Genomic DNA, 50,396 nt, shown 5'->3' with positions numbered 1-50,396 from the left:
CCGGCACCGCATCGCGGTGCCGGGCCACCGTGCTGTCCGGGGTCAGCGCTGCAGGTGCTGGTCGGGCGGTCGCCAGTCGGAGGGGCGGCCGGTGTGGTTGGAGAACTCGACCGACCACCGCCACCAGCTGTGGTCCTCGGCGTGCTCCCAGGCGGTGAGGACGCCGACCTCGCCGCCGGGCAGCAGCACGGGCAGCCCGTGCATGGCGGCGTCGGGCCACACCTCGCTGCGGGTCACCGCCCCGTCGTCCAGCTCCAGCAGGGTGATGGGGGAGTAGTCGCCGTCCCGCTCGGCGTCGGCGCGGAGGACGACGCGGTCGTCCTCCGCGATGACCTCCACCTGCAGCCGGGCGGGTGCGGCGTGCACCAGCACGCGGGGAAAGCCGCCGGCGGTGGTGGCGCGCGCGAACTCCAGGCCGTTCATCCCGCCGTCGCGAGAGCGCAGGTTCCACGTCCAGTTCATGCCCTGCCCCTACCCACGTCCGGGACGACGACGGCGCCGGTCCCGCGGGGGGACCGGCGCCGTCGAGGGAGCGGGAGGAGGGGCCCCCTTCAGTGGGCCTTGGCCAGGGTGCCCAGGTACAGCTCGACGACCTTGGGGTCGGTCATGAGCGCGTTGCCGGTGTCGGTGTAGGCGTTGCGGCCCTGGTCGAGGACGTAGCCGCGGTCGCAGATCTGCAGGCAGCGCCGGGCGTTCTGCTCCACCATGATGATCGAGACGCCGGTGGCGTTGATCCGGCGGCAGCGGATGAAGACCTCGTCCTGGTAGGCGGGGGAGAGGCCGGCCGACGGCTCGTCGAGCAGGAGCACCGACGGGTCCATCATCAGCGCCCGGCCCATGGCGACCATCTGCCGCTCGCCGCCGGAGAGTGCACCGGCCTTGCCCTTGCGCCGCTCGCCGAGCAGCGGGAACAGGTCGATGACGTAGTCGAAGCGCTCCTTGAACGTCTTCGGCCGCAGGTAGACGCCCATCTGCATGTTCTCCTCGATGGTGAGCGAGGGGAACACGTTGTTGTTCTGCGGCACGTAGCCCACGCCGAGGGAGACCAGCCGGTGCGCGGGGGCGGAGGTGATGTCCTCCCCGCGCAGCGTGACCGACCCCGACCGCACCGGGATCAGCCCGAAGAGGGTCTTGAGCAGGGTCGACTTGCCGGCCCCGTTGGGGCCGATGATGCCGACGAGCTCACCCTCCTGCAGGTAGAAGTCGCAGCCGCGCAGGATGTTGACCCCGGGCACGTACCCGGCGACGAGGTCGTCGGCCCGCACGAGGGCGCCCTCGGCGAGGCGCACGTGCTCCTCGCGGGTGGCCGCCTTCTCCGCGGGGGAGAGCTCGGCGGTCGTCGAGGCGGCCTGGTCGGCGCGGGTGAGGTCCTCGCCGGACTCGTCGACCTCGAACAGGGGGTCGCTCATCGGTCGGTCCTCTCCTGGGGCGGGACGTCGGAGCTGAGGACGTCGCCGCCCGCGACGTGCTCCTCACGGGCGATCTCACGCTCGGCCTGGGCGAGGACGCGGTCCTCCTCCTCCACGGTGAGCGGGGCGTCGTGGTGGGCGCCGAGGTAGGCGTCGACGACGGCCTGGTTCTGGCTGATCGACTCCGGCGGCCCCTCGGCGATCACCCGGCCGGCCGCCATGACGACGACCCAGTCGCTGATGTCCCGGACGACGTCCATGTCGTGCTCGACGAAGATGACCGTCATGCCCTCCTCGCGGAGGTCCTTGACGTGGCCGAGCAGGCTCTGCGTCAGCGCCGGGTTCACCCCGGCCATCGGCTCGTCGAGCATGACGACCTTCGGGTCGCTCATCAGCGCCCGGGCCATCTCCAGCAGCTTGCGCTGACCGCCGGAGAGGGTGCCCGCGAAGTCGTCCTTCTTGGCGTCGAGCTTGAAGCGCTGGAGCAACTCCATCGCCTTCTCGGTGTTCGACCGCTCCTGCGACCGCCAGGCGCCCGGCCACAGGGCGCCGAAGAAGCTCTCACCCTTCTGCCCCTGGGCGCCGAGCAGCATGTTCTGCAGGACGGTGAGCCGGGACAGCGCCTTGGTGAGCTGGAAGGTGCGGACGACGCCGAGCCGGGCCACCTTGTGCGGGGCCAGGTCCGACAGCGACCGCCCGTCGAAGGTCCAGTTGCCGGTGTTGGGCTGGTCGAAGCCGGTCAGCAGGTTGAACAGCGTGGTCTTGCCGGCACCGTTGGGCCCGATCAGCCCGGTGATGCCGCCGCGCTGGATCTCCAGGTGGTCGACGGCGACCGCGGTGAGCCCGCCGAACTGACGGGTCACGCCGTCCACGACGACGATCGGGTCGGGCTTGGCGACGCCGACCTGCCAGGGCACGTCGCGCAGGGCGGCCTGGGCCAGCCGGCGCGGCGTGCGGGGGGCACCCGGGCCGACGGACGCCGCGTGCGCCCCGCTGCCGACCGGCTCGGTGGGGGTGGGGTCAGCGGGCATCGAGCATCACCTCTCGTCGGTCACCGAAGATGCCTTGTGGCCGGAAGACCAACAACAGCATGAGCCCGAGGCCGACCAGGACGAAGCGGATCTGCGCGACGTCGGTGGAGGTCAGCAGACCCTCCGGGATGACGCCGTTCTCGATCAGCGCCCGCAGGCCGGCGTCGGCGAACTGGAGGATGAACAGCAGGATCATGCCGCCGACCACCGGCCCCAGCACCCGTGCGGCACCGCCGAGGATGAGGGCGGCGTAGGCGAGGAAGGTGTTGGCGTTCTGGTACTGGTCGGGGATCGCCGAGCCGGTGCCGACGGCGTAGACCATCCCGCCGAGGGCGCCGATGATCCCGCCGAGCACCAGGGCCTGCATCTTGTAGACGTAGACGTTCTTGCCCAGCGCGCGGACGGCGTCCTCGTCCTCACGGATCGACCGGACGACGCGGCCCCACGGGCTGCGCATCAGGGCCCAGATGAGCAGGCAGGACAGGGCCACCAGCAGCCACCCGACGAAGGCCACCCAGAGCTCACCGCCGGACCAGCTGGTGCCGAGGATGCGGTAGCGCGCGTTGGTGGTCCACGGCGCGAGTGCCAGGAAGTCGGCGTTGAACGCCGAGATGCCCCGGGTGCCGTTGGTCAGGGGTGTGGCCGACACGGACCGGAAGAGCAATCGCAACCCCTCCGCCGCGGCGATGGTGACGATCGCCAGGTAGTCCGCGCGCAACCGCAGCGTGGGGAGGCCGAGCAGCAGGGCCAGGACGATCGCGGCCAGCAGCCCGATGGCCACCCCGACCCAGAAGTTCAGCCCCCACTTGGTGACGGAGATGGCGATGCCGAACCCGCCGAGCATCGCGAAGGCGATCTGCCCGAAGTTCAGCAGTCCCGTGTAGCCGAACTGCACGTTGATGCCGACGGCCAGCAGGACGAAGAAGATCGCCTGGAAGCCCAGCGCCGCCTTGAAGGCGACCGCGAGCGCGTCGATGACTTCGTTCATGGGTCAGCCCACCCGGACGCGGCTGCCCAGGATCCCCTGGGGCCGGATGACGAGGATGACGATCAGCAGCAGCAGCCCGCCTACGTACTTGACGTCGTTCGGGATGACGAGGGTCGACATCTGGACGAAGACGCCGACGACGAGGCTGCCGATGAGCGCGCCGTACGCGGTCCCGAGGCCACCGAGGGTGACGCCGGCGAACATGAGCAGCAGCAGGCGGAAACCCATGTCCCACTGCACCTGGTCGGACAGGCCCAGCAGCACGCCGCCGAGGGCGGCGAGCCCGCCACCCATCATCCAGACGACGAGGATGACGCGGTTGACGTCGATGCCGGAGGAGGCGGCGAGGTCCCGGTTGTCCGCGACCGCGCGCATCGCCTTGCCGATCTTCGTGCGCTGGAGCATGAGCGCCACGAGGAGGAGCACGACGACCGAGATGACCACCGACGCGAGGTCGGCCCCGGTCATGCGGAACAGGCCGTAGTCGACGGCCCGGCCGCCACCGACCCCCTGGTAGGCGTTGGAGCGACCGCCGTACACCAGCTGGATCAGGTAGCGCAGCATCAGGGACAACCCGATCGAGACCACCAGGGCGGCGATCAGGCCGGTGCCGCGGCGACGCAGCGGGCGCCACAGGCCCAGCTCGTTCAGCGCGCCCACGCCCGCCCCCACCACCATGGCGATCAACGCCGCGGGGATCAGCGGCACCCCGCCCTGCACGTTGATGTACCAGGCGACGACCGCGCCGATGGTGACCAGCTCGCCGTGGGCGAAGTTGGTCAGGCCCGTCGTCCCGAAGATCAGGGACAGGCCGACCGCGCACATCGCGATGAGCAGGCCGAACCGTATGCCGTCGACGAGCAGCTGGACGGCGCGGACGGTGCCGCCGCCCCCCTCCCGGCTGCCGTCGTTGAGGCCGATGATCGCCGCCTGCCGGCGACCCTCCTCGACGGTCACCGTGCGGCTGTCCTCGCCCGAGAGCACCACGCCGTCGGGCAGGTCGTCGGCGTCGATCGAGACGACGTACTCGCCGGGGCCGGGGAGGTCGACCTCCCAGCGGCCCTGCTCGTCGGTCTCGACGGCGTCGACCTCCTCGCCGTCGGCGGCGGTGACCGTCACCTCGACGCCCTCGATCGGACCGCTGCGGCTGGTCTGCAGGGTGCCTGCGAGCTGCTCGCCCTCGGCCTGCGCGGTGCCGGGGACGAACAGGGCGAGACCCAGCCCGAAGGCGGCGACGAGCAGGACCCGGACGAGGATGTGGCGGCGGGCACCGGGGTGCGGGCGGGCCGCGGTTCCGGTGGCTCCCGATCGTCGACCGCGTCGTGGGACGCGGCCTGGCGCGTGCGTCACTCGACCTCCTAGGCGTGTGAGTGAGGTGGGGACCGTAACTCAGCGGTGTTTCGGGCTGCGGTCCTCGACGCGACCTGTGACCTTTCCGCGACACGCCGCTCCTGTCACCTCCGCCCCACGGGCGGCGCGCCGTCGTGACGGGGGGACGCCGGGCGGGCACTCTCTGGCCACCGTCCAGGGGAGGGCTCCTGTGCCAGGAACAGGTTCGCGGTCCCGCGTCACGACGCGCACGGCGCGTCCTGACGACCTGCCCGCCGTCCTCGCCCTGGTGCGGCAGCACCGGGCCGAGGCGCACGCCGAGGGCGTGCTGACCGGTCAGACCCCCGGGGCCGCCGCGGCCGCCGGGTTCCGCCGGCTGCTGGCCGATCCCGCGCACCGGGTGGCGCTGGCGGTGCTGCCCGGTCCCAACGCCCCCGACGGCGGGGTGGACGGCGCGCTGGTGGTGGGGCTGGCGATCCTCGGGCTGGACCCGCTGTCGGTGGTCCTCGGTGTCCCGCAGGTGACCGTCGACAACCTCGTGGTGCACCGCGAGCACCGCCGTCGTGGCGCGGGGGCCGCCCTGCTGGGGGCCGCCGTCGCGTACGCGACGGAGTCCGGCGCCGAGCACGTGGTGGCCGCCGTGGGCGGGCACGAGGCGGAGCGGCAGCGGTTCTTCGCGCGGATGGGGTTCGCGCCGCTCACGACCCGGCGGATCGTGCCCCGCGACACCCTCGCCCGCTCGCTGGCCACCTGGCAGCGCGGTGGCGTGACGATCCCGACGCCGCGACGGCCGCCGGTGCGCCGCCGGCCGCTGCCCCGGGTCGTCCCGGTGGCGGGCGCGGCCGAGGGCTGACCCTGGCCCCGGGTCAGGCCCGGGCGTCGGAGAGCATGCAGGTCAGCCGGGCGGTCGCCGTCGGCCGGCCCTGCTCGTCGCTGACCTCGACCCGGAAGGTGGCCAGGGTCCGGCCGCGGCGGACCGGGGTGGCCACGGCGGTCACGGTCCCGCTGGTCGCCGCCCGCAGGTAGCTGACGTTGAGCTCGACCCCCACGCACCGGCGGCCGGGACCGGCGCCGAGCGCCGCGGCCCAGGACCCCACCGTCTCCACCAGTGCGCAGGTGGCGCCGCCGTGCAGCAGCCCCGCCGGCTGCTGGTTGCCCTCGACCGGCATGGTGGCGACCAGGTGGTCGGGGTCGTAGTCGGTGATCTCGATGCCCAGCTTCTCGTCGAGCGGGCTGGTGGAGGCGGCGGGCAGCCAGTCGGGGCGGGCGAGGGTCACCACGGCACGGTAGCCAGCGCCCGGACGCCGCCTCGCCGTGGGCCGTCGTCGGCGCGGCGGTGTCGGTGCCCGCACCTAGGATCGGCACCGATGTCCGCTCCGGTCTCCGCCCCCGCGTCCACCGCCGTCCCGACCACCGGCGGGCCGCGCCCCCGGCTGCTGCTGCTCGACGGGCACTCCCTGGCCTACCGCGCCTTCTTCGCGCTGCCGGTGGAGAACTTCTCCACGACCACCGGGCAGCCCACGAACGCCGTCTACGGCTTCACCTCGATGCTGATCAACATCCTGCGCGACGAGGAGCCCTCGCACCTGGCGGTCGCCTTCGACGTCGGTCGCAAGACCTTCCGCAGCGAGATCTACGCCGAGTACAAGGCCAACCGGGCCGAGAGCCCGACGGACTTCCGCGGCCAGGTGAGCCTCATCCAGGAGGTGCTGGGCGCCCTGCGGGTCCCGGTCATCACCGCCGAGGGCTTCGAGGCCGACGACGTCATCGCCACGCTGACCGTGCAGGCCGTCGAGCAGGGCATGGACGTGCTCATCGCCACCGGCGACCGCGACGCGCTGCAGCTGGTCAACGAGCACGTGACCGTGCTCTACCCGCGCAAGGGCGTCTCCGACCTCACCAGGTTCACCCCCGAGGAGGTCGAGACCAAGTACGGCCTGTCGCCGGCCCAGTACCCCGACTTCGCCGCGCTGCGGGGCGACCCCAGCGACAACCTGCCGAGCATCCCGAGCGTCGGCGAGAAGACCGCGGCCAAGTGGGTGCGCGAGTACGGCTCGCTCGACGCGCTCGTCGACCAGGTCGACACCGTCAAGGGCAAGGTGGGCGAGAAGCTGCGCGAGCACCTGGCCTCGGTGCTGCAGAACCGGCGGCTGACCGAGCTCGACCGCGCCGTCCCGCTCGAGCTGGGCCCCGTCGACCTCGCCGTCCGCGCCTGGGACCGCAACGAGGTGCACACCCTCTTCGACAACCTGCAGTTCCGGGTGCTGCGCGACCGCCTGTTCGCCACCCTGACCAGCGCCGAGCCGGAGGTGGAGGGCGGCTTCGACGTCGCCGTCGACGAGGTCCCCGCCGGCGGGCTGGGCGCGTGGCTGGACCAGCACGCGCGCACCGGCCGCACCGGCGTCATCTTCCGCGGGACGTGGGGGCGCGGCGCCGGCGAGCTGTCCGGCATCGCGCTGGCCGCCGCCGACGACAGCGCCACCTTCGTCGACCTCGGTCCCGCCCTGGACGTCGCCGACGAGCAGGCGCTGGCCGCCTGGCTGGCCGACCCGGCGGCCCCGAAGGTCGTCCACGAGGTCAAGGGCCCGCTGCTGGCGATCTGGTCGCGCGGCTGGGAGCTCGAGGGCGTGGTCAGCGACACGGCGCTGGCCGCCTACCTGGCCCTGCCGGGGCAGCGGTCGTTCGACCTCGGCGACCTCGCGGTGCGCTACCTGCGCCGGGAGCTCAAGGACGCCGCGGCGGAGGAGGCCCAGCTCACCCTCGACGGGATGGGCCCGTCGGAGGACGACGTCGCCCGGGAGGCCGCGCACGCCGACGTCCTCAAGGCCGTGGCGGTCAACGACCTCTCCGACGCCCTGGAGTCGGTGCTCGGCCAGCGCGGCGGGGATGCCCTGCTCGGCGCCATCGAGCTGCCGCTGACCCGCGTGCTCGCCGCCATGGAGTACCGCGGCATCGCCGCGGACCTGGAGTTCCTCCAGGAGCTGCAGCAGGAGTTCGCCGAGGGCGTCTCCGCCGCGGCCGCCGAGTGCTACGCCGTCATCGGCCGCGAGGTGAACCTCGGCTCGCCCAAGCAGCTGCAGGCGGTGCTGTTCGACGAGCTCGGCCTGCCCAAGACGAAGAAGATCAAGTCCGGCTACACGACCGACGCCGACGCGCTGACCTGGCTGCTGGCGCAGACCGGCCACCCGTTCCTGGAGCACCTGCTCCGCCACCGCGACGTCACCCGGCTGCGCACCGTCATCGACGGGCTCATCCCGATGGTGGACGACGCCGGGCGCATCCACACCACGTTCGGGCAGACGATCGCCGCCACCGGCCGCCTGTCGTCGACCGACCCGAACCTGCAGAACATCCCGATCCGCACCGCCGAGGGCCGCCGGATCCGCCAGGCGTTCGTCGTCGGCTCCGGCTACGAGTCGCTGATGACCGCCGACTACAGCCAGATCGAGATGCGGATCATGGCGCACCTGTCCGGCGACGAGGGGCTGATCGAGGCGTTCACCTCGGGGGAGGACCTGCACTCCTTCGTCGCGTCGCGGGCGTTCAACATCCCGATCGAGGACGTCGACCCCGAGATGCGCCGCCGGATCAAGGCGATGAGCTACGGCCTGGCCTACGGGCTGTCGGCGTACGGCCTCTCGCAGCAGCTGCGCATCTCCACCGAGGAGGCGCGCGAGCAGATGCAGGCCTACTTCGAGCGGTTCGGCGGCATCCGCGACTACCTCGACAGCGTGGTCGAGGAGGCGCGCCTGTCCGGCTACACGGAGACGACGCTGGGCCGGCGCCGCTACCTGCCCGACCTGACCAGCGACAATCGTCAGCGGCGCGAGATGGCCGAGCGGATGGCGCTCAACGCCCCCATCCAGGGCTCGGCGGCCGACGTCATCAAGGTCGCGATGCTGAACGTCGAGAAGGCGATCGCGGCCGAGGGCCTGCGGTCCCGAATGCTGCTGCAGGTCCACGACGAGCTCGTGCTCGAGGTCGCGCCGGGCGAGCGGGAGCCGCTGGAGGCGCTGGTCCGCCGGGAGATGGCCGGCGCAGCCCGGCTGTCGGTGCCGCTGGAGGTCTCCGTCGGCTTCGGCGCCAGCTGGGACGCCGCCGCGCACTGAACGGCCCCGTCCAGAGGCTCGCCGCGGGCGGGCATCCCCGTGACGGTGCTCGACCGCGCGCCCGACGTGGTCATGTCCCCGCGCGCGGCCGTCTACCACTGGGCGGTGCGCGAGGGGCTGGACCGGCTCGGCTATGAGCCGGCCGCCGCGCGGGGCTTCCTCAAGCAGGACTACGAGTACCGGGCGCACCGGACGGGGGAGCGGGTCCGCTTCGGCCTGCAGACGCTGGAGGGCGTCGTCCCCCGGCCGTACAACCTGCACCTCGGCCAGGGCGCGCTGGTCAGGCTGATGCTGGCGGAGCTGGCCGCGTACGACTCGGCCACGGTGCTGTGGCAGCACGACGTCGTCGCGGTCGGCCAGGACGACGCCGGGGTCACCGTCGTCGCCGAGACGCCGGAGGGGCGCCGGTCGCTGCGGGCTCTGGCTGCCCGGCGACCTCCAGCAGGACCGAGCCGGGACGTGGCAGCTCGGCCCCGCCTGAGTGCAGTGGGAGGCGCCGGCCGGGCTCACCGGGCAGCCCCCGGTCGTGTTCGTGCACCGCGGCGGAAGCCGGCGACGGGGAGAGCTGGGCGGTGGTGGCGAGCTGGCTGGCGGAGCGGCCCAGAGGCTGGACCTGAGGTGCAGGGTCAGGGTTTGGTGCAGACCAGGACCAGTGTGCCGGGCACCAGCGCCCCGCGGGCCGGGGACCACTGACCCCACTCCTGCACCCGGCCGGGCGTCCACTCCGGCTCGAGGAGGTCCTCGAGCACCAGGCCGGCGCCCACCACCGCGCGCACCCAGTCGCCGACCGTCCGGTGGTGCTCGACGTAGACCGCGCGGCCGTCGTCGTCGGTCTCCACGTACGGGGTGCGGTCGAAGTAGGAGGAGGTGATCTGCAGGTCGTCGGGGTCGGGGGAGTCGGGGAACGGCCAGCGCATCGGGTGGTTCACCGACGCGACGAACCGCCCGCCCGGCCGCAGCACCCGGGCCACCTCCGCCAGTGCGCCCCCGACGTCGGCGACGAACGGCAGGCCGCCGAACGCGGAGCAGGCCAGGTCCACGCTGGCGCCGGCCAGCGGCAGCGCGCCGACGTCGGCCTGGACCAGTGGGACGGTGATCCCGGAGCGGCGGTTGAGCTCGGCGGCGCGGGCGAGCATGCCGGCCGAGAGGTCGAGCGCGACGACGTCGGCCCCCTCGCGGCGCAGCCAGCGGGCGCACGGCGCCGACCCGCAGCCGACCTCCAGCACGCGCCGGCCGGCGACGTCCCCCAGGAGGTGCGCCTCGCTCTCCCGCAGGCCCTCGGGGCACCACAGGAAGTCGACGTCACCGAGGTCCTCGCCGTGCTCGGCGAGGTAGGCCGGCGCGGCGGCGTCCCACCACCGGCGGTTGGCGCGCACCGACTCCACCTCGCCGGCCGGGCGCCGGGCCACCCCGCCGGGCGCGGGATAACCGTCGGCGGCCAGGGGCAGGGGCGCAGGGGAGGGCTCCATGACCCGCCGATCGTGACACGCCGGGGAGCGGGCCACCGGGCACTCACCCAGGTGGACCCGGGATGCCGGAGCTACGTACCATGGGTGGTGCGCCAGAGGTCTGTCTGTGCTGTCCCCATCGGGGTTCGGCGCGCGCCGGCTCTCCCTGCTCCCCGCGGCACCGCGCCGCGGGTTCCCTGTCCCTACGCATCCCCCGTCCGGAGCACTCGACCACATGACCTCCACCCAGGTCCGTCCTAACAGCACCCCGCAGGTCGCGATCAACGACATCGGCACTGCCGAGGACTTCCTCGCGGCGATCGACCAGACGATCAAGTACTTCAACGACGGCGACATCGTCGAAGGCGTCATCGTCAAGGTCGACCGCGACGAGGTGCTGCTGGACATCGGCTACAAGACCGAGGGCGTCATCCCCTCGCGCGAACTCTCCATCAAGCACGACGTCGACCCCAACGAGGTCGTCAGCGTCGGCGACGAGGTGGAAGCCCTCGTCCTCCAGAAGGAGGACAAGGAAGGCCGGCTGATCCTGTCCAAGAAGCGCGCGCAGTACGAGCGCGCCTGGGGCACGATCGAGGCCAAGAAGGAAGCCGACGAGGTCGTCACCGGCACCGTCATCGAGGTCGTCAAGGGTGGTCTCATCCTCGACATCGGCCTGCGCGGGTTCCTCCCCGCCTCGCTGGTCGAGATGCGCCGCGTCCGCGACCTGCAGCCCTACGTGGGCCGCGAGCTCGAGGCCAAGATCATCGAGCTCGACAAGAACCGCAACAACGTCGTCCTCTCCCGTCGCCAGTGGCTGGAGCAGACCCAGTCCGAGGTCCGCAGCGAGTTCCTCAACAAGCTCGCCAAGGGCCAGGTCCGCACCGGTGTGGTCTCCTCGATCGTCAACTTCGGTGCGTTCGTGGACCTGGGTGGCGTCGACGGCCTGGTGCACGTCTCCGAGCTGTCCTGGAAGCACATCGACCACCCGTCCGAGGTCGTCGAGGTCGGCCAGGAGGTCACCGTCGAGGTCCTCGACGTCGACCTGGACCGCGAGCGGGTCTCGCTGTCGCTGAAGGCGACGCAGGAGGACCCGTGGCGTCAGTTCGCCCGGACCCACCAGATCGGCCAGGTCGTGCCCGGCAAGGTCACCAAGCTGGTGCCCTTCGGTGCGTTCGTCCGCGTCGACGAGGGCATCGAGGGCCTGGTCCACATCTCCGAGCTGGCCGAGCGCCACGTGGAGATCCCGGAGCAGGTCGTGCAGGTCGGCGACGAGATCCTCGTCAAGGTCATCGACATCGACCTCGACCGTCGTCGCATCTCGCTGTCCCTCAAGCAGGCCAACGAGGGCGTCATCGGCGACGAGGAGCAGTTCGACCCGGCCGCCTACGGCATGGCCGCCTCGTACGACGAGCAGGGCAACTACATCTACCCGGAGGGCTTCGACCCGGAGACCGGGGAGTGGCTCGAGGGCTACGAGCAGGCCCGCGAGACCTGGGAGCGGCAGTACGCCGAGGCCCAGGCCCGCTACGAGGCGCACCGCAAGCAGATCGCGGCGGCCAAGGAGGCCGACGCCGAGGCTGCGGCCGGTGGCAACTACTCCAGCGGCGACGTCGAGGTGGGCGACACCTCCGGCGGCACCCTGGCCAGCGACGAGGCGCTCGCGGCCCTGCGGGCCAAGCTGGCCGGCGGCGAGTGATCTCGGCTCCGCTGAGCTGAACCACTGAGAGAGGGCTGAGGCCCGGGACCCGCGAGGGTCCCGGGCCTCAGTCGTCCCTCCCATCCCCGTGGAGGGACGAGGACGGGCCCCGTGGACGACGTCCGCGGGGCCCGACCCGTCAGGGGAGCTGTCAGAGGCTGAGGATGATCGCGAACGCCGTCCGCGGGCGGCCGCCGGCGTTGGCGAGGAACTGCCAGGTGTGCCGCCCGGCCGGGGCCGTCGCCGAGATCCAGCGCATGAAGGCGTTGCGAGGGCGGACCGCGGCGTTGCGCTCCAACCGCTCACGCACGGCCGGCAGGTCGGTGCACCGCACGCCGGTGGGGCGGTCCAGCCGGTGACGGCCGGCGCCCCGACGGGGAGCTGCGGGGGCCGACGACGGGGCGGCGTGGGCGGGTCGGGACATGATCGGTCTGCCTCTCTCGGCGGGGAAGAGCGCCGACGACACTGTTGTCCACGGGACGCGTGTGACTGGAGCGACGCGCCGGGCAGGACGGACGGGTGTTACCTGTCCGTGACCGTCCCCGGCGTGCTGGCTACTGTCCGCACGTGCTGCGCATGGGACTGACGGGCGGGATCGGGTCGGGGAAGAGCACGGTCGCCGGGCTGCTGGCGGCCCGGGGGGCGCGGATCGTCGACGCCGACCGCATCGCGCGGGAGGTCGTCGAACCGGGGACGCCGGGCCTGGCCGCGGTCGTCGAGGCCTTCGGCTCCGGGGTGCTCACCGCCGAGGGGGCCCTCGACCGCCCGGCGCTGGCGGCGATCGTCTTCGCCGACCCCGCGGCGCGGGCGCGGCTGGACGGCATCGTGCACCCGCTGGTGCGCGCCCGGGCCGCCGAGCTGGTCGCCGCGGCCCCTCCGGACGCCGTCGTGGTCCAGGACGTGCCCCTGCTGGTGGAGACCGGCCAGGCGGGCGTCTACGACCTCGTGCTGGTCGTGGAGGCCGACCTGGAGACACGGGTCCGGCGGCTGGTCGAGCGCGGCCTGACCGCCGAGGACGCGCGCGCCCGGATCGCCGCGCAGGCCACCGACGAACAGCGCCGGGCGGTGGCCGACGTCGTCCTGGACAACAGCGGTACCCGCGAGGAGCTCGAGGCGCAGGTGGAGCGGTTCTGGGCCGACCGTGTGGTGCCGGCCCGGGGCTGAGGCCGCGCCCGCCCGGTGTGCGCGGATCCGCCCGCGGCACCTGTTCCGGCACGGGCTCGTGCTCTGCCCACCATCATGTCCAGAGCACGAGCCTCCGCAGGAGGGGTCCCTGGCCACCCCGGTCGGAGCCCGATCGGGGGATCGTCGGGCGCGTAGCGCGGGCCGGCCTCGGGGGTCGGAGGAGGCTGTGAGACCTCTCACCGGCCGGTGCGGACCCCGGGGAACGCGAAGGGCCCCAGGTCGCTGACCTGGGGCCCTTCTGCTGTGGGCGATACTGGGTTCGAACCAGTGACCTCTACCGTGTCAAGGTAGCGCTCTACCACTGAGCCAATCGCCCGTTCCGACCTGCCGGCCGGCCCGCTCCACCGTGTCCCGGCAGACGCCGAGGTGGAGACGGGATTTGAACCCGTGTAGACGGCTTTGCAGGCCGTTGCCTCGCCTCTCGGCCACTCCACCGCACGCGGGCGCCGGTCTCGCGACCAGCGCCCGAGGTTCCGAGCGGACGACGGGATTCGAACCCGCGACCCTCACCTTGGCAAGGTGATGCTCTACCAGCTGAGCCACGTCCGCGTTGCCTTACGAGAGAGAACTGTAGCCGACGCCGAAACGGGGTCGACAGGGGGGTCCCCCCGGGGGGTCAGCGCCCGTTCGGGTCAGCCCCGCCGTTGGACAGCAGTGCGGCCAGTTCGCCGTCCACCTCGAGGACCGAGGACTCCTCGCCGGCCGGCACCACGCTCTCGGTCAGTCGCAGGAACCCGGCCAGCGTGCCGCGGGAGGCCTCGAAGAGCGCCTCGCCGGAGGGTGCCCGCAGGTGCAGGAACAGGACGTCGCCGGAGGTGCGCGACGGCCACAGGCGCACGTCGCCCTCGCCCGCGGGGCGGTCCAGGCCCGTCTGCAGCAGTTCGCGGCCGACCAGCCAGGAGATGCCCTCCTCGCCGGCTCCGCTGTCGCCGAAGGTGATCCGGACGGCGAACGGGTCGCTCACCTCGTAGCTGAGCTGCGCGGGCACCTCTGTCCACGACTGCGGCCCCACGAGGTGGAGCGTGGTGGGGCAGGTGTACCCGGGTGTCGAGCGGCTCGTCATGTCCCCAACAACGACCTTCCCTGAGAGCGGTCACGCCGGGGTGTCCCCCGGGCGCGTCGTTCCTCTCTGTGCCCGCAACTCGCCTTGCTGAACCCCGGGCCTCTCCCCGGCGCGCCCGGTGCGTGTGACGATGGGGAGGTGAGCCGTCCGGCACGGCGGGCCGGGGGCGGTCCCGGCGACGCCGACCTGCTGTTCCGCGTGCGCGCGGGGGAGCGGGCCGCCTTCGACGAGCTCTACGACCGCTTCAGCGGCCCGGCCCTCGCCCTGGCGCGGTGCGTGCTGTCCGACGACGCCGCCGCCCGCGAGGTGCTGCGGGCGGTCCTCCTGGGCGTCTGGCACGACCCCGCCGCGTACGACCCCGGTGCGGGCAGCGTCGCGTCCTGGGTGATGGACCGGGTGCACCAGCGGGCGGTCGACGCGGTGCGGTGCGGACAGGTCCACCGGCGCCGTCCGGGCGACTCCGCGTCCACCGGGGTGCCGGCCGGCGAGGACCGCGCCGGCATTGCGCCCGACCCCGTGCGCGCCGCGCTGCGCGGCCTGCCCGAGGCCGAGTGCGAGGCGCTGACGCTGGCCTACTACGGCGGTTACACCCAGCGGGAGGTCGCCGCGCTGACCGGCACCCCGCTCGCCGAGGTCAAGAGCGCCGTCCTGGCCGCCGTCCGGGAGCTGCGTGGGGAGCTCGGCGCCGACCCCCGGGGTGGCGCGCTGGGCGCTCCGGCGGTCGTCGAGGGCCCGGGCCGGTGAGCGGCCCGGCCCGCGACCACGCGGTCTTCGACGAGCTGGCCGTGGGCTGGGCCCTCCACGCACTCGAGCCCGAGGAGGAGGTGCTCGTCGCCGCCCACCTCCCCGGCTGTCCGCGCTGTCTCGGCACGGTCGCCGAGACCGGCGAGGTCCTGGCCGCCCTGGCCGCGAGCCTGCCGGTCGCCGATCCGCCCGACGAGCTGCGGGAGGAGCTGCGGAACGCGGTGCGGCAGACCCCGCAGGTGCGCCGGCCGCCGGCGCCCCGTCTCCCCGCCTCCGCCTCGGCATCCCGTCCGCCGGTGACCGGCGGGCGGTCACCGGCCGGGGACGCCACACGGCGGGCTCCCGAGCCCGCCGTCCCGGGGCCCGCCGCCCCGCGGGTGCCGGACGCCGTACCGCCCGCGGCCGCCCCGCCTGCAGGCGTCCCGACCGCGACGCCCGCGAGCGCGTGGCGGCGCGTCCTGCCCAACGCCCTGGTCGCCGCCGCGGTGGCGACGATCCTGGCGCTCGGCACCTGGAACGTGGTGCTCAGCGACGCCCGCGACGAGGCGCGGGCGACCGTCGCGCGGCAGGCCGACGTCGTCAACGCGCTGCTGACGCCGGGTTCTGCGACCGTCGTGGCCCTCTCCGGCGACGACGGCGCGGCCGTGGCCACCGTCGTCGTCCGCAACGGCCAGCTGCAGGTGGTGGACCACGGGCTGCCGGTGAACGACGTCCGGGAGCAGACCTACGTCCTGTGGGGCACCGGGACCGGGGGAGCCGTGGCGCTGGGCACGTTCGACGTCCTCTCCCCACACAGCGACCTGCGCGCCGTAGGCTCCGGCGCGACCGGGCTCGACGTCCACGACGGCTACGCCGTCAGTCTGGAGCCCGGCCGTCAGGCTCCGTCGGAACCGACGGACATCGTCGCGCGTGGTGAGGTGACCAACTGACCGGTCCGGAGACGGCGGCCCCCGGCCGGGAGCGGCGCCACCACCAGACGTCCGAGGAGCTGCGGACCCACTTCGACGACGACGGCGTGCGCAGCCTCCGTGAGCGCGTGGCCGAGACGCGCTGGCGCCGCAAGCTGGCCGCCCGCCGCACCGTCGACTCCACGTACCGGGTGTGCGTCGGGGTCGTGGGCGGCCTGGTCGTCGCCCTCGGCCTGGCCACGATCCCGCTGCCAGGGCCGGGCTGGCTCACCGTCATCGCCGGCCTGTTCGTGCTGGCCACGGAGTTCTTCTGGGCCGAGCGGCTGCTGGAGTTCACCAAGAAGCACGTCAAGCGGTGGACCGACTGGCTGGGCCGGCAGCCGCTGTGGGTGCGCCTGGCGGTCGCCCTCGCCACCGCGGCGTTCGTGTACGGCGTCCTGGTCGTGACGCTGCACGTGATGGGCGTCCCGGGATGGATCCCGGGGTGGGTGCCACTGTGGCGGTGAGCGTCTGGCAGAATGGGCCGCACGGGCGATTGGCTCAGTGGTAGAGCGCTTCGTTCACACCGAAGAGGTCACTGGTTCGAACCCAGTATCGCCCACCTCCGGCAGAGGCCCGGTCCGCGCGAGCGGGCCGGGCCTCCGTCGTGTCAGGGGTGCGGCCGCAGCCACGCCGCCGGGTCTGGACGACGGGGACCGCGCCCGACATGACCGAGCAGGGGGCTCGCAGCCCGGGCAGGCAGGAGTCCGCGATCCCGGCTCGCACGGCCGACGGCGTCGCCCCGGCCGGGAGCGGCCCCGCCGCCGACAGCACCGCCGTCGCGGGCAGCGCGGACACTGCCGGCAGCGTCGCGGAGCCGGCCCGGGAGGGGGACGATGGGGGAGATGTCCCCCCGCCGGCGCCCGCCCGAGCCCGAACCCGTCCGGCCGCGCGCGCCGTCGCGGGGCGAGCGGCTCGAGGCCGTCCTCGAGCGGGACGGCGGCACCTGCACGTGGTGCGGCCGCGGGTTCGGCCCCCTGGTGACGCCGACCACCGACCACGTCGTCCCCCGGGTGAAGGGTGGGCCGTCCTGGGTGGAGAACGAGGTGGCCGCCTGCCGGCGGTGCAACGCCGAGCGCGGCCACCGGTCCCCGGCCGACTGGCTGGAGGAGTGCCTGCGGCGGGGGTGGCCGGCCGACGCGGCGCGGGTGGCGCGGGCGCTGACCGCCCTCGAGGCCGCCATCGCCCGCGAGGGCGGCCAGCGCCGCGCCCGGCCCTATCTCGACGCCCAGCTGCGCCGGCTGCGCCGCCGCGAGGACGGCGGTCGGCGAGCGGCGGGGTGACCCCTCAGAGCTGCTCCCCGGGGCGGGGCCATCCCGATCGGATGGTGGCGGATCACCGGGCCGTGGGCGCGTAGCGTCGCAGCCATGGGCGGTGGGACGGGGGACGTGGCCGGATCGGTGCGGCAGATCTCGGTCTACCCGGTGAAGAGCCTGGGTGGCCGGGTCGTGACGGAGGTGGAGGTCGGGCCGGCCGGGCTCGCCGGTGACCGCGCGTGGGCCGTGGTCGACGCCGGCACGGGGGAGCGGGTGACGGTCAAGGGCACCCCGGCCATGGCCGGGGTCGTGGCCACCGGGGACGCGGAGGCCGACACGATCGCCCTCACCGAGGTGCTCGGCCGGCCGGTGCGGCTGGACCGCGCAGGCGCACCCCAGGTCGACGCGGCGGCGGTGCACCTGGTCAGCCGCGCCGCCATCGCCCGCGCCGCGGCCGGCGAGGTGCCCGAGGGCTGCTCGGCCGACGACCCGCGGGCCAACCTGCTGCTGGACGTGCCCGAGGGCGAGGACGAGCGGAGCTGGGTCGGCCGGACCCTCCGGATCGGCGAGGTCGAGCTCGTCGTGACCCGCACCCCCAAGCACTGCCTGGGCGTCTACGCCGACGTCCGCACACCCGGCCGCATCGCCGCGGGCGACCCGGTCCGCCTGGGCGCCGACGCCGGCTGAGCGGTCGTCAGCGGCCGGCTCGTGGCCCGGGCGGCCCCACGCCGCCCTCCCCGCCGACCGCCGGCGTGGCACCGGACCGGCGGGGTGCCGGGATCACGGGGGCGCGCTCCTGCGGCGGCCGCTGCGGTGCGGCCGCACGGACGGCGGCCGGCGGCCCGCGGCGGGCGTCGAGCACCCGGACGACGAGCTTGCCGAGCTCCCACAGGACCAGCAGCCCGAGGGCGGGCACCAGGGCCCAGCCGAACTGGCCCAGGGTGATGGGGGTGGTGTCCAGCAGCCGCTGGAAGACGTCCATCTGTGTGACCAGGACCGCCAGCGCGAACTCGGCGAGCAGCGTCCAGTTCAGCTGCCTGCTGTCGAAGGTGTCGACCGTCAGCACCGTCGCGGTCTCGCTGCGGCACTCGAGGGCCGCCACGATGAGCGACAGCGAGAACGAGGTGAACGCGACCGACCGGGCCACCTCGAGGCTCCCGAACGCGGTGGTCCCGACGGCGATCAGCAGCAGCAGGCCGACGGTGACCACCAGGCCGGTGAGGGCGACGGTGGCGACCAGCCGCCGGGTCAGCAGGGCGTCGCCGCGCGGGCGCGGGCGGGCCTCCATGAGTCCCGGCGACTCCCGGTCGAAGCCGAGCGCCAGACCGAACGCGGCGTTGACGAAGAAGTGGATCCAGAGAACCTGGGCGGGCGTGAAGGGCTCCCCGGCGGCGATGTCGAACAGCGCCGCGCCCAGGAACGTCAGCACGAAGACGACGAGCAGCACGAGGACGAAGCGGATGTACTTGGTGAGGTTGTCGTAGATCTTCCGGCCCTGCTCGACCGCGAAGACGATCGTGGCGAAGTCGTCGTCGGAGAGGATCATCCGGCCGGCGTTCTTGGCGACGTCGGTGCCGCTGCCCATGGCGATCCCGATGTCGGCGGCCTTGATCGCCGGCGCGTCGTTGACGCCGTCGCCGGTCATCGCGACCACGTCGCCCTTCTTCTTCAGCGTCTCGACCAGCAGCACCTTGTGCTCGGGGGCGACCCGGCCGACGACGCCGATGCGCTCGATGCGGAACAGCCGCTCGTCCTCCGGCAGGGCGGCGAACTCCTCCCCGAGGACGGCCTCGCCGGGGATGCCGAGCTGCTCGGCGATGGCGGCGCCGGTGACCACGTCGTCCCCGGTGACCATGCGCACCCGGATGTGGGCGGCCTGGGCGCGCTCGACGGCCGCCTTCGACTCCGCCCGGGGCGGGTCGACCATCGCGACGAGGCTGGTCATCTCCAGGTCGGTGAGGTACGCGTCGAGGTCGCCGGCCGGGTCGAAGTCGCCCGGGTCGAGGTCCCGGACGGCGGCGGCCATGACGCGCTGCCCGGCCCGGCCCATGCGCTCCACGTGGGCCTGCGCCCGCTCCTGGACGGTCGCGTCCCAGGGCACGGGACCCGCCGCGGACCACGCGGTGGCCGCCCGCGCCATCACCGCCGGGGCGGCGCCCTTGACGAAGCACCGGACGACCGGCCGCCCGTCCGCGGCGGTGGTGCGGTGGAACGTCGCCATCAGCTTGATCGAGGGGTCGAACGGCAGCGTGGCCAGCCGCGGCAGCCGCTCCCGGGTCGCGTCGACGTCCAGGCCGGCCTTGTGGGCGAGCACCAGCAGCGCGCCCTCGGTGGGGTCACCGACCACCCGGCCGTCGACGAGCTGCGCGTCGTTGGCGACGACGTACGGCAGGATCACGCCCTCGATCGACGGGTTGGTGCCCGCGGCGTGGTGCACCCGGCCCGCCAGGTCGTAGCCGCTGCCGGAGACGGTGTAGCGGTCGCCGGCGTCCACGACCTCGACGACGGTCATCTGGTTCATCGTCAGCGTGCCGGTCTTGTCCGAGTTGATCGCGGACGTGAAGCCGAGCGTCTCGACCGAGGGCAGCTCCTTGACGATGGCGTTGCGCGCGGCCAGGTCCACCCCGCCGAGCGAGAGGATCATCTGGGTCACGGTCGGCAGCGCCTCGGGGACCGCGGCGATCGCCAGGGCGACGGCGCTGACGAACAGCACGTCCCACGCCTCGCCGCGGGCGCGGCCGAGGGCGAACATCACGACCATCGTCAGGCCGGCCGCGGCGGCGATCCACAGCGTGAGGCGGTCCAGCTCGGCGGTCAGCGGCGTCTTGTCCCGGGCCTTCGCCGAGAGCATCGCCGAGATCCGGCCGAGCTCGGTGTCGGCGCCCGTGGCCGTGACGACCACGGTGCCGCTGCCGTGCGTGACCGGCGTGTTCATGAACGCCATGTCCGACTGGTCGCCCGGGCCGAGCCCGGAGCCGTCGAGGGTCCGGGCGTCCTTGGCCGCGGGGACGCTCTCCCCGGTGAGCGCGGACTCGTCGATCTGCAGGGCGCTGGCCTCGACGATGCGCCCGTCGGCCGGCACCTGGTCGCCGGCGGACAGCAGGACGACGTCACCCACGACGACGTCCTCGGCGGGGATCTCGGCGGCCTCGCCGTCCCGGCGGACCCGCGCGGTCGCCTCGAGCATCGACCGCAGCGCGTTCATGGCGCTCTCGGCCTTGCCCTCCTGGCGCAGCCCGATGACCGCGTTGAGCACGGTGAGCACGAGCAGGAGCACCGCGGTGCCCCACTCGGCGACCAGCAGGGAGACCAGCGCGGCGGCGACCAGGATGACCTGCATGTAGCTGCGGTACTCCTGGAGGAAGCGGAGCCAGCCCGGCGTCCGCCGCTCCTCGGGCAGCGCGTTGGGGCCGTCCGCGCGCAGCCGCTCCGCCGCCGCGGCGGACGTCAGGCCGACGGCGACGTCGACCCCGAGGGCCTGCGCCACCTCGGCCGGAGACCGCGCGTACCAGTCCTCCCGGCCGGCGCGCGGGGCCTGCCCGGTCCGAACCGTCGTCCGCTGTCCCGGCGCGGTCACCGGGTCACGCCCTGTTCTTCCTCGCGCTGCCCGCCGCCCGCTTGCCCCCGCGCCTGCCGTCGTGGACGTGGTGCCGGTGCCCGTTCCCGTTCCCGTGCCCGTGTCCCGTGGCGTCGTGCGCGGCCGCGTACGGGTCGGGCGCGGCCCCGGACGGCGCCTCTGCCACCAGCTCCCGCTTGACGTCGGCGAGGTCGCGGACGACGTCCTCGCCGACCACCGGGTAGTGCGGGTCGAGCTCGATCAGCGTGTGGGCGAGCACCGCGCCGGCGCAGATGCGGGCGAACCACTTGCGGTCGGCCGGGACGACGTACCAGGGCGCCCACTCGGTGCTGGTCGCCGAGAGCATCCGGGAGAAGGCGAGCTGGTAGTCGTCCCACCGCTGCCGCTCCCGGGCGTCGGCGGCCGAGAACTTCCAGTTCCGCTCGGGGACGTCGATCCGCTTGAGGAAGCGGACCCGCTGCTCCTCCTTGGAGAGGTTGAGGAAGAGCTTCACCACCGAGATGCCGTTCTCGACCAGGTAGCGCTCCCAGTCGTTGATCTCCCTGTAGCGGCGGTGCCACAGCTCCTCGTGCCCGTCTGTCTCGGGCAGCCGCTGCCGGGCGAGCGCCTCGGGGTGCACGCGGACGACGAGGACCTCCTCGTAGTGCGAGCGGTTGAAGATCCCGATCTCCCCCCGGGCGGGCAGCCGGCACGCGTAGCGCCACAGGTAGTCGTGGTCGAGCTCGGCCGCCGACGGCACCTTGAAGCTGCTGACGTGCACGCCCTGCGGGTTCACCCCGCTCATCACGTGCCGGATGGTGCCGTCCTTGCCGCCGGCGTCGAGCGACTGCAGGCAGACCAGCACCCCGTGCGTGCGCTGGGCGGCCAGCCGGGCCTGGTACTCGGCGAGCAGGGCGATGCCGTTCTGCATCAGCTGCCGCCCGTCCTCCTTCCGGACCATGTCGGAGCGGTAGCCGGGGTCGAAGTCCCTGGCGAGCTCGACCGTCCTGCCCGGCTCCACCCGGAGCGGCTCGATGAACGTGGCGATGCGCTGCGCGCGCTCGTCGGTCACCGTCGCCATCGCGACCACCTCCTGCCCGGCGCCGGCCGAGATTGCCTGCCGACCCCGGGCGGTCGCCTCCTCCCGTCGGGGTGAACCCGCGCGGCCCGTGTCCCCGCCCCGGCCGGCCCCGGCCACGCCGTCGTCCCGGGGGCACCGGAGGCCGCGCACTACGCTCGGGTCATCCGTTCGCCGATCCTCTGGAGCGCTCTCGTGTCGACCCCGCCCTCGCCCACCGCCGTCGGTCCCGTCCAGGTGCCGGCCGGGACGACGGCCCAGGACGCGCTCAAGGCGGCGGGCGTCCCGCTCAAGGGCCCCGACGGCGCGGTCGTCGTCCGCGACGTGGCGACCGGGGAGCTGAAGGACCTCGCCTGGGTGCCCGACGCCGACGCGGAGGTCGAGCCGGTGCCCGCGGCCAGCCCCGAGGGCCGCGCGGTGATCCGGCACTCGACGGCGCACGTGCTCGCCCAGGCGGTGCAGGACCTGTTCCCCGGCACCCGCCTGGGCATCGGCCCGCCGGTGGAGAACGGCTTCTACTACGACTTCGACCCCGAGCGGCCGTTCACCCCCGAGGACCTCAAGGCCCTCGAGAAGCGGATGCAGGAGATCGTCAAGGCCGGGCAGCGGTTCGCCCGCCGCGAGATCGACGACGCCGACGCGCAGACGGAGCTCGCGCACGAGCCGTACAAGCTCGAGCTGATCGGGCTGAAGGGTGGGGCGGGGGAGTCCTCGGATGACGGCGCCTCCGTGGAGGTCGGCGGCGCGCAGCTGACCATGTACGACAACCTCGACGCGCGCACCGGCGACCGCGTCTGGACCGACCTGTGCCGCGGCCCCCACCTGCCGCGCACCTCCACCATCCCGGCGTTCAGCCTCACCCGGTCGGCGGCGGCCTACTGGCGCGGCAGCGAGAAGAACCCCCAGCTGCAGCGCATCTACGGCACCGCCTGGGAGAGCCGCGAGGCGCACAAGGCGTACCTGGAGCACCTGGCCGAGGCCGAGCGCCGCGACCACCGGCGCCTCGGTGCCGAGCTGGACCTGTTCAGCTTCCCCGACGAGATCGGCTCCGGGCTGGCGGTGTTCCACCCGAAGGGCGGCGTCGTCAAGCGGGAGATGGAGGACTACGTCCGCCGCCGGCACATCGAGGAGGGCTTCGACTACGTCGGGACGCCGCACATCAGCAAGCGCGGCCTGTTCGAGACCTCCGGGCACCTGCCGTACTACGCCGACACGATGTTCCCGCCGATGGAGCTGGAGAACAGCGAGTACTACCTCAAGGCGATGAACTGCCCGATGCACAACCTGGTCTTCCGGTCGCGCGGGCGGTCCTACCGCGAGCTGCCGCTGCGCTTCTTCGAGTTCGGGTCGGTGTACCGGTACGAGAAGTCCGGCGTCGTCCACGGCCTGACCCGGGTGCGCGGGCTGACCCAGGACGACTCGCACAGCTACGTCACGCCCGAGCAGGCGCCGGGTGAGATCCGTCACCTGCTGGCCTTCGTCCTCGGCCTGCTGCGCGACTTCGGCCTCGACGACTACTACCTGGAGCTGTCCACCCGCGGCGACTCGGACAAGTTCATCGGCTCCGACGAGGAGTGGGAGGCCGCCACCCGCGTGCTCCAGGAGGCCGCGGAGGAGACCGGCCTGGAGCTCGTCCCCGACCCGGGCGGCGCGGCGTTCTACGGCCCGAAGATCTCGGTGCAGGCGCGGGACGCGATCGGCCGCACCTGGCAGATGTCGACCATCCAGTACGACTTCAACCAGCCGGCCCGCTTCGGCCTGGAGTTCAGCGCCGCCGACGGCACCCGGCAGCAGCCGGTGATGATCCACTCGGCGAAGTTCGGCTCCATCGAGCGGTTCTTCGGCGTCCTCACCGAGCACTACGCCGGCGCGTTCCCGGCGTGGCTGGCCCCGGTGCAGGTGGTCGGCATCCCGGTCACCGACGAGCAGGTGCCCTACCTGACCGACGTCGCGCTGCGGCTGCGTGTCCACGGCCTCCGGGTCGAGGTCGACGACTCCGACGACCGGATGCAGAAGAAGATCCGCACCGCGAGCAAGCAGAAGGTGCCGTTCGTGCTCATCGCCGGGGCCACCGACGCCGAGGCCGGCGCGGTGTCCTTCCGCTTCCGCGACGGCAGCCAGCACAACGGCGTGCCCGTCGACCAGGCGGTCGCCGCGATCGCCCAGTGGGTGGCCGAGCGCGCGAACGTCGACCCGACCGCGGACGCGCTGGTGGCCGGATGAGCACCGGCGCGGAGGAGGTCTTCCGGGTCGCCGTCCCCAGTGACGACGGCGGCCCGGCCACGGTCTTCGAGCACCTGTGGACGCCGTACCGGATGGCCTACATCCGGGGCGAGGGCAAGCCCACGGGCGCGCACGACTGCCCGTTCTGCCTGATCCCGCAGATGGACGACGAGGAGGGGCTGGTCGTCGCGCGCGGCGAGCTCGTCTTCGCGGTGCTCAACCTGTACCCGTACAACGCCGGGCACCTGATGCTCGTGCCGTACCGGCACGTGCCCGACTACACCGACCTCACCCCCGCCGAGGTCGCCGAGCTCGGCTGGTTCACCCAGACGGCGATGCGCGTGGTGCGCGCGGTCTCCGGGGCGCACGGGTTCAACATCGGGATGAACCAGGGATCGGTCGCCGGCGCCGGCATCGCCGACCACCTGCACCAGCACGCCGTGCCCCGCTGGGGCGGGGACACCAACTTCATGCCGGTCATCGGGCTCACCCGCGTGCTGCCGCAGGTGCTCCGGGAGACGCGCGCGCTGCTGGCCCAGCACTGGCCCGCCGACGGCGCCCCCGTCCCGGCCCGGGAGGACTGAGTGCTCGGCATCAACGCCCGGGCGGCCGTCGGCCGGTTCTGGGCGCCGGTGGTCACGCGGTTGCTGCGCCTCGGCGTCACCGCCGACATGGTGACCGCGACCGGCACCTTGGGCGCGGTCGCCGGGGCCGTGGGGCTGATCGCCACCGGGCACCTGTTCTGGGGCGCGTTCACCGTCACCGTCTTCGTGCTGCTGGACATGCTCGACGGCGCACTGGCCCGTGCCCGCGGCGGCGGGTCGCTGTTCGGCGCGGTCCTGGACTCCACCGGCGACCGGGCCGCCGACGCGGCGATCTTCGGGGCGCTGGTGTGGTGGTACTCGGGCGCGGGCGACAACCGGCTCCTGGTCCTGCTCGCGCTGCTCTGCCTCGTGCTCGGGGTGCTCACCTCCTACGTCAAGGCCCGCGCCGAGGGGGTGGGCCTGCGCTGCGACGTCGGCATCGTGGAGCGCACCGAGCGGCTGATCCTCGTGCTCGTCGGCACCGGGTTCACCGGCCTGGGCATCCCGTACGCCCTGCACGTCACGCTGTGGGTGCTGCTGGTGGGCAGCGCCGTCACCGTGGGCCAGCGGTTCGCCGCCGTCCACCGGGCCGGTCGCGGCCGGCCGCTGCCCTCGGCACCGCCGCCCGGAGAGACCGCGCCGTGAGTGACGCCTCCCCGGCCGGGACCGGGCCGGGGCCCTCGCCCGGCCTGGCGGTGGTGCCCGGCCGGCCGGGCCTGCGGGCCCGGGTGGGCGCCCGGGCCACCGACCTCGGCTTCGCCGCCGGGTGGGGCGCGGTCCGGCTGCTGCCCGAGCCGGTGGCCCGCGGGGGCTTCGACGCCGCCGGGCGGTGGGCCGCCGGCCGGCGGGGCCGCGGGGTCCGGCAGCTGCGCGCCAACCTCCGGGTGGCCACCGGGGGTCGGCTGACCGACGACGAGCTCGACCGGCTCACCACCCGGGCGGTGCGCTCCTACGCCCGCTACTGGCAGGAGGCCTTCCGCCTGCCGCGGCTGTCCGGCGAGCGCATCGTGGCCGGGACCGAGGTCGTCGGCCTCGAGCACCTGGAGCGGGCCCGCAGCCGCGGCGCCGGCCTGGTGATGGTGCTGCCGCACAGCGGGAACTGGGACGCCGCCGGGGTGTGGTTCGTCGACCGCCTGGGCGGCCCCTTCATGACCGTCGCCGAGCGGCTGCGCCCGGAGTCCCTCTACCGCCGCTTCCTCGACTACCGGGAGTCCCTCGGCATGCGGGTGGTGCCGCTGACCGGCGGTCCGCGGCCGAGCACCGAGGTGCTGCGCAAGTGGCTGACCGGCGGCGGCGCGACCTGCCTGCTCGTCGACCGCAACCTCGGGTCCGGCGGCGTGCCGGTGTCCTTCTTCGGCCGGCCCGCCACCCTGCCCGGGGGAGCGGCGCTGCTGGCCGCGCAGACCGGGGCCCCGCTGGTGCCGACGGTCTGCCAGTTCACCCCGCGCGGGTGGCGGCTGGTCTTCTCCCCGGAGGTGCCGGTCGCCGGCCCAGGGCGGCTGCGCGACCGGGTCACCACGGCGATGCAGGGCGTGGCCGACGCGTTCGCCGCGGGCATCGCCGCCCAGCCCGAGGACTGGCACGTGCTCGGCCGCATCTGGCCCGACGTGCCACCGGACGACGTCCCCGCGGGCGCGGTCCGCTGATGCGGATCGGGCTGGTCTGCCCCTACCAGTGGGACGTCCCCGGCGGCGTCCAGTACCACGTGCGTGACCTGGCCGAGACCCTGCGCGGGCTGGGCCACCACGTCGAGGTGCTGACCCCCGCCGAGCGCGAGGAGTCGCTGCCGGCCGAGCACGTCACGTGGGCCGGGCGCACGGTGCCGGTCCCTTACAACGGCTCGATGGCCAGCGTGCAGTTCGGGCCGGTCTCCGCCGCGCGGGTGCGCCGCTGGCTGCGGGAGGGGCACTTCGACGTCGTCCACGTCCACGACCCGGCGCCGCCGTCCATCGGGTTGCTGGTCTGCATGATCGCCAAGGGGCCGATAGTGGCGACGTTCCACGCCGCGACCATCCGCTCCAAGTGGCTGGCGGCCTGGGGGCCGGTCATCCGGCCGTGGCTGGAGCGGATCAGCGGCCGGATCGCCGTCTCGGACTTCGCCCGCCGAGTGCAGGTGGAGCACCTGGGCGGGGACGCGGTGATCATCCCCAACGGCGTGCACGTCGGCGCCTTCGCGACCGGGCCGACCCTGCCCGGGCACACCCGGGGGGTCGACGGGCCCACCATCGGCTTCCTCGGCCGGTACGACGAGCCGCGCAAGGGCCTGCCGGTGCTGCTGGAGGCGATGCGCACCGTCGTCCGGCGGCACCCGGGGGCGCAGCTGCTCATCGCGGGCCGCGGCGACCCGGACGAGGTGCGCGAGCTGCTCGGCGAGGACCTGCGCCCGCACGTCTCCCTGCTCGGGGTGCTCAGCGAGGAGGAGAAGGGCGCCTTCCTGCGCTCGGTGGACGTGTACTGCGCGCCGAACCTGCTGGGGGAGTCCTTCGGCATCATCCTCATCGAGGCCATGGCCGCCGGGGCGCCCATCGTCGCCAGCGACCTCGACGCCTTCGCCGCGGTGCTGGAGGACGGCGCGGCCGGGGTGCTCGTCCGTCGCGGCGACTCCCGGCAGCTGGCCTCGGCCCTGTCGGACCTGCTGGCCGACCCGGCGAAGCGGGACCGGCTGTCGGCCGCCGGCTCGCGGGCGGCCGCCTCCTACGACTGGTCGGTGGTCGCCCGCCGGATCCTGGCCGTCTACGAGACCGTCGTCCTGCCGGGCGCGGGTGAGGTGACCGCCTCGGAGGACGACGAGCTGGCCGCGCTGCCCGAGGTGCGGAACGAGGACGACGACTCCGGCGACGCCCCGCTGCGGTCGGCCCTGCGCCGGTGGGTGCAGCGATAGCCTTCCCCGTCGTGACCCCCGACGTCTGGCTGCTGTGCGCGGTCGCGGCGGTCCTCGTGCTGCTGGCGGTCTGGGCGGGCTGGACGCTGACCCGGCTGCGCCGCCTGGAGACGCGCGCCGACCGCGCCTGGACCGCCCTCGACACCCAGTTGCGGCGGCGGGCGGGACTGGCCGCGGAGCTGGCCCGGGAGCACCCCGCCGCGGTGGGGGAGGAGCGGGCCGCCCGGCTGGCCGCGGCCGCGGCCGGGGCGCGCAACGTGCCTGCCGGGGACCGCGAGCTCGCCGAGAACGCGCTGGGCCGCGAGCTGCGCGAGCTGCCGGCCGACCTGCCCGGCGTGCCCGCCGCGCTGCGCGCCGACCTCGAGGGCACCGCCACCCGCATCGGGCTGGCGCGGCGGTTCTACAACGACGCGGTCCGCGACACCCACCTGCTGCGCACCCGGCGGCTGACCGGGCTGCTGCGGTTGCACGCCTCCCGCCCGCTGCCCCGCTTCTTCGACATCGAGGACGGCCTGCGCGAGGTCACCAGCAGCGCATCCGGGGGCGGCCGGCCGCGGTCCTGAGGGCCGTAGCATCGCTGCGCACACTCCCGTCGAGTCTTGAGGCAGCATCCCGTGGCAGAGCACAGCGTGACCGACCCCCGTACCGCAGGTCCCGAGGCCGGCACCGGCACCGAGGGCGTCAAGCGCGGCATGGCCGAGCAGCTCAAGGGCGGCGTGATCATGGACGTGGTCACCCCCGAGCAGGCCCGCATCGCCGAGGACGCCGGGGCGGTCGCCGTCATGGCACTCGAGCGGGTGCCGGCCGACATCCGTGCCCAGGGCGGGATCGCGCGGATGAGCGACCCGGACATGATCGCCGGGATCATCGACGCCGTCTCCATCCCGGTGATGGCCAAGGCGCGGATCGGGCACTTCGTCGAGGCCCAGGTGCTGCAGAGCCTCGGGGTCGACTACATCGACGAGTCGGAGGTGCTCACCCCGGCCGACGAGGCCCACCACATCGCCAAGAGCGAGTTCACCGTGCCGTTCGTCTGCGGCGCCACCGAGCTCGGCGAGGCGCTGCGCCGGATCGCCGAGGGCGCGGCGATGATCCGCTCCAAGGGCGAGGCCGGCACCGGCAACGTCGTCGAGGCGGTGCGGCACATGCGGGCCATCCGGGCCGGCATCCGCCGTCTGGGCACCCTCGACGAGACCGAGCTGTTCGTCGCCGCCAAGGAGCTGCGCGCCCCGTACCCCCTCGTCGCCGAGGTGGCCCGCCTGGGCAAGCTGCCGGTCGTGCTGTTCACCGCCGGCGGCATCGCCACCCCCGCCGACGCCGCGATGATGATGCAGCTGGGTGCCGAGGGGGTGTTCGTCGGCTCGGGCATCTTCAAGTCCGGCGACCCGGCGCAGCGGGCCGCGGCGATCGTGCAGGCCACCACGTTCTTCGACGACCCGGCGGTCATCGCCAAGGTCTCCCGCGGGCTCGGCGAGGCCATGGTCGGCATCAACGTCGCCACCCTGCCCGAGGGCGAGCGGTACGCCACTCGCGGCTGGTGAGCGCCGCCCCGGAGCAGCTCCGGGGCCCTACTCTCGCGCCGTGACGGTGGAGTCCGCGCGCGTCGACGACCGGCCAGGGCGGGTCCGCCGGCTCCCGGGCCCGCCCGGCCGCATCGCCGGCCTGGACCTCGCCCGCGGGCTCGCCGTCCTGGGCATGTTCGGGGCGCACCTCGGGATCACCGGGGACCTCGGCTGGGCGCCGTCCACGTGGCCGTCGGTGGTGGAGGGCCGGTCCTCGGTGCTGTTCGCCACGCTCGCCGGGGTGTCGATCGCGCTGCTGTCCGGCGGCGTCTCCCCGGCCTCCGGCCGGGAGCTCGCCCGGGCCCGCACGCGCATCCTGGTGCGCGCGGCCTGGGTCTTCGCGATCGGCGGCGTGCTGGAGGTCCTCGGCACGTTCGTCGCGGTCATCCTCGGCGTCTACGCGGTGCTGTTCGTCCTGGCGCTGCCCTTCCTCCGCTGGTCCCGCCGGTGGCTGCTGCTCCTGGCCGGCGCCATCGCGCTGGCCGGGCCGTTCCTCGTGCTGGAGGCCGGCCAGTGGGTCACCGCCCAGGAGCGGTCGCGGTCGGCGCTGGCCGCCCTGACCGTCACCGGCACCTACCCGGCGCTGATCTGGTGGGCGTTCGTGCTCGTCGGCCTGGCCGTCGGGCGCAGCGACCTGCGCTCGGCCGGGGTGCGGGCCGCGCTGGTCGCCGGCGGGACGTTCGCGGCCGTGGCCGGCTACGGCGGCGGCTGGCTCAGCACGCGGTGGGTGGACGCGCAGCGCCCCTTCACCGGCATGGCCCAGGGCTTCGGCCGGGACGGCGCCTGGGAGCCGGCCTGGTTCGCCGGGGCCGAGCCGCACAGCGGGACGCCGTTCGAGGTGGTGGGCGCGGCCGGGGTCGCCGTCGCGGTCATCGGCCTGTGCCTCGTCCTCGCCGACGTCCTCCCGTGGCCGGTCTGGCCGCTGGCCGCCGTCGGGGCGATGGCCCTGTCGGTCTACACCGCGCAGATCGTCGCCATCTGGCTGCTGGACCTGCCCGTCCAGCCGGGCTGGGACGTGTGGGTGCGCTTCACCGTGACCGCCGTGGTGGTCGCCGCGGTCTGGCGGCTGCGGCTCGGACGGGGGCCGCTGGAGCGGCTGCTGACCTGGAGCTCGACGCGGGCGGCCGGGCCGTAGCCTGGGCGGTCGTGCCCGAGATCCGCGTTCCCGTCATCGGCGTGCTGGCCCTGCAGGGCGACGTCCGTGAGCACCTGGCCGCAGCACGCGCGCTCGGCGCGGAGGCGGTGCCCGTGCGCCGTCCCGAGGAGCTGGCCGGCGTCGACGGCGTGGTCCTCCCCGGCGGCGAGTCGACGACGATCGGCAAGCTGGCCGCCCGGTTCGGGCTGCTCGAACCGCTGCACGCCGCCATCGCCGGCGGGCTGCCGGCCTACGGCTCGTGCGCCGGGATGATCCTGCTCGCCGACCGGCTGCTCGACGCCCCGCCCGACCAGGTGACCGTCGGCGGGCTCGACGTGACCGTGCGGCGCAACGCCTTCGGCCGGCAGGTGGACTCCTTCGAGTCCGAGGTCGCCCTCGAGGGACTGACCGGAGGACCGGTGCACGCGGTGTTCATCCGGGCGCCGTGGGTCGAGGAGGCCGGGCCGGGGGTGCAGGTGCTCGGGCGGGTCGTCGGTGGTGAGGCCGACGGTAGGATCGTCGCGGTCCGCCAGGGGAACCTGGTGGCCACCAGCTTCCACCCCGAACTGACCGGGGACCGCCGGGTGCACGCGCTGTTCGTCGACATCGTCCGCCGTCACCTGGCCCAGCAGGCCGGCGCGGACGCCGGGGACGAGAGGGGTATGTCGTGAGCGGCCATTCCAAGTGGGCGACGACGAAGCACAAGAAGGCCGGCATCGACGCCAAGCGCGGCAAGCTCTTCGCCAAGCTGATCAAGAACATCGAGGTCGCCGCCCGCACCGGTGGCGGTGACCCCGCCGGCAACCCGACGCTGTTCGACGCCATCCAGAAGGCGAAGAAGAGCTCGGTGCCCAACGACAACATCGACCGGGCGGTCAAGCGCGGTGCGGGCCTGGAGGCCGGCGGCGTGGACTACCAGGGCATCACCTACGAGGGCTACGCCGCCGGCGGTGTCGCCGTCCTGGTCGAGTGCCTCACCGACAACAAGAACCGGTCGGCGATGGAGGTGCGCACGGCCATGACCCGCAACGGCGGGTCGATGGCCGACCCGGGCTCGGTCGCCTACCTCTTCTCCCGCAAGGGCGTCGTGGTGGTGCCGAAGACCGACACCGTCGACGAGGACACCGTGCTCATGGCCGTGCTCGACGCCGGCGCCGAGGAGGTCCGGGACCAGGGCGACTCGTTCGAGGTGGTCAGCGAGCCCACCGACCTGGTCGCCGTCCGCACCGCCCTGCAGGACGCCGGCATCGACTACGACTCCGCCGAGGCCGGCTTCGTGCCGAGCGTGACCGTCGAGCTCGACGAGGAGGCGGCCGGCAAGGTCTTCCGCCTCATCGACGCCCTCGAGGACTGCGACGACGTGCAGAACGTCTACGCCAACTACGACGTCTCCGACGAGGTCCTCGAGCGGGTCGGCTGACGACTCGTCGTCCCCTCTGGTCCCGCCCTGTCCCGCGCGGGTCCCGGCGCGCTGGTCCGCGCGGTCGCCCGTGCCGACCTGGTCGCGCTGCTGCGCCGGCCGGACCCCGGGCGGCGCCGCGGATCGCCATCGGCGTCGGCTGGACCGCGTGTTGCCTGGCTCCCCGTCGGTGGGGGCGGTTAGCGTGGGTCGAACACCAGTTCGGTCAACGGCAGGAGGGGCTCCATGCGGGTGCTCGGCATCGACCCGGGCCTCACCCGGTGCGGGTGGGGTGTGGTCGACGGGCGGCCCGGCGCGCGGCCGGTCGCGGTCGGCGTGGGCGTCGTCCGCACCGCCGCTGAGCTCGACCTCGAGCTGCGGCTGCTCGAGCTGCACACCGCGGTGACGGCGCTGCTGCGCGAGCACCGGCCCGACGTCGTGGCCATCGAGCGGGTGTTCACCCAGAACAACAAGGGCACCGCCACGGGCACGGCGCAGGCGGCCGGCGTCGCCGCGCTGGCCGCGGCCCAGGCCGACCGCCCCGTCGCCTGGCACACCCCCAGCGAGGTCAAGGCCGCGATCTCCGGCAGCGGCCGCGCCGACAAGGAGCAGGTCACCCTGATGGTCACCCGCGTGCTGGGCCTGGCGTCCGCGCCGAAGCCCGCCGACGCCGCCGACGCGCTGGCCCTGGCCGTCTGCCACGTCTGGCGGGGCCCGGCGCAGCAGCGGCTGCGGGTGGCGGCGCTGGCCGGTGGCATCGGCGCCCCGGTGCGGTCCACGACCCTGCCGCGGTGGACGGGGGTCTCACGGTGACCGGTCAGGGGAGCGGCCCCGCCACGACGGGAGGAGCGCAGTGATCGCCAGTGTGAGCGGCCGCGTCGCGGCGGTCTCGCCCGACGGCGCCGTGGTCGAGGTCGGCGGCATCGGCCTGGCGGTGCAGTGCACGCCGGGCACCATCGCCCGGCTGCAGGTGGGGGAGAGCGCCCGGCTGTCGACCAGCCTGGTGGTCCGGGAGGACAGCCTCACCCTCTACGGCTTCGCCGACGACGACGAGCGGCAGCTGTTCGAGCTGCTGCAGACCGCCAACGGCGTGGGGCCGCGGCTGGCCCAGGCGGTGCTGGCGATCCACCCGCCGCGCGAGGTGCGCCGCGCGGTCTCGATGGCCGACGTCAAGGCGCTCATGCAGGTGCCCGGCATCGGCAAGAAGGGCGCCGAGCGGCTGATCCTCGAGCTCCGCGACCGGCTGGGTGCCACCACGACCGACACCCAGCTGGACGGGCCGGCGGCCGTCGGGCTGCCCCCGGTCACCCCGGTCGCGCCGTGGCGGGACCAGCTCGCCTCCGCCCTCGTGGGGCTGGGCTGGACCAGCAAGGAGGCCGACGGCGCCGTCGCCGCGCTGGCGCCGATCGCCGATGAGCAGATCGTGGCCACCGGGTCGGTCGAGGTCGCCGTCCTGCTGCGCCAGGCGCTGCGGATGCTGGGCCGGCCGTGAGCGGGCCGTTCGACCGGCCGCTGTCGGCCGCAGACGCGGGGGCCGGCCGGTACGAGCCGGTGACGGCGGAGGCCGGTGACGAGGAGCGGGTCGTCGAGTCCGCGCTGCGGCCGCACTCGCTGGCCGACTTCATCGGCCAGCCCAAGGTGGCCCGCCAGCTCGACCTGGTCCTGGAGGGCGCGAAGCGGCGCGGCCGGCCGCCGGACCACGTGCTGCTGTCCGGCCCGCCCGGGCTCGGCAAGACCAGCCTGGCGCTGATCATCGGCTCCGAGCTCGGCACGTCGGTGAAGATCACCAGCGGGCCGGCCATCGAGCGCTCCGGTGACCTGGCGGCCATGCTGTCCAACCTCGCACCCGGCGACGTCCTGTTCATCGACGAGATCCACCGGATCGCCCGGCCGGCCGAGGAACTGCTCTACATGGCGATGGAGGACTTCCGAGTCGACGTCGTCGTCGGCAAGGGGCCCGGCGCGACCGCCATCCCGCTGGAGATCAACCCGTTCACCCTGGTCGGGGCCACCACCCGGGCCGGTCTGCTCACCGGCCCCCTGCGCGACCGGTTCGGGTTCGTCGGGCAGATGGAGTTCTACGAGCCGGCCGAGCTGCAGCAGGTGCTGGCCCGCAGCGCCTCGCTGCTCGGCGTCGAGCTGACCGAGGCGGGGTCGGCGGAGATCGCCGGGCGCTCCCGCGGCACGCCCCGGATCGCCAACCGGCTGCTGCGCCGGGTGCGCGACTACGCCGAGGTCCGGGCCGACGGGCGGGTGACCCGCGACGTCGCCCAGGCCGCGCTGGCCCTCTACGACGTCGACCACCTCGGCCTGGACCGGCTCGACCGCGCCGTCCTGGAGGCGCTGGTCATGCGCTTCGGCGGTGGCCCGGTCGGCGTCGCCACGCTGGCGGTCGCCGTGGGGGAGGAGCCGCACACCGTCGAGGAGGTGTGCGAGCCGTTCCTCGTCCGCGCCGGCCTGCTCGCTCGCACGCCCCGTGGTCGGGTGGCCACCGAGGCCGCCTGGCAGCACCTGGGCCAGCCGGTCCCGCGGGGCGGCGTCCCCCTCGGGCGGGTCACGACAGACCCACAGGCCCCGGGATCGTCGTCAGAGACGCTCTTCGACGCCTAGACTGCGGGGCGCTGGCGCGCAACCCGTCCGGCCGCGGCCGCGCGCGTCCCGCCCGGTCGCCGTGCCCGGAGGTCTGCGTGCCCCGCAGCCGACGCACCCGAGCGGTCCCGTCCCGGACCGTACCCACCGCGCCAGCACCGCGCGGTAGAGAGGCACATCAGTCGTGGAGCAGTACTTCCCGCTCGTCCTCCTGGCCCTGGCCTTCGTCCTGCTCATCGTCCTGCCGGCCCGGCAGCGCAAGCGGGTGCAGGCCCAGGCCCAGGCGATGCAGGAGTCGCTGACCCCGGGCACGCCGGTGATGACCACCGCCGGTCTGCACGGCACGGTCGTCGCCCTCGGGGACACCACCGTGGACCTGGAGATCGCGCCCGGGGTCGTCGTCACCTTCGCCCGGCAGGCGATCCTCGAGGTCCGCAAGCCCGCCGTCGCGGGCCCGACCGCCACCGACGGCCCCGTCCTGCCCGGGGACGACGCCACCGGCCCGGCCGACGGCGGTCCGGCCGGCCGCGCCCAGTAGGCCGGAGCGCCCCGTGGCCCAACGGCATCTCCCCGCGCGCCGGTACTTCGGCGCCTTCCTCCTGATCGTGGCCGTCCTCTACGGCCTGGTCTTCTTCACCGGCGACACCCGCACGCCCCAGCTCGGTCTGGACCTGCGCGGGGGGACGACGGTCACGCTCACGGCTCGCACCCCCGACGGCCAGGCGCCGGACCCCGAGGACCTCGAGCTGGCCCGCCAGATCATCGAGCAGCGGGTCAACGGCCTCGGTGTCGCCGAGGCCGAGGTGGTCACCGAGGGCGACACGAACATCGTCATCTCCGTGCCCGGGGACGACGGCGACCAGGCCCGCGAGCTCGGCCAGACAGCGCAGCTGCGGTTCCGCCCGGTCGTGGCCGGCCCGGAGGCGGCGGCCCCGGCGGAGGAGGGCGCGGAGTCCACCGACGCCGCGACGCCGACCGACGAGGCCGCGCCCACCGACGCGGCCACCCCGACGGACGCGGCGGCCGACCCTGCCGTCCCGACCACCGACGCCGCGCCGAGCGACGCCGTCGAGGACCCGGCGCTGGACCCGAACGCCCCTCCGGTCACGCAGGAGCAGGCCCAGGCGGCGTACGCGACCCTCACCTGCGAGGGCGAGTCGACCGGCGCGGTCGACCGGTCCGAGGACCACGTCGCGGCCTGTTCGGAGGACGGCACCACCAAGTACCTCCTCGGCCCGGCCATCCTCGAGGGCACCGACATCGTCGACGCCAGCGCCGGCACCCAGTCGACGACCGGCGAGTGGGTCGTCCTGCTGGACTTCAACGCCACCGGCCAGGAGACCTGGGCCACCTACACCGCGGCCAACGTGGGCAAGAACGTCGCCTTCACCCTCGACGGCCGGGTCGTGTCCGCCCCGACCATCCAGGGCGCCATCAACGGGCAGACGACGATCACCGGCCAGTTCGACCAGACCAGCGCCGAGCAGCTGGCCAACCAGTTGCGCTACGGGGCGCTGCCGCTGACCTTCGAGCAGGCCACCGCGCAGTCCATCTCCACCGAGCTCGGCGCCGAGCAGCTGCGGGCCGGCCTCATCGCCGGGGCGATCGGCATCGCGCTGGTCTTCGTGTACGCGCTGCTCTACTACCGGCTGCTGGGCCTGGTCATGATCGCCAGCCTCGTGCTGTCGGCGGTGGTCGTCTACGGCGTGCTGGTCCTGCTGGGCCGGCAGATCGGGTTCACGCTGAGCCTGGCCGGCATCGCCGGGTTCATCGTCTCGATCGGCATCACGGCGGACTCGTTCGTCGTCTACTTCGAACGCCTCAAGGACGAGATCCGGGAGGGCCGCACCCTGCGGTCCGCGGTGCCCCGCGCCTGGGTCCGTGCCCGCCGGACGATCCTGTCGGCCGACGCCGTCAGCTTCCTGGCCGCCGCGATCCTCTACGTGCTGGCCATCGGCGACGTGAAGGGCTTCGCGTTCACCCTGGGCATGTCCACGGTGCTCGACCTGGTCGTCGTCTTCCTCTTCACCCACCCGCTGATGGCGGTGCTGGCCCGCTTCAAGAGCTTCGGCAGCAGCCGCTTCTCCGGCCTCGGCAGCAACCTCGACCGGCCCGGGCGACCCGCCGGCCGGCGGCCCGCCGGGGACCGGCAGCTGGTGGCCGCCACCAGCGGGGCGAGCGCCACCGCGCAGGACAGGAGCGACTCATGACCGGCCGCGACGACGAGCTGCCGGTGGGCACCGACGCCGACGAGGCGCGGGACGCCTCCCGTGCTGCGGCCGACGCCGCGGCGGCAGCGGACGACGCCGCCCTCGACGAGGCCGGCCTGCCGCACGAGGGCGAGCGCGGCCCCCGCCGTCCCGCCCGCCGGGCGTCGCTGGCACACCGCCTCTACAACGGTGAGGCGGGGCTCGACGTCGTCGGCCGCAGCCGGCTCATCTACCGCATCACCGCGGTCGTCGTGCTGCTGTGCCTGCTGGCGATCGTCTTCCGCGGCTTCAACTTCGGCATCGACTTCGCCGGCGGCAACAGCTTCCGGCTCCCGGGCACCGAGCAGCAGCTGGAGCAGGTCCGCGAGGCGGCCGGGGACGCCGGGGCCGACGTCGCCAGCGCCCAGGTCGTCGGCGGGAACACCGTGCTGCTGCGCACGGGCGCGCTGGACAACGACGAGGAGCGCGCGGTCGTCGACGCGGTGGCCGACGCCGCCGGCATCGACGCCAGCCAGGTGAGCCCGGAGTCGGTCAGCGCCGAGTGGGGCCGGGACATCACCGACCAGGCCGTGTTCGCCCTGATCGTCTTCCTGGTCGCCGTGACCCTGTTCCTCGCGGTCCGGTTCCAGCCGAAGATGGCGATCGGTGCCATGGCCGCCCTGGTCCACGACATCGTGGTCACCGCGGGCGTCTACGCCCTGGTCGGGTTCGAGGTCACGCCGTCGACGGTCATCGGGTTCCTGACCATCCTCGGGTTCTCCCTCTACGACACCGTCGTCGTCTTCGACAAGGTCGACGAGAACACCAAGGACGTCGTCCGCAGCGCGCGGATGACCTGGGGCGAGGCCGCCAACCTGGCGGTCAACCAGACCCTCATGCGGTCGATCAACACCTCGGTGATCGCGCTGCTGCCGGTGGCCGGCCTGCTGTTCGTCGGCGCCGGGCTGCTCGGGGTCGGCACGCTCAAGGACCTCGCGCTGGTCCTGTTCGTCGGTCTGGCCGCCGGCACCTACTCCTCGATCTTCCTGGCGACCCCGATCGTGGCCGACCTCAAGGCCCGCGAGCCCGAGGTGCAGGCGCTGCGCAAGCGGGTGCAGGCCCGGCGGGCCTCGCAGGGCCGCGACGGCGGTGCCCGCACCGAGCAGGGTGCGGCGCCCGTGGCCAGCGCCCGGCGCGCGGCCGGTGCGGCCCGCCGGTCCGGCGGCGTCGCCCTCGCCGAGCGCGAGGAGGACCTCGGGCCGGCGCAGGCCGACGTGGTGGTGGAGTCGCCGGCGTCGGTGCGGCCCGAGCCGCGCACCGGCGGCGCGACCGCGCCGCGGCCGGGTGCCCGGCCGCAGCGCCCGGGCCGCCCGGCCGGGGGGAAGAAGCGGCGATGAGCGCCGAGCCGGTCGACGAGGCCGCGGTGGTGCCCCTCGACGAGCTGATCGCCGGTCTCACCGTGGACGTGCCCGACCACCCCGAGCCGGGTGTGGTCTTCCGCGACCTCACGCCGGTGTTCGCCGACGGTGCCGCCTTCCGGCGGATGGTCGACGGCCTGGCCGCGCCGCAGCTGTCCGACCCCCGCGCCGCCGCGCTCGGCGACGGGGACGACGGGCCGGGCTTCGACGTCGTCGTCGGCGTGGAGGCCCGTGGCTTCCTGCTGGCCGCGGCCGTCGCCCTGGACGCGGGCGTCGGCGTGGTGCCGGTCCGCAAGGCGGGCAAGCTGCCGCGGGAGCGGATCGCCGCGGACTACGAGCTGGAGTACGGCACGGCGACGCTGGAGCTGCACGCCGACTCCATCCGGCCGGGCCAGCGGGTCCTGGTCGTCGACGACGTGCTGGCCACCGGGGGCACCCTGGACGCGGCCGTCGCCCTCGTCGAGCGGCTCGGCGGCGTGGTGACGGCGATCTCGGTGGTCGTGGAGCTGGCCGCGCTCGGCGGTCGGCAGCGGCTGGCGCCCCACACCGTGCACGCCCTCTGGACCACCTGAGAGGGAGCCCGCCGCCCGTCGGGGACGCAGCGACACGCCGTCCGACTAGCATGGTGAGGGTCGTTCCTCCCTACGGCCTGCAGGAGTCGCCATGGGCCCCGACGCCGCCACCAACGTGGCTGCTCCGCGGGCTGACGCCCCGGCGCTCCCCGCGGGCACGGGCAGCGAGTCGCCGCCGGGCACGGGCCAGCGCCCGCCGCTGCCCAGCCGCCCCGCGGTCCGCCGTCCCGACGACGTGGGGTCCGAGCCGCCGGGTGAGAACGAGCCGGCGGGTGTACCGAAGCGGCGGGTCCGCGACCGGCTGGCCCGCCGGATCGTGGCCGGGCAGCGCAGCGGCCTCGTCCGGCCCGTGCTGGAGCCGCTGGCCGCGCTGCACCGCCAGAGCCACCCGAAGGCCGACCTCGCCCTGCTCCAGCGCGCCTACGACGTCGCCGAGAGTGCGCACGCGTCGCAGAAGCGCAAGAGCGGCGACCCGTACATCACCCACCCGCTGGCGGTCGCCACGGTGCTCGCCGGGCTGGGCATGGACACCACCACCCTGGTCGCGGCGCTGCTGCACGACACGGTGGAGGACACCGGCCAGACCCTGGAGTCGATCACCGAGGCCTTCGGCCCCGAGGTCGCCCACCTGGTCGACGGCGTCACCAAGATCGACCGGGTGAAGCTGGGCGACGCCGCCCAGGCCGAGACGATCCGCAAGATGATCGTCGCGATGGCCCGCGATCCACGGGTGCTGGTCATCAAGCTGGCCGACCGGCTGCACAACATGCGCACGCTGCGCTTCCTCCCGCCGGAGAAGCAGGAGAAGAAGGCGCGCGAGACCCTGGAGATCCTCGCGCCGCTGGCCCACCGGCTGGGCATGAACACGATCAAGTGGGAGCTCGAGGACCTCGCGTTCGCGACGCTGTACCCGAAGCGCTACGACGAGATCGTGCGGCTGGTCGCCGAGCGCGCGCCCTCGCGCGACACCTACCTGGCCGAGGTCACCTCCGCGGTGACCGAGCAGCTCAAGGCCGCGAAGATCGAGGCGGTCGTCACCGGCCGGCCCAAGCACTACTACTCGATCTACCAGAAGATGATCGTCCGCGGCCGCGACTTCGCCGACATCTGGGACCTCGTCGGCATCCGGATCCTGGTCGACTCGGTGCGCGACTGCTACGCGGCGCTGGGCATCATGCACGCGCACTGGCAGCCGGTGCCCGGCCGGTTCAAGGACTTCATCGCGATGCCGAAGTTCAACATGTACCAGTCGCTGCACACGACGGTGATCGGCCCGCAGGGCAAGCCGGTGGAGCTGCAGATCCGCACCCACGACATGCACCGCACCGCCGAGTACGGCATCGCCGCGCACTGGAAGTACAAGGAGAAGGCGAAGGCCGGCGGCCGGCCGGTGCCGGGCGAGTTCGGCGCCAGCAAGGCCGGGTCGCCGGACGACATGCTGTGGCTGCGCCAGTTGCTGGACTGGCAGCGAGAGGCGCAGGAGCCCGGCGAGTTCCTGGAGACGCTGCGCTACGACCTCGGTCCGCAGGAGGTCTTCGTCTTCACGCCCAAGGGCGACGTGGTGAGCCTGCCCGGCGACTCCACCCCGGTCGACTTCGCCTACGCGGTGCACACCGAGGTGGGGCACCGCTGCATCGGCGCCCGCGTCAACGGCGCGCTGGTGTCGTTGGACAGCAAGCTGACCAACGGCGACGTCGTGGAGATCTTCACGTCCAAGTCGCCGACGGCAGGTCCGTCGAAGGACTGGCTGTCCTTCGTCGGCTCCTCCCGCGCGCGCACCAAGATCCGGCAGTGGTTCACCAAGGAGCGCCGCGAGGACGCCGTCGAGGCGGGCAAGGACGCGCTGACCCGGGCGATGCGCAAGGCCGGGCTCCCGCTGCAGCGGCTGATGGGCGGGGACGCGCTGTCCACCCTGGCCAAGGACCTCCGCTACGCCGACGTCACCGCGCTGTACGCGGCGGTGGGGGAGAACCAGATCTCCGCCTCCTCCATCGTGGAGAAGCTGATCGCCGCCCTGGGCGGGACCGAGGGCGCCGTCGAGGACATCGCCGAGACGACCATCCCGATGCGCCGTCCGGCGCACCGGCGTCCGGCCGGCGGGGACCCGGGCATCGTCGTCCACGGCATGAGCGACGTCTGGGCGAAGCTGGCCAAGTGCTGCACCCCGGTCCCGGGGGACGACGTCCTGGGCTTCGTCACCCGCGGCGGCGGCGTGAGCGTGCACCGCACCGACTGCACCAACGCCGAGGACCTCAAGCGCAAGCCTGAACGTCTGGTCGAGGTCGAGTGGGCCAGCCAGCCCGGCTCGGTGTTCCTCGTCGCCATCCAGGTCGAGGCACTCGACCGGCACCGGCTGCTCTCCGACGTGACCAAGGCGCTGGCCGACGAGCGGGTCAACATCCTGTCGGCGTCGGTGCAGACCAGCCGCGACCGGGTGGCGGTCAGCCGGTTCACCTTCGAGCTGGCCGACCCGGCGCACCTGGGCGCGGTGCTGCAGACGGTGCGCAACGTCGACGGCGTCTTCGACGTCGAGCGCGTCACTGCCTGACAGGGCGGACGTCGGCGGGAGCGCCGGGGGCCGACCGGGGACACCCCCCCCTGCGGAAGCTCGTGCTCTGCCCATCGTGGTGGGCAGAGCACGAGCTCCCTGGAGGACACGTCCGCCACGCGGCGGGTCCCCGCGGAGGGCGGGCAGCGGGAGGTCAGGCGGTGCCGGACTCCGCGAGGAAGGCGGGGTTCTCGCACGGCGCCCCGGGCTCCGGCGTGGTCTCCGGGTTGCCCGCGAGCAGGGCGGCGAACTCCGCCAGGCGCGGGTCGTCGACGTCGTCCAGGCGCAGGGCGTGGTTCCAGGCCTGCAGCGACACCGTCGTCCCCAGGCCCGGGTAGGGGGACAGCATCAGCCCGTACGTGCCCCGCACCAGCGCGGTGAGGGTCGAGACGTCGTCGGCGCCGGCCACCGCCGGGTCGTAGGTGATCCACACCGCGCCGTGCTCGAGGGCGTGCACGGCGTTCTCCGGAGGGACGGCGGCGGCGTAGACGCTGCCGGTGCAGTCGGCCCAGGCGGCCGCGTGCGGGCCGCCGACCGGTGGGTCCTCCGCGTAGTCGACCGGGCCGGTGAGGTGCGGCTGGCCCGCGGAGTAGGCGGCCACCCGGGTGTCGTCGAGCGTGACCGGCTCCGGCGCCGGGGACCCGGAGCCCGGAACGGTGCCGGTGCACCCGGCGACCAGCGCCGAGGTCAGGACGGCGACCGGCCCGCGGACGCGGTTCACGCCACGCTGACCGACTCGATGGTGACCGGCACGCGGGGGGCGCCGCCGCCCGGACTGGGGTCCATCGAGCCGTCGTTGCCGTTGGCCGCCACGACGTCGAGCACCGCCAGGCCGGCGTCGTCCACGGTGCCGACGACGGTGTAGTTGGGGGAGAGTTGGCTGTCGCCCCACACGAGGAAGAACTGGCTGCCGTCGACGCCCTGCCCGCTGTTGGCCATCGCGACGGTGCCGCGCGGGTAGGTCTCCTCTCCCGTGACCTCGGTGGGGGAGGTGTAGGTGGGGCCGCCCGCGCCGGTTCCGGTCGGGTCGCCGCACTGGAGCACCTTCAGGCCGGGGCTGTCGACCTCCCGGTGGCAGGGGGAGTCGTCGAAGAACCCGGTCTGCGCGAGGTGCGCCAGGCTGGCCGCCGCGCACGGCGTCGCCGACTGGTCGAGGGTGAGCCGCAGCTCGCCCAGGTTGGTGGTGACGACCAGGTCGGTGGTGCCCTCGGCGGGGACCTCCTCCGGCGGGGTGTCGACCTCGATCAGGTAGGGGTTGGCCGTGGAGCCGGCGCCCCAGTCGCAGGTCGTCGTCCCGGAGGCGGACGCCGACCCGCCCGAGCCGCCACCGGAGCCGAAGCCGCCCGACGACGCCCCGCCGGAGTCGTCGCCGGAGCAGCCGGCCAGTGCCACCAGCGCACAGGCCAGGGCGCCTGCGGCGCGCAGCCGAGCGGTCACGCGACCACGGTCATCGACTCGATGGTCACCGGGACGTTCGGGGCGCCGCCGCCGGGGCTGGGCTCCATCGAGCCGTCGTTGCCCGCGGCCGCGATCTGGTCGAGGACGGCGAGGCCGGCCTCGTCGACGGTGCCCACGACGGTGTAGTCGGGGGACAGCTGCGAGTCGGTGAACACGAGGAAGAACTGGCTGCCGGTCGAGCCGGGGGTGCCGCTGTTGGCCATGGCGATCGTGCCGCGGGGGTAGGTCGTCTCCGGCGTGACCTCCTCGGCGAACCGGTAGGTCGGGCCGCCCTGGCCGGTGCCGGACGGGTCACCGCACTGCAGGACCCCGAACGCGTCGCCGTTGACCATGCGGTGGCACGGGCTGCCGTCGAAGAACTTCTGCTGCGCCAGGTAGCTGAAGCTGGCCGCGGCGCACGGGGCCTTGGCGCGGTCCAGGGTGAGGGTGAGGTCGCCCTGCGAGGTGGTCATCATGAGGGTGCCGGTGCCCTGGGTCGGGGTGGCTTCAGGGGTGGGCGGGGTGCCGACGTCGACGAGGTTGGTGTTGCCCGAGTCGTCCGGGGCGTAGGTGCAGCTCACGGTGCCGTCGGGGTTCGTCGTGGCGGCCGCGGCGCTGCTGGTGGGGGCGGCCGTCGTCGGGTCGGCGGCGGCGTCGTCGCTGTCGTCGCCGCTGATCCCGGTGATCAGCCAGATGGCGCCGAGCACCAGCAGCACGGCGACCGTGGTCACCCCGATCAGCAGGTTGCGGCGGCGCCTGCGGGCCAGCTCGGCGCGACGCTCGAGTTGGCGCTGCAGCCGCCGCTGGGCGGCCTGCCGCCGCTGCTTGTTGCTCGGCACGGGTCGGACTCCTCGGAACGGGTGCTGCGGCGGGGCGCGGGGGCTCGGCCGCGCGCGCCCACGCACCGCTGGTCGATCCGCGAGTCTAGGCGGCGTTCCTGGGCGATCCCTGGCACCGGGAAGCGACGGAGCGCCGCGCGGGCCCCGCGTAACCTGCACGGGTGCTCATCCGCTCGTTCCCGGCCGGCGCGTTCGGCACCAACTGCTACGCGGTCGCCTCCGGGCCCCGGCAGGAGTGCGTGGTGGTCGACCCCGGCATGGACGCCGTCGAGCCGCTGGCCCGCATGCTGGCCGACGACGGCCTCAAGCCGGTCGCCGTCGTCCTCACCCACGGCCACCTCGACCACACCTTCTCCGTGCTGCCGGTCTGCGACGGCTACGACATCCCGGCCTACCTGCACCCCGAGGACAGCGGGATGCTCGCCGACCCGATCGCCTGGCACGGGCCGCAGCTGGCCCCGCTGATCAGCGGCGTCCGGCTGCCCGACCCCGCCGACGTGCTGCCCCTGGACGACGGCGCGGTCCTGTCCCTGGCCGGGGTGGAGCTGACCGTCCGCCACGCGCCGGGCCACACCCGGGGCTCGGTGGTGTTCTCCCTGGACCTGGGCGAGGCCCCGGGCCTGCTGGCCGGCGACGTCCTGTTCGCCGGCTCGGTGGGCCGGGTCGACCTGCCCGGCGGGTCGTGGGAGGCGATGCTGGGCTCCCTGCGCGACGTCGTCCTGCCCCTGGACGACGCGACGGTGGTGCTGCCCGGCCACGGCCCGGCGACGACGATCGGCCGGGAGCGGGCCACCAACCCGTACCTGGCCGAGCCTGCCGCAGGCGTGGGGCCGGCACCGAAGGGCCGGGGCCTGTGAGCGGGCTGACCGCGCCGAAGGGGACGTTCGACACCCTGCCGCCGGAGTCGGCGCGCTTCCTCGCCGTCCGCGACACGCTGACCGCGCCGCTGCGGCGGGCCGGTTACGGCTACGTCGAGACGCCGGTGTTCGAGGAGACCGCCGTCTTCTCCCGCGGGGTCGGTGAGTCCACCGACGTCGTGACCAAGGAGATGTACACCTTCGAGGACCGCGGCGGCCGCTCCCTGACCCTGCGCCCCGAGCTGACCGCCGGGCTCATGCGGGCGTTCATCGAGCACCGCCTGCACACCGGCGCGCTGCCGGTGAAGCTGTGGACCGTCGGCTCGGCGTTCCGCTACGAGCGCCCGCAGGCCGGCCGCTACCGGCACTTCACCCAGGTGGACATGGAGGCCCTCGGCACCGACGACCCGGCGCTGGACGCCGAGGTGGTGGCGCTCGGCGTGCAGGGCTTCCGCGACCTCGGGCTGACCGACTTCGAGCTGCTGCTGACCTCGCTGGGCGACGCGACCTGCCGGCCCCAGTACCGCGAGCTGCTGGTGGCCTACCTGGACAAGCTGGACCTGGACGACGACACCCGCCGCCGGGCGGAGATCAACCCGCTGCGGGTGCTCGACGACAAGCGGCCCGAGGTGCAGGCGCAGCTCGACGACGCCCCGCTGATGGTCGACCACCTCTCGGACTCGACCAGGGCGCACTACGACGCCGTCCGCCAGCACCTGACCGACCTCGGCGTCACCTGGACCGAGGCCCCCAAGCTGGTGCGCGGGCTGGACTACTACACGAAGACCACCTTCGAGTTCGTGCACAACGGCCTCGGCGCGCAGTCGGCGATCGGCGGCGGCGGGCGCTACGACGGGCTGTCGGCGGCGCTCGGCGGTCCCGACGTCTCGGGCATCGGCTACGCCGTCGGCGTGGACCGGACGCTGCTCGCGGTGGAGGCCGAGGGCCTGGACATCGGCGCCGCCCCGGGGGTGCAGGCGTTCGTCGTCCCCCTCGGCGCGGAGGCCAAGCGGCTCGCGGTGCGGCTGGTCGGGCAGCTGCGGGGCGCGGGCGTCTCCGCGGACACCGTCTACGGCGACCGCGGGCTCAAGGGCGCGATGAAGGCCGCCGACCGGTCGGGCGCCTCGCACGCGGTCGTCATCGGGGAGCGCGACCTCGCCGACGGCGTGGGCCAGCTCAAGGACCTGCGCACCGGCGAGCAGACCGCCGTCCCGGTGGCCGAGCTGTTCGAGCGGCTGCGTGCGAGTGTGGACCGATGAGCATGGAACAGCGGCCGCTGGGCCGGACGGGGGCCGACGTCAGCGTCGTCGGCCTGGGCACCTGGCAGCTGGGCGGTGACTGGGGGGACGTCGATGACGACACCGCCGCCGACGTCCTCGACGCCGCGCTCGACGCGGGGGTCACGCTGCTCGACACCGCCGACGTCTACGGCGACGGGCGCTCGGAGGAGCGGATCCGCCGGGCGCTGGTCGCCCGCTCGGAGCGGCCGTTCGTCGCCACCAAGGCCGGCCGCCGCGCGGACCCGTTCGAGGCCGCCACGTACACCCCCGAGAACCTGCGCGCCTGGGTCGACCGGTCGCGGCGCAACCTCGGCGTGGAGACCCTCGACCTGGTGCAGCTGCACTGCCCGCCGACCGCGGTCTACTCCGACCAGCGGGTCTACGACACCCTCGACGGCTTCGTGGCCGACGGGTCGATCGCCGCCTACGGCGTGTCCGTGGAGACCGTCGCCGAGGGGCTGACCGCGCTGGAGCACCCCGGCGTCGCGACCGTCCAGGTGATCCTCAACGTCTTCCGGCGCAAGCCGCTGGAGGAGCTGCTGCCGGCCGCGGCCAAGGCGCAGGTCGGCATCCTGGCCCGGGTCCCGCTGGCCAGCGGCCTGCTGTCGGGCCGGTTCACCGAGTCGACGACGTTCGCGCCCGACGACCACCGGAACTTCAACCGGCACGGCGAGGCCTTCGACGTGGGGGAGACCTTCGCCGGGGTGCCCTACGAGGTCGGCGTCGCCGCCGCCCGCGAGTTCGTCGAGATCTGCGGCGACCGGGTGCCCAGCGCCGTCGCCCTGCGCTGGGTCGTCCAGCAGCCGGGCGTCACGTCGGTGATCCCGGGCGCGCGCACCGTCGCGCAGGCACGCAGCAACGCGGAGGCGGCCGACCTGCCCCCGCTGACAGACTCCGACCTCACCGACCTCGAGCGGCTCTACGACGAGCGCATCCGCGCCCACGTCCACGGCCGCTGGTGACGACGACTCCCCGAAAGGCTCTCCAGTGCTCCGCACCCACGACGCCGGCACGCTGCGCGCGTCCGACGCCGGTTCCACCGTCACCCTCGCCGGCTGGGTCGCCCGCCGCCGCGACCACGGCGGCGTCGTCTTCGTCGACCTGCGGGACGCCTCCGGCTACGTGCAGGTCGTCGTCCGCGAGGAGGAGGCGCACGCCCTCCGCAACGAGTTCTGCGTGCTGGTGACCGGTGAGGTGCGCCGGCGGCCGGAGGGCAACGAGAACCCGGAGCTGCCCACCGGCGAGATCGAGGTGGCCGCGGCCGAGCTGCGGGTGCTGTCGGCGTCCGCGCCGCTGCCGTTCCCGATCGAGACCGACCAGGCGGCGTCCGACGACGTCCGTTACCGGTACCGCTACCTGGACCTGCGGCGCCAGGGCCCGGCCCGCACCATCCGGCTGCGCAGCGAGATCAGCCGGATCGCCCGCGGCGTCATGGCGCAGCACGGCTTCGTCGAGGTCGAGACGCCCAACCTCACCCGCTCGACGCCGGAGGGGGCGCGCGACTTCGTCGTCCCGGTGCGGCTGCAGCCGGGCAACTGGTACGCGCTGCCGCAGTCGCCGCAGCTGTTCAAGCAGCTGCTGATGATCGGCGGTCTGGAGCGCTACTACCAGATCGCCCGCTGCTTCCGGGACGAGGACTTCCGCGCCGACCGGCAGCCGGAGTTCACCCAGCTGGACTTCGAGATGAGCTTCGTCGAGCGCGACGACGTCCTGGCCGTCGCCGAGGACGTCGTCCGGGCGCTGTGGCGGGAGCTGGCCGGCTACGAGGTGCCGGAGATCCCGCGGATGAGCTACCGCGAGGCGATGGACCGGTTCGGCTCGGACAAGCCCGACCTGCGGTTCGACATCGAGCTCACCGAGTTGACGTCGTACTTCGCGCAGACGCCGTTCCGCGTCTTCCAGGCGCCGTACGTGGGAGCCGTGGTCATGCCCGGTGGCGGGTCGCAGCCGCGGCGGGCGTTCGACGCCTGGCAGGACTGGGCGAAGTCCCGCGGTGCCCGTGGGCTCGCCTACGTGACCATCGCCGAGGACGGCACCCTCGGCGGCCCGGTGGCCAAGAACATCTCCGACGCCGAGCGCGAGGGCCTCGTGGCGGCCGTGGGCGCGCAGCCCGGGGACTGCGTCTTCTTCGCCGCCGGCGCCCGCCGCCCCTCGCAGGAGCTGCTGGGTGCGGCCCGCAACGAGATCGCCCGCCGGCTGGAGCTCATCGAGCCGGGCTCCTGGTCGTTCCTGTTCGTCGTCGACTTCCCGATGTTCGAGGAGACCGAGGACGGCGAGTGGACGTTCATGCACCACCCGTTCACCTCGCCCACGCCGGAGTGGCGGGAGCGGTTCGCCGAGGACAAGGCGAACGCGCTGTCCGACGCCTACGACCTGGTGGTCAACGGCAACGAGCTGGCCAGCGGGTCGGTGCGTATCCACGACGCCGAGCTGCAGGAGCGGGTGTTCGAGACCCTCGGCATGTCCCGCGAGGAGGCCCGCGAGCGCTTCGGCTTCTTCCTCGAGGCCTTCGCCTACGGCCCGCCGCCGCACGCCGGGGCCGCGCTCGGCTGGGACCGGCTGACCGCGCTGCTGGCCGGCGTCGACTCGATCCGCGAGGTGATCGCCTTCCCGAAGACCGGTGCCGGGTTCGACCCGCTCACCGGCGCGCCGACGCCGATCACCGAGGCGCAGCGCAAGGAGGCCGGCATCGACGCCGTGCCGGAGGAGTCGGCGCTGCCCGCCGAGCCGGGTGCCCCGGGGCCGACGTCGACCGGGGTCGCCATCCGGCCGTAACGCAGGTCACGGCCCGCCGGTAGGTTGCGGGCATGCCGCTGCGTGCCCGCACCCTGCTCGGTCCCGGCCCCTCCAACCCGTACCCGGAGGCGACGGTCGCCCTGGCCCAGCCGTTGCTGGGGCACCTCGACCCGGTCTTCCTGGGCATCCTCGACGAGACCTCCGACCGGCTGCGGCAGGTCTTCGGGACGACGAACCGGCGGACCCTGCCGCTGTCGGCGACCGGGTCGGCGGGCATGGAGGCCTCGTTCGTCAACACCGTGGGCCCCGGCGACGTCGTCGTCGTGGCGGTCAACGGCCTGTTCGGCGAGCGGATGGTCGACGTCGCCGCGCGGTGCGGCGCCGAGGTGGTGCGGGTGGACCACGAGTGGGGGCAGCCGGTCGACGTCGACCGGGTGCTGGCCGCCCACCCGTCGCCGAAGCTGATCGCCGCCGTCCACGCCGAGACCTCCACCGGGGTGCGCTCGGACCTGGCGCCCCTGGCCGCGGGCAAGGGTGACGCGCTGCTGCTGGCCGACTGCGTCACGTCGCTGGGCGGCATCCCCGTGCAGCTGGACGAGTGGGGCGTCGACCTCGCCTACTCCGGCTCGCAGAAGTGCCTGGGCGTCGCGCCGGGCCTGGCCCCGTTCACCATCAACGACCGCGCCTGGGAGCGGCGCATCGAGAAGCCGCGCAGCTGGTACCTCGACCTCGGCATGCTCGGCGGCTACGCGGGGGAGGCGGCCGGCTCCGGCGGGCGCACCTACCACCACACCGCGCCGACCGGCATGGTCGTGTCGCTGCACGCCGGCCTGGGCCGCATCCTCGAGGAGGGGCTGGATGCCGTCCACGCCCGGCACGCCGAGGCCGGCCGGCTGCTGCACGCGGGTCTGCAGGAGATGGGCCTGGAGCTCTTCGCCGCCGAGGGGTACCGGCTGCCCGAGCTGACCACCGTCCGCGTGCCCGAGGGCGTGGACTCCGCGGCGGTGCGCAAGGAGCTGCTGGAGCGCTACGACCTGGAGATCGGCGGCGGCGTCGGCGCCTACGCGGCATCGGTCTGGCGGATCGGCCTCATGGGCCAGAACGCCCGGCCCGACACGGTGGCCCTGGTGCTGGCCGCGCTCCGCGAGGTCCTCGGCCGCTGACGTCGGCGCCTCGCCCGCGCCCGTCCGCGGGCTGCGGCCTCCTCGCGCCGCCGAGTGAGCAGTTGTGGTCGCCCGCCGCGGCGGGTCGTCGCGGGTCGGCGACCACAACTGCTCATTCGCACTCACCACCGGGCGCCGCGGCTGCGCAGGGCGCGGGCGGCGCGTGCCACCACCACGTCCCGCTGCCGCAGGTGGACCGCGCCGAACCGGACCACGAGCCAGCCGTCGGCGGCCATGAGCGAGTACCGGTCGATGTCGCTGCCGAACCGTGCCGGCTCGGCGTGCAGCCGGCCCTCGTACTCGACGGCGACCTTCCACTCCGGCCAGCCGAGGTCCGCGTGGGCGACGACCCGGCCGAAGTGATCCTCGATCTCCACCTGAGGTAGAGGGTGTGGGAGGCCGGCCTCGATGAACCAGCAGCGGACGAGGCTCTCGGGGGGCGACATCGCGAGGGGCGACAGGAACGGCGCCCACTCCCGGGCCCGCACGACCCCACGGACCCCGTCCGCGCGCTCGAGCCGCTGCCGCAGCGACCCGTCGTCGAGGTGCCCGGCCCGGTAGAGGGCGTCACCCGCCGCGACGAGCCGGTCGGGCGGCAGGACCGCGGCGAGATCGAGCCACGTCTGCGGCCCACCGGTGACCGGCAGTCCGAGGTGGCGGATGACGTCTCCGGGCGCCAGGTCGCGGACGTGCACCCGCAGTCGCCGGCGGCGGGGCCGGTACGAGCCCACGGGCACGACCACCTCGAGGGGCCAGTCGGCCGGCACCGGCGCACCGAGCAGCGCTGCCGCCGTGCGGTCCGACACGGCCGTACCCGCCGGCAGCAGGGGCAGGACGGCGGTCGATGCGGTGTACACCGACAGCCGGACGGACCGGGAGACGTACGCGCCCCGCGAGACCCGGACGCCGTCGTCCCTGAGCTGCGCGCGGGTCATCCCGGCCTCGCGGGCCTGGGTGCGGGTGTACGTCGGCGGGAGTTCGTGGTCGGCCACCCGGCCACGGTCGGGTCGTCGTCCGGCTGCGCGTGGGCGCCGGCGGCATCCGTGGACAGCCGGGTCCGCTGTGGATCCGGCCGAGTGAGCAGTCGTGGTCGCTCGGTGCGGCGTGTCTCCGCGGGTCGGCGACCACAACTGCTCACTCGGCCC

Annotated in this window: 48 protein-coding genes and 4 tRNA genes; 34 read left to right on the top strand and 18 right to left on the bottom strand. The window is 74.2% G+C overall.

Annotation, left to right across the window (positions count from 1 at the left end):
• Positions 1–42: 42 nt before the first annotated feature.
• The 5 genes from ACI784_RS21205 to ACI784_RS21185 form a co-directional block, all read right to left on the bottom strand.
• Positions 43–462 (bottom strand): DUF7712 family protein, encoded by a 420-nt coding sequence (locus ACI784_RS21205; protein ID WP_457014802.1) that lies wholly within the window; start codon positions 460–462, stop codon positions 43–45.
• 89 nt (positions 463–551) lie between these two features.
• Positions 552–1,409, bottom strand: a complete 858-nt coding sequence (locus ACI784_RS21200; protein ID WP_456924877.1) for an ABC transporter ATP-binding protein — start codon at positions 1,407–1,409, stop codon at positions 552–554.
• Positions 1,406–2,440, bottom strand: a complete 1,035-nt coding sequence (locus ACI784_RS21195) for an ABC transporter ATP-binding protein (RefSeq protein ID WP_456924876.1) — start codon at positions 2,438–2,440, stop codon at positions 1,406–1,408. The genes ACI784_RS21200 and ACI784_RS21195 overlap by 4 nt, the downstream gene beginning before the upstream one ends.
• Positions 2,430–3,428 carry a branched-chain amino acid ABC transporter permease gene (locus ACI784_RS21190; protein ID WP_456924875.1) on the bottom strand — a complete coding sequence of 333 codons (999 nt, stop codon included), beginning with the start codon at positions 3,426–3,428 and terminating at the stop codon, positions 2,430–2,432. Before ACI784_RS21190 ends, ACI784_RS21195 begins: the two co-directional genes overlap by 11 nt.
• A 3-nt stretch (positions 3,429–3,431) precedes the next feature.
• On the bottom strand, positions 3,432–4,778 hold the full coding sequence (locus tag ACI784_RS21185; protein WP_456924874.1) for an ABC transporter permease subunit: 1,347 nt from the start codon (positions 4,776–4,778) through the stop codon (positions 3,432–3,434).
• Positions 4,779–4,968: 190 nt separating this feature from the next.
• Between ACI784_RS21185 and ACI784_RS21180 the strand changes: the two genes are divergently transcribed.
• Entirely contained in the window at positions 4,969–5,610 is a 642-nt protein-coding gene (locus ACI784_RS21180; RefSeq protein ID WP_456924873.1) for a GNAT family N-acetyltransferase, read from the top strand.
• 13 nt (positions 5,611–5,623) lie between these two features.
• Here ACI784_RS21180 and ACI784_RS21175 read toward each other — a convergent pair whose 3' ends face one another.
• Complete coding sequence (locus ACI784_RS21175; protein ID WP_456924872.1) at positions 5,624–6,034, bottom strand: PaaI family thioesterase; 411 nt, start codon at positions 6,032–6,034, stop codon at positions 5,624–5,626.
• Between the two features lie 90 nt (positions 6,035–6,124).
• Between ACI784_RS21175 and polA the strand changes: the two genes are divergently transcribed.
• The gene (gene polA, locus ACI784_RS21170) at positions 6,125–8,866 is read left to right on the top strand and encodes a DNA polymerase I (RefSeq protein ID WP_457014801.1); all 2,742 of its coding nucleotides are present in this window, start codon (positions 6,125–6,127) and stop codon (positions 8,864–8,866) included.
• Between the two features lie 33 nt (positions 8,867–8,899).
• Positions 8,900–9,559, top strand: a complete 660-nt coding sequence (locus ACI784_RS21165) for a hypothetical protein (protein ID WP_457014803.1) — start codon at positions 8,900–8,902, stop codon at positions 9,557–9,559.
• On the opposite strand, the gene ACI784_RS21160 is transcribed toward ACI784_RS21165, so the two are convergent.
• Positions 9,493–10,335: a class I SAM-dependent methyltransferase gene (locus ACI784_RS21160; protein ID WP_457014800.1), complete on the bottom strand. Its 843-nt coding sequence runs from the start codon at positions 10,333–10,335 to the stop codon at positions 9,493–9,495. The genes ACI784_RS21165 and ACI784_RS21160 overlap by 67 nt on opposite strands.
• Before the next feature lie 214 nt (positions 10,336–10,549).
• Here ACI784_RS21160 and rpsA point away from each other — a divergent pair, with 214 nt between their 5' ends.
• Entirely contained in the window at positions 10,550–12,010 is a 1,461-nt protein-coding gene (gene rpsA / locus ACI784_RS21155) for a 30S ribosomal protein S1 (RefSeq protein WP_456924868.1), read from the top strand.
• Positions 12,011–12,161: 151 nt separating this feature from the next.
• On the opposite strand, the gene ACI784_RS21150 is transcribed toward rpsA, so the two are convergent.
• On the bottom strand, positions 12,162–12,320 hold the full coding sequence (locus ACI784_RS21150; protein ID WP_456924867.1) for a hypothetical protein: 159 nt from the start codon (positions 12,318–12,320) through the stop codon (positions 12,162–12,164).
• A gap of 266 nt (positions 12,321–12,586) precedes the next feature.
• Here ACI784_RS21150 and coaE point away from each other — a divergent pair, with 266 nt between their 5' ends.
• Positions 12,587–13,174: a dephospho-CoA kinase gene (coaE, locus tag ACI784_RS21145; RefSeq protein ID WP_456924916.1), complete on the top strand. Its 588-nt coding sequence runs from the start codon at positions 12,587–12,589 to the stop codon at positions 13,172–13,174.
• A 265-nt stretch (positions 13,175–13,439) separates the two neighbouring features.
• Here the strand turns inward: coaE and ACI784_RS21140 are convergent.
• From ACI784_RS21140 to ACI784_RS21125, 4 genes are all read right to left on the bottom strand, one after another.
• Positions 13,440–13,511 (bottom strand) — tRNA-Val (locus ACI784_RS21140).
• Between the two features lie 48 nt (positions 13,512–13,559).
• Positions 13,560–13,630: transfer RNA gene (locus ACI784_RS21135), tRNA-Cys, on the bottom strand.
• Between the two features lie 41 nt (positions 13,631–13,671).
• A tRNA-Gly gene (locus tag ACI784_RS21130) sits at positions 13,672–13,744 on the bottom strand.
• A gap of 67 nt (positions 13,745–13,811) precedes the next feature.
• A complete protein-coding gene (locus ACI784_RS21125; protein ID WP_457014799.1) occupies positions 13,812–14,258 on the bottom strand; it encodes an SsgA family sporulation/cell division regulator in 447 nt (148 codons plus the stop codon).
• A 138-nt stretch (positions 14,259–14,396) separates the two neighbouring features.
• Here ACI784_RS21125 and ACI784_RS21120 point away from each other — a divergent pair, with 138 nt between their 5' ends.
• The 6 genes from ACI784_RS21120 (at position 14,397) to ACI784_RS21095 (ending at position 17,892) form a co-directional block, all read left to right on the top strand.
• Positions 14,397–15,002, top strand: a complete 606-nt coding sequence (locus ACI784_RS21120) for a sigma-70 family RNA polymerase sigma factor (RefSeq protein WP_457014798.1) — start codon at positions 14,397–14,399, stop codon at positions 15,000–15,002.
• Positions 14,999–15,931: an anti-sigma factor domain-containing protein gene (locus tag ACI784_RS21115; protein WP_457014797.1), complete on the top strand. Its 933-nt coding sequence runs from the start codon at positions 14,999–15,001 to the stop codon at positions 15,929–15,931. Before ACI784_RS21120 ends, ACI784_RS21115 begins: the two co-directional genes overlap by 4 nt.
• An 86-nt stretch (positions 15,932–16,017) precedes the next feature.
• Positions 16,018–16,416, top strand: coding sequence for a TIGR02611 family protein (locus ACI784_RS21110; protein ID WP_456925917.1), 399 nt, complete (start codon positions 16,018–16,020; stop codon positions 16,414–16,416).
• Positions 16,417–16,439: 23 nt separating this feature from the next.
• A tRNA-Val gene (locus tag ACI784_RS21105) sits at positions 16,440–16,511 on the top strand.
• A gap of 283 nt (positions 16,512–16,794) precedes the next feature.
• A complete protein-coding gene (locus tag ACI784_RS21100; RefSeq protein ID WP_456925600.1) occupies positions 16,795–17,232 on the top strand; it encodes an HNH endonuclease in 438 nt (145 codons plus the stop codon).
• Between the two features lie 84 nt (positions 17,233–17,316).
• Positions 17,317–17,892, top strand: coding sequence for an MOSC N-terminal beta barrel domain-containing protein (locus tag ACI784_RS21095; RefSeq protein WP_457014796.1), 576 nt, complete (start codon positions 17,317–17,319; stop codon positions 17,890–17,892).
• 7 nt (positions 17,893–17,899) lie between these two features.
• On the opposite strand, the gene ACI784_RS21090 is transcribed toward ACI784_RS21095, so the two are convergent.
• Both ACI784_RS21090 and ACI784_RS21085 read right to left on the bottom strand, forming a co-directional pair.
• A complete protein-coding gene (locus ACI784_RS21090) occupies positions 17,900–20,782 on the bottom strand; it encodes a cation-translocating P-type ATPase (protein WP_457014795.1) in 2,883 nt (960 codons plus the stop codon).
• A gap of 4 nt (positions 20,783–20,786) precedes the next feature.
• Complete coding sequence (locus ACI784_RS21085) at positions 20,787–21,842, bottom strand: polyphosphate kinase 2 family protein (protein WP_457014794.1); 1,056 nt, start codon at positions 21,840–21,842, stop codon at positions 20,787–20,789.
• Positions 21,843–22,034: 192 nt separating this feature from the next.
• On the opposite strand from ACI784_RS21085, the gene thrS reads away from it, so the two are divergent.
• The 18 genes from thrS to ACI784_RS20995 all read left to right on the top strand — a co-directional run bounded on the left by thrS (position 22,035) and on the right by ACI784_RS20995 (position 40,939).
• Positions 22,035–24,062, top strand: a complete 2,028-nt coding sequence (thrS, locus tag ACI784_RS21080; protein ID WP_457014793.1) for a threonine--tRNA ligase — start codon at positions 22,035–22,037, stop codon at positions 24,060–24,062.
• Positions 24,059–24,646, top strand: a complete 588-nt coding sequence (locus ACI784_RS21075; protein WP_457014792.1) for an HIT domain-containing protein — start codon at positions 24,059–24,061, stop codon at positions 24,644–24,646. Before thrS ends, ACI784_RS21075 begins: the two co-directional genes overlap by 4 nt.
• Positions 24,647–25,291 (top strand): phosphatidylinositol phosphate synthase, encoded by a 645-nt coding sequence (pgsA, locus tag ACI784_RS21070; RefSeq protein WP_457014791.1) that lies wholly within the window; start codon positions 24,647–24,649, stop codon positions 25,289–25,291.
• A complete protein-coding gene (locus ACI784_RS21065) occupies positions 25,288–26,292 on the top strand; it encodes a phosphatidylinositol mannoside acyltransferase (RefSeq protein ID WP_457014790.1) in 1,005 nt (334 codons plus the stop codon). The genes pgsA and ACI784_RS21065 overlap by 4 nt, the downstream gene beginning before the upstream one ends.
• Positions 26,292–27,527: a glycosyltransferase family 4 protein gene (locus tag ACI784_RS21060; RefSeq protein WP_457014789.1), complete on the top strand. Its 1,236-nt coding sequence runs from the start codon at positions 26,292–26,294 to the stop codon at positions 27,525–27,527. The genes ACI784_RS21065 and ACI784_RS21060 overlap by 1 nt, the downstream gene beginning before the upstream one ends.
• Positions 27,528–27,538: 11 nt before the next feature.
• Positions 27,539–28,090, top strand: coding sequence for a hypothetical protein (locus ACI784_RS21055; RefSeq protein WP_456925591.1), 552 nt, complete (start codon positions 27,539–27,541; stop codon positions 28,088–28,090).
• A 66-nt stretch (positions 28,091–28,156) separates the two neighbouring features.
• Positions 28,157–29,068: a pyridoxal 5'-phosphate synthase lyase subunit PdxS gene (gene pdxS / locus ACI784_RS21050; RefSeq protein WP_456925590.1), complete on the top strand. Its 912-nt coding sequence runs from the start codon at positions 28,157–28,159 to the stop codon at positions 29,066–29,068.
• Between the two features lie 40 nt (positions 29,069–29,108).
• Positions 29,109–30,224: a heparan-alpha-glucosaminide N-acetyltransferase domain-containing protein gene (locus ACI784_RS21045; protein ID WP_457014788.1), complete on the top strand. Its 1,116-nt coding sequence runs from the start codon at positions 29,109–29,111 to the stop codon at positions 30,222–30,224.
• A gap of 11 nt (positions 30,225–30,235) precedes the next feature.
• On the top strand, positions 30,236–30,895 hold the full coding sequence (pdxT, locus tag ACI784_RS21040; RefSeq protein ID WP_457014787.1) for a pyridoxal 5'-phosphate synthase glutaminase subunit PdxT: 660 nt from the start codon (positions 30,236–30,238) through the stop codon (positions 30,893–30,895).
• Positions 30,892–31,644 (top strand): YebC/PmpR family DNA-binding transcriptional regulator, encoded by a 753-nt coding sequence (locus ACI784_RS21035; RefSeq protein WP_456925587.1) that lies wholly within the window; start codon positions 30,892–30,894, stop codon positions 31,642–31,644. Before pdxT ends, ACI784_RS21035 begins: the two co-directional genes overlap by 4 nt.
• Before the next feature lie 225 nt (positions 31,645–31,869).
• On the top strand, positions 31,870–32,436 hold the full coding sequence (ruvC, locus tag ACI784_RS21030; RefSeq protein WP_456925586.1) for a crossover junction endodeoxyribonuclease RuvC: 567 nt from the start codon (positions 31,870–31,872) through the stop codon (positions 32,434–32,436).
• Positions 32,437–32,476: 40 nt separating this feature from the next.
• Positions 32,477–33,115 (top strand): Holliday junction branch migration protein RuvA, encoded by a 639-nt coding sequence (gene ruvA, locus ACI784_RS21025; RefSeq protein ID WP_456925585.1) that lies wholly within the window; start codon positions 32,477–32,479, stop codon positions 33,113–33,115.
• Entirely contained in the window at positions 33,112–34,233 is a 1,122-nt protein-coding gene (ruvB, locus tag ACI784_RS21020; protein ID WP_456925584.1) for a Holliday junction branch migration DNA helicase RuvB, read from the top strand. Before ruvA ends, ruvB begins: the two co-directional genes overlap by 4 nt.
• 163 nt (positions 34,234–34,396) lie before the next feature.
• Entirely contained in the window at positions 34,397–34,750 is a 354-nt protein-coding gene (gene yajC / locus ACI784_RS21015) for a preprotein translocase subunit YajC (protein ID WP_456925583.1), read from the top strand.
• Between the two features lie 13 nt (positions 34,751–34,763).
• Complete coding sequence (secD, locus tag ACI784_RS21010; RefSeq protein ID WP_457014786.1) at positions 34,764–36,422, top strand: protein translocase subunit SecD; 1,659 nt, start codon at positions 34,764–34,766, stop codon at positions 36,420–36,422.
• A complete protein-coding gene (gene secF, locus ACI784_RS21005) occupies positions 36,419–37,798 on the top strand; it encodes a protein translocase subunit SecF (protein WP_457014785.1) in 1,380 nt (459 codons plus the stop codon). Before secD ends, secF begins: the two co-directional genes overlap by 4 nt.
• A complete protein-coding gene (locus tag ACI784_RS21000; protein ID WP_456925580.1) occupies positions 37,795–38,391 on the top strand; it encodes an adenine phosphoribosyltransferase in 597 nt (198 codons plus the stop codon). The genes secF and ACI784_RS21000 overlap by 4 nt, the downstream gene beginning before the upstream one ends.
• A gap of 91 nt (positions 38,392–38,482) precedes the next feature.
• Positions 38,483–40,939 (top strand): RelA/SpoT family protein, encoded by a 2,457-nt coding sequence (locus ACI784_RS20995; protein ID WP_457014784.1) that lies wholly within the window; start codon positions 38,483–38,485, stop codon positions 40,937–40,939.
• Between the two features lie 154 nt (positions 40,940–41,093).
• Here ACI784_RS20995 and ACI784_RS20990 read toward each other — a convergent pair whose 3' ends face one another.
• From ACI784_RS20990 to ACI784_RS20980, 3 genes are read right to left on the bottom strand one after another with little or no spacing between them, the layout of a single operon-like run.
• Positions 41,094–41,660: a DUF3105 domain-containing protein gene (locus ACI784_RS20990; RefSeq protein ID WP_456924967.1), complete on the bottom strand. Its 567-nt coding sequence runs from the start codon at positions 41,658–41,660 to the stop codon at positions 41,094–41,096.
• Complete coding sequence (locus ACI784_RS20985; RefSeq protein ID WP_457014783.1) at positions 41,657–42,376, bottom strand: peptidylprolyl isomerase; 720 nt, start codon at positions 42,374–42,376, stop codon at positions 41,657–41,659. Before ACI784_RS20985 ends, ACI784_RS20990 begins: the two co-directional genes overlap by 4 nt.
• Positions 42,373–43,215 (bottom strand): peptidylprolyl isomerase, encoded by an 843-nt coding sequence (locus tag ACI784_RS20980; protein WP_456924965.1) that lies wholly within the window; start codon positions 43,213–43,215, stop codon positions 42,373–42,375. The genes ACI784_RS20985 and ACI784_RS20980 overlap by 4 nt, the downstream gene beginning before the upstream one ends.
• A 161-nt stretch (positions 43,216–43,376) precedes the next feature.
• Here ACI784_RS20980 and ACI784_RS20975 point away from each other — a divergent pair, with 161 nt between their 5' ends.
• Genes ACI784_RS20975 through ACI784_RS20955 form a run of 5 tightly spaced genes read left to right on the top strand, consistent with a single transcriptional unit; the run spans position 43,377 to position 49,251 of the window.
• A complete protein-coding gene (locus ACI784_RS20975; protein WP_457014782.1) occupies positions 43,377–44,072 on the top strand; it encodes an MBL fold metallo-hydrolase in 696 nt (231 codons plus the stop codon).
• Entirely contained in the window at positions 44,069–45,331 is a 1,263-nt protein-coding gene (hisS, locus tag ACI784_RS20970) for a histidine--tRNA ligase (RefSeq protein ID WP_456924963.1), read from the top strand. The genes ACI784_RS20975 and hisS overlap by 4 nt, the downstream gene beginning before the upstream one ends.
• Positions 45,328–46,314: an aldo/keto reductase gene (locus ACI784_RS20965; protein ID WP_456924962.1), complete on the top strand. Its 987-nt coding sequence runs from the start codon at positions 45,328–45,330 to the stop codon at positions 46,312–46,314. The genes hisS and ACI784_RS20965 overlap by 4 nt, the downstream gene beginning before the upstream one ends.
• 25 nt (positions 46,315–46,339) lie before the next feature.
• Positions 46,340–48,127 (top strand): aspartate--tRNA ligase, encoded by a 1,788-nt coding sequence (gene aspS / locus ACI784_RS20960; protein WP_456924961.1) that lies wholly within the window; start codon positions 46,340–46,342, stop codon positions 48,125–48,127.
• A 32-nt stretch (positions 48,128–48,159) separates the two neighbouring features.
• Positions 48,160–49,251 (top strand): pyridoxal-phosphate-dependent aminotransferase family protein, encoded by a 1,092-nt coding sequence (locus ACI784_RS20955; protein ID WP_457014781.1) that lies wholly within the window; start codon positions 48,160–48,162, stop codon positions 49,249–49,251.
• Positions 49,252–49,373: 122 nt separating this feature from the next.
• On the opposite strand, the gene ACI784_RS20950 is transcribed toward ACI784_RS20955, so the two are convergent.
• The gene (locus ACI784_RS20950; RefSeq protein ID WP_457014780.1) at positions 49,374–50,243 is read right to left on the bottom strand and encodes a hypothetical protein; all 870 of its coding nucleotides are present in this window, start codon (positions 50,241–50,243) and stop codon (positions 49,374–49,376) included.
• Positions 50,244–50,396: the final 153 nt, after the last annotated feature.

It is taken from the genome of Geodermatophilus sp. SYSU D01186, from assembly GCF_054050215.1.
This window is presented reverse-complemented; position numbering and strand designations above follow the sequence as displayed.

What these genes read in the sequence shown, in the direction of transcription:
- ACI784_RS21205 (WP_457014802.1), bottom strand. Translation starts at nt 462, where the DNA reads ATGAACTGGACGTGGAACCTGCGCTCTCGCGACGGCGGGATGAACGGC.
- ACI784_RS21200 (WP_456924877.1), bottom strand. Translation starts at nt 1,409, where the DNA reads ATGAGCGACCCCCTGTTCGAGGTCGACGAGTCCGGCGAGGACCTCACC.
- ACI784_RS21195 (WP_456924876.1), bottom strand. Translation starts at nt 2,440, where the DNA reads ATGCCCGCTGACCCCACCCCCACCGAGCCGGTCGGCAGCGGGGCGCAC.
- ACI784_RS21190 (WP_456924875.1), bottom strand. Translation starts at nt 3,428, where the DNA reads ATGAACGAAGTCATCGACGCGCTCGCGGTCGCCTTCAAGGCGGCGCTG.
- polA (WP_457014801.1), top strand. Translation starts at nt 6,125, where the DNA reads ATGTCCGCTCCGGTCTCCGCCCCCGCGTCCACCGCCGTCCCGACCACC.
- ACI784_RS21160 (WP_457014800.1), bottom strand. Translation starts at nt 10,335, where the DNA reads ATGGAGCCCTCCCCTGCGCCCCTGCCCCTGGCCGCCGACGGTTATCCC.
- rpsA (WP_456924868.1), top strand. Translation starts at nt 10,550, where the DNA reads ATGACCTCCACCCAGGTCCGTCCTAACAGCACCCCGCAGGTCGCGATC.
- coaE (WP_456924916.1), top strand. Translation starts at nt 12,587, where the DNA reads ATGGGACTGACGGGCGGGATCGGGTCGGGGAAGAGCACGGTCGCCGGG.
- ACI784_RS21125 (WP_457014799.1), bottom strand. Translation starts at nt 14,258, where the DNA reads ATGACGAGCCGCTCGACACCCGGGTACACCTGCCCCACCACGCTCCAC.
- ACI784_RS21100 (WP_456925600.1), top strand. Translation starts at nt 16,795, where the DNA reads ATGTCCCCCCGCCGGCGCCCGCCCGAGCCCGAACCCGTCCGGCCGCGC.
- ACI784_RS21095 (WP_457014796.1), top strand. Translation starts at nt 17,317, where the DNA reads ATGGGCGGTGGGACGGGGGACGTGGCCGGATCGGTGCGGCAGATCTCG.
- ACI784_RS21085 (WP_457014794.1), bottom strand. Translation starts at nt 21,842, where the DNA reads ATGGCGACGGTGACCGACGAGCGCGCGCAGCGCATCGCCACGTTCATC.
- ACI784_RS21075 (WP_457014792.1), top strand. Translation starts at nt 24,059, where the DNA reads ATGAGCACCGGCGCGGAGGAGGTCTTCCGGGTCGCCGTCCCCAGTGAC.
- ACI784_RS21060 (WP_457014789.1), top strand. Translation starts at nt 26,292, where the DNA reads ATGCGGATCGGGCTGGTCTGCCCCTACCAGTGGGACGTCCCCGGCGGC.
- ruvC (WP_456925586.1), top strand. Translation starts at nt 31,870, where the DNA reads ATGCGGGTGCTCGGCATCGACCCGGGCCTCACCCGGTGCGGGTGGGGT.
- secF (WP_457014785.1), top strand. Translation starts at nt 36,419, where the DNA reads ATGACCGGCCGCGACGACGAGCTGCCGGTGGGCACCGACGCCGACGAG.
- ACI784_RS21000 (WP_456925580.1), top strand. Translation starts at nt 37,795, where the DNA reads ATGAGCGCCGAGCCGGTCGACGAGGCCGCGGTGGTGCCCCTCGACGAG.
- ACI784_RS20995 (WP_457014784.1), top strand. Translation starts at nt 38,483, where the DNA reads ATGGGCCCCGACGCCGCCACCAACGTGGCTGCTCCGCGGGCTGACGCC.
- ACI784_RS20965 (WP_456924962.1), top strand. Translation starts at nt 45,328, where the DNA reads ATGAGCATGGAACAGCGGCCGCTGGGCCGGACGGGGGCCGACGTCAGC.
- ACI784_RS20955 (WP_457014781.1), top strand. Translation starts at nt 48,160, where the DNA reads ATGCCGCTGCGTGCCCGCACCCTGCTCGGTCCCGGCCCCTCCAACCCG.